Origin of the sequence: Subdoligranulum sp. APC924/74, assembly GCF_003324125.1 — a bacterium.
GTDB classification, from domain to species: Bacteria; Bacillota; Clostridia; order Oscillospirales; family Ruminococcaceae; genus Gemmiger; species Gemmiger qucibialis.
This window is the reverse complement of record NZ_PSQF01000006.1, coordinates 1-57,671: the sequence shown is the minus strand read 5'-3', so window position 1 is coordinate 57,671 and position 57,671 is coordinate 1. Positions and strand designations below refer to the sequence as shown.

Sequence of the window (57,671 nt, the reverse complement as noted above, 5' to 3'; positions counted from 1 at the left end):
CAGACGGTTGTTGCGGTTGATCACGCGACGGTACAGATCGTTCAGGTCGGAAGTCGCAAAGCGGCCGCCATCCAACTGGACCATGGGGCGGATATCCGGCGGAATGACCGGAACAACGTTCAGGATCATCCACTCCGGGCGCTGGCCGGACAGGCGGAATGCATCAACGCACTCCAGGCGTTTCAACAGGCGGACGCGCTTCTGGCCGGTAGCCTTTTCCAGTTCCTCATGCAGCTCTGCGGACAGAGCTTCCAGGTCGATCTCAGCCAGCAGCTTCTGGACGGCTTCGGCGCCCATGCCGGCTTCAAAGGTATCCTCGTACTTTTCCCGCATCTCCTTGTACTCGCGTTCGGTCAGGAGCTGCTTTTTCTCCAGCGGAGTAAAGCCGGGATCGGTAACGATATAGTTTGCAAAGTAGAGCACCTTGTCCAGCTGGCGGGGGCCGATGTCCAGCATCAGGCCAATGCGGCTGGGAATGCCCTTGAAATACCAGATGTGCGAAACGGGTGCAGCCAGCTCAATGTGGCCCATGCGCTCGCGGCGGACCTTAGCGCGGGTAACTTCGACACCGCACTTATCGCAGATCTTGCCCTTATAGCGGATGCGCTTATACTTGCCGCAGTGGCATTCCCAGTCCTTGGTAGGTCCAAAAATGCGCTCGCAGAACAGGCCGTCGCGCTCCGGCTTCAGGGTGCGGTAGTTGATGGTTTCAGGTTTCTTGACCTCGCCATAGCTCCAGGCACGGATCTGGTCGGGAGAAGCAAGGCCGATCTTGATAGAATCGAACTCTTTATTTTCCATTCAGCGAACCCTCTCATTTAATCGTGACGTAAACAGCATTCCGATCATTCACCGTCGAACAGGTCGTCGCCATTGTCGGCTTCGATCTGTGCCAGAGAAGCTTCATCCGGCTCCTCATCGCCCAGGTCGTCGTCAAAGCCTTCATCGGCATCCTTGACACTGTAATCATCCTGCAGCTCGCTTTCCAGCAGAACGTTATCACCGATATCGCTGTTGTCAAAGTTGGCATCGTCATCGTCATATTCCTGACGCATATCAACAGCGTTGCCTTCCTTATCCTGGACAACAATATCCAGGCCAAGGCTCTGCAGTTCTTTCAGCATAACGCGGAAGCTTTCGGGGATGCCCGGATTCGGCACATCTTCGCCCTTGACGATTGCTTCGTAGGTCTTGACACGGCCCACAACGTCGTCAGACTTGACAGTCAGGATCTCCTGCAGGGTGTAAGCCGCACCATAAGCTTCCAGAGCCCAAACTTCCATTTCGCCGAAACGCTGGCCGCCGAACTGGGCCTTGCCGCCCAAAGGCTGCTGGGTAACCAGAGAGTACGGGCCGGTGGAACGGGCATGGATCTTATCATCAACCAGGTGATGCAGCTTGAGGTAGTACATATAACCGACAGTAACCTTGGAGGGGAACTTTTCGCCGGTACGGCCATCGTAAACGGTGGTCTTGCCGTCATCGGTCAGGTCGATCTTGCTGAAATCGATGATGTGGCCCTTATCGCCCATCAGGCGGGGCAGCTTGGTGGGATATTCCGGTGCATGGTCGCCATGCCACTTATCGCGGGCTTCGGCCAGGCAGTCACGGATATCGGATTCGTGCGCGCCATCGAACACGGGGGTTTGCACATGCCAGCCAAGGGCCTTGGCAACATAGCCAAGGTTGACTTCCAGCACCTGACCGATGTTCATACGGGAAGGAACGCCCAGGGGGTTCAGCACGATATCCAGCGGGGTGCCGTCAGGCAGGAACGGCATGTCCTCCTGCGGCAGAATGCGGGAAACAACGCCCTTGTTGCCGTGACGGCCTGCCATCTTATCGCCAACGCTGATCTTACGCTTCTGGGCGATATAGACGCGCACGCAGGTGCGCACGCCGGGCTGCAGCTCGTCAGAGTTTTCGGGGGTAAAGACCTTAACATCCACAACAATGCCGTAAGCACCGTGGGGAACGCGCAGGGAGGTATCACGTACTTCCCGTGCCTTTTCGCCAAAGATGGCGCGCAGCAGGCGCTCTTCGGCGGTCAGTTCGGTTTCACCCTTCGGGGTAACCTTACCAACCAGAATATCGCCGGTCTTGACTTCGGCGCCGATGCGGATAATGCCGCGGTCGTCCAGATCCTTCAGGGAATCATCGCCGACGTTGGGGATATCACGGGTCACCTCTTCAGGTCCCAGCTTGGTATCGCGGGCTTCGCTCTCGTACTCCTCAATGTGGATAGAGGTGTAGATATCCTCGCGGACCAGCTTTTCGTTCAGCAGAACAGCGTCCTCATAGTTGTAGCCTTCCCAGGTCATGAAGCCGATCAGAGCGTTCTTGCCCAGAGAGATCTCGCCGTCCTTGGTGGCGGGGCCGTCAGCCAGAACGTCGCCCTTCTTGACAACATCGCCCACATAGACGGCGGGGCGCTGGTTGACGCAGGTTCCCTGGTTGGAGCGCATAAACTTAATCAGTTCATAGGTATCGGCGGAGCCATCTTCCAGACGGACAACGATCTTATCTGCGTCAACGCTTTCAACGGTGCCGTCATGGGCAGCCAGCACGCAGACACCAGAGTCGGTAGCAGCCTTATATTCCATGCCGGTAGCAACCAGAGAGCGCTGGGTAACCATCAGAGGCACAGCCTGACGCTGCATGTTGGAGCCCATCAGAGCACGGTTACAGTCATCGTTTTCCAGGAAGGGAATGCAGGCGGTAGCCACAGAAACCATCATTCGCGGAGAGACATCCATGAAATCGACCTGTTCACGGGCAAATTCCTGAATGTCGTTGCGATGACGGCCGGAAACGCGGGAACGGACAAAGCGGTTGTTCTCGTCCAGCGGTTCGTTGGCCTGTGCCACGATGTATTCATCTTCAACGTCGGCGGGCATATAAACAACTTCATCGGTAACAACGCCGGTTTCTTTATCCACGCGGCGGTAAGGTGCCTCAATGAAGCCGTACTTGTTGATCTTGGCGAAAGATGCCAGATAGGAGATCAGACCGATGTTGGAACCTTCGGGCGTCTCAATCGGGCACAGACGGCCATAGTGGGTATAATGAACGTCGCGGACTTCGAAGCCTGCGCGGTCACGGGACAGACCGCCGGGGCCCAAAGCGGACAGACGGCGCTTATGGGTCAGCTCAGACAGCGGGTTGTTCTGGTCCATGAACTGAGACAGTGGGCTGGAACCGATGAACTCACGGATGGCAGCCACGACCGGGCGGATGTTGACCAGGCTCTGCGGGGTGATCTCGCCAGATTCCTGGTTCTGCAGGGTCATGCGCTCGCGCACAACGCGCTCCATACGGGCAAAGCCGATGCGGAACTGGTTCTGCAGCAATTCGCCAACGCTGCGCACGCGGCGGTTGCCCAAGTGGTCGATTTCATCGGTCACGCCGATGCCATGGTCAAGGCCCAGCAGGTAGTTGACGGAAGCAAAGATATCGTCAACGGTAACGGTGCGGCTGATGAGCTTATCATGATTCTTGGTCAGCAGTTCTTTCTGCTCTTCCGGATCGGAGGTAGCATCCAGAATCTTACGGATTTCGGCGAAGGAAGCGCGCTCGTTGATGCCGCATTCCTTCACGTCAAAGCTGAAGAAACTCTGGGCATCGACACAGCCGTTGGAGAACACGATCACATTGACCGGATCCTGGCCCTTGCGCTCCACGATAACAGTAACGCGGGAAACACCGGCGTTATCAATTTCAACAGCCTTTTCGTGGCTGATGCGCTCGCCCTTGGCGGCCAGCAGTTCGCCGGTCAGCGGGGCAATGATGTCCTCGGCAGTCTTATAGCCCGCAATACGGCGGAACAGGCACAGCTTGTTGTTCATCTTGAAGCGGCCAAAACGAGCCAGGTCGTAACGGCGCGGATCAAAGAACAGCAGGTTGATGTGGCTGCGGGAGCTTTCCACCGTCGGCGGCTCGCCGGGGCGCAGCTTGCGGTAGCACTCCAGCAGGGCTTCCTCTGTGGAATGGGTGATATCCTTTTCCAGGGTGGCGTTGATTTTGGGTTCAGAATCGCCGAAGTACTGGCGGATCTGCTCATCGGTGCCAAGACCCAGTGCGCGCAGGAAGGTAGTAACCGGCAGCTTGCGGTTTTTATCAATGCGCACATAATATACATCGGAAGAATCAGTTTCGTATTCCAGCCATGCGCCGCGGTTGGGGTTCATGGTTGCGGTGAAAAGGTCCTTGCCGGTACGGTCTTTGCTGGAAGCATAGAACACGCCGGGCGAACGAACCAGCTGGCTGACGATAACACGTTCTGCACCGTTGGAGATGAAAGTGCCGGAATCCGTCATGAGCGGGAAATCGCCCATGAAAATTTCCTGTTCCTTCACTTCGCCGGTGCTCTTGTTCAACAGGCGCGCAGTGACATAAAGCGGCGCAGCATACGTTGCGTCACGCTCTTTACATTCTTTAATGGTATATTTGGGGTGCTTGTCCAGACGGTAATCGACAAATTCCAGCGAGAGATTCCCGGTGTAATCCTCGATCGCGTCAATGTCGTGGAACACTTCGCGCAGGCCCTCGTCCAGGAACCAGTTATAAGAGTTTTTCTGGATCTCGATGAGGTTGGGCATGCCAATCACTTCGTTGATGCGGGAAAAGCTCATTCTGGAGGTTCGACCGTTTTGTACGGGCTTGACCTTTACCATAAAATGCGACCACTCCTATTCCGTTCAGATTTGTTTTTGGCAAAAGCGCTCCGCCGAAGCAATGATTTTCTTGGAACATTCGTCGTTTTTAACAAAGTTTGAAAAAACGTGGAAAAATCAAAATTCCTTTAGGGCGCTCTATTCCATTTTGTGATACTATGCCAGTATACCAGCCAAAAAGCTGATTGTCAAGGGCTCTTTTGGCATTTTGCGTGTTTTTTTATCAGACAATTGAACGCCCGGATGCGTGTCACATTTCTTTTGGCAAAGTGCTATTTTTGTATTTCTTCTGCCACTTGACAAATCCTTGAAATGCCGCTAATTGGCACAATGCCCAATTACCTTGTGTGTTTTTTGTATGGGTTGCAGCCTGCGTTTTTTCTGCATTTTCCCGGTTTTTACGCTTTGCAAACAAAAAGTGCCCTTCCCGCCGTTATCCGTGTGCAGGGTGGGCACTCGTCTGTTTTTGGTGTTATGCGTTTGATGCCGGGCCCGCCACACGGGTATTTACACCAGCTCCACCCGGTATTTTTGCAGCCAGTAATTCAGCTGCACAAACCAGGCAATGGTCTGCGGGGTGGTCATCAGCTGGCCATACCAGGGGGTCGCAGTCTCGGCAGCGGTCAACAGCTGTTCCAGCGCTGCCCTCTTGGCAATACGCAGCAGCGGGGCATCCGGGTCCTGCATCGCACTGCGCAGCATGGCGCTGACAGCGTTCAAATACGCCGGGTTCCATGTTTTAGGGTAGGGGCTCTTTTTTCGCCACAACACTTCCGTGGGCAGCACGCCCTGCATCGCCTGGCGCAGCAGGCCTTTTTCGTGGCCCTCGTAATCCTTATATTCCCACGGCACGCTGTACAGGTATTCCGCAATGCGGTAATCGCAGAACGGCACGCGCACTTCCAGCCCGCTGTACATACTCATTCGGTCCTTGCGGTCCAAAAGGGTCTGCATAAACCAGTTAAAGTTCAGGGCAAACATCTGGCGCATCCGTTGTTCCAGGGGATCCAGACCGGGGCGGATGGAAGTTTGCTCCAGCGTGGCGTGGTAGCCTTCATCAATATACGCCGCCGGGTCAATGCCGCCGAACACCTCCGGCTTAAAAAAGCTGACCCTGTATGCCGTGCTCTGCGCCCAAGGAAAGCCATACCGCTCCCGCACGGTCTTATCCCTGTACCAGGGGTAACCGCCAAATATCTCGTCCGCGCACTCGCCGGAAAGTGCCACGGTGGCTGTTTTACGGATCTCACGGCAGAACAGCAGCAGCGAGGAGTCCACATCCGCCATGCCGGGCAGGTCGCGGGCGTCCACCGCTTCCAGCAGGGCGGCGGCCAGTGCTTCGCTGTCCAGCGTTACCCAGGTATGCTGCGCGTTCAAGAACTGGTTCATGGTGCGGATATACGGCGCATCCGGGCTGGGCTGGAAATGGGTGGCGTGGAAGTACTTTTTGTTATCCTGATAACCGACCGAGAAAGTCTGCAGTGTTTTGCCCCGCGCCGTAAAGTAGGAATCCGCGATTGCCGAAATCAGGCTGGAATCCAGCCCGCCGGAAAGGAAGGTTGCCACCGGCACATCCGATACCAGCTGCCGCGTGACGGCATCCATCACCAGGTCCCGCACTTTGGCTGCGGTGTGGGTAAAATCATCGGGGTGTTCGTGGTCGGTCAGCTGCCAGTAGCGGCGCACGGTGAGGCGCGGCGCACCAACCTGTGGCACAGTGTATTCTGCGCAGCAGCCAGGCTTCAATTCCTGCACATTGCGGAACACCCCGCACCCCGGCGTGCGGCCAGGGCCGAGCAACAGCACATCGGCCAGCCCATGGGCATCCACCTGCGGCGGGATCTCCGGGTGGCAGAGCAGCGTTTTCAGCTCGGAAGCAAAGATCAGGCTGTCCCCGCGCAGGGCATAGAACAGCGGCTTGACCCCGATGCGGTCCCGCGCCAGAAAGAGCTTTTGCGCCCGCTGCTGCCACACAGCAAATGCAAAAATACCGTTCAGCTTTTCCAGACATTCTGGTCCCCACTGGGCAAAAGCATGTAACAAAACCTCAGTATCGGAATGGCTTACAAAGCGATGGCCCAGAGCCGCAAGCTGGGCGTGCAGCTCCGGCGTGTTGTACAGCTCGCCGTTGTACACCAGAATGTATTTCTCCCCGCCCTGATCCAGCACCATGGGCTGGCAGCCGTTTTCCAGATCCACCACAGCCAGCCGCGCATGGATCAGCGCCGCATGGCCGTGCAGGTATATTCCCCGCTGGTCCGGCCCGCGGCGTGCAAGGCTTTTCTGCATTCGGCAGTAAGCTGGGTAGTTGGCTGCAATCTTATTTGGGTCCGCGCTGATCTGTCCGGCAATTCCACACATCGTTATCCCCTCCCCTATATCATCAGGGTAATCGTATGCTGTGGCTTTGTCATTTATGCCTGCTGCACACAAAAATACACCCGCACCGCCGGGCAAACAGCAGTACGGGTGCAGATGATTTTAATTTGCTATTTCTATTCTATATAAGAATAAGAATCACGGCATCAATCCAGGAAGTCGCGCAGCTTTTTGCTGCGGCTGGGGTGGCGCAGCTTGCGCAGGGCTTTTGCTTCGATCTGGCGGATACGTTCACGGGTAACGTTGAACTCCTTGCCCACCTCTTCCAGCGTGCGGGGGCGGCCATCTTCCAGGCCAAAGCGCAGGCGCAGGACCTTTTCTTCACGCGGGGTCAGGGTTTTCAGCACATCGGCCAGCTGCTCTTTCAACAGGGTCTGGCTGGCGGCTTCGGCGGGAACGGGGGCTTCCTCATCGGGGATAAAGTCGCCCAAGTGGCTATCTTCCTCCTCACCGATGGGGGTTTCGAGGCTGACGGGTTCCTGTGCCACGCGCATAATCTCGCGCACTTTGTCCACCGGCATATCCAGGCGCTCGGCAATTTCTTCGGCGCTGGGCTCATGGCCGTTTTCGTGCAGCAGTTGGCTGGAAACCTTTTTGACCTTGTTGATGGTTTCCACCATATGCACAGGGATACGGATGGTGCGGGCCTGATCCGCAATGGCGCGGGTGATGGCCTGGCGGATCCACCACGTTGCATAGGTGGAGAACTTGAAGCCCTTGGTATGGTCAAACTTTTCAACCGCTTTGATCAGACCCAGGTTACCTTCCTGGATCAGGTCCAGGAACTGCATGCCGCGGCCCACATAGCGCTTTGCAATGGAAACTACCAGACGCAGGTTGGCTTCGCTCAGGCGCTGCTTGGCGCGTTCGCCGTCCTTGCCGCCTTTCTGGATATCCAGGGCCAGCTGCACTTCCTCATCGGGGGTCAGCAGGGGCACGCGGCCGATCTCTTTCAGGTAAACCTTAACGGGGTCATCGATGGTAATGCCGTCCGAGGTAACGGTATCCTCAAAGTCATCCATCCCCTCCTCGCCCATATCGGCCACAGCGGACATATCAGTGGCGTCATCATCCACCACTTCAATGCCGTTGCTTTCCAGCTCTTCATACAGCTTTTCCATCTGCTCCGCGTCAATAACACGGCTGCTTTCTTCCATAGCGTCACTGATTTCGGTGCTGGTCAATTTGCCTGCACGGCGGCCCTGTTCAATCAGGTTGCGAATCGAATCTTTCTTTTCTGCCATAAGTAGTTTCTCCTTTGGTTTTTATTCTGCCCATCTTACTGGAACGGGATAAAACAACATGGTTTTGGCCGGGTGGAAATTATTCTTCCGGCGGGCGTTCGCCCACTTTTTTGCGGGCAAGGGCGGCAAATTTCTGCCGGAATTCATCGTCTGTGGTGCCTGCCACCTGGGCGCTTTCGGGGTTTGCGGTCTGCAAACGATCCAGCAGCATATCAATATCCCGGCGGGTCAGGCGGGTATCGGCGTTTTGGGCCTGGGCCAGCATCACCTGGCTGTAGGCTTTTTCCTCCAACAAGGGGGAAAGGGTCGTGGCGTTGGCGGGCTGGCCGCGGGCGGCGCAGTCGTAAATTGCCTTGATTGCCTGCTGCATTTCCGGCAGCACCACCATGCCAAGGTTTAGCCGCTCCCGGATGTAGGGGATGGCGCCGGCATCCTGCAGCATCGCCGCCACAAGCTGGCGGGCGGCGCTTGCGGCCCCCAGGGCAGCTTCGCCCCCGCGGTCATAGGGCACGCGGATATCCGCCGCAATCCCCTGGCGGGAAAGTTCGTTCTGCTCTTTGCGGCGCGCCCTGCGCCCGGCCCCGCGCACGGCGCTTTCCAGCTGGACCAACACAGCCTTTTTATCAATGCCGGTCTGCTCCGCAATGCGCCCGGCATACACATCCCGCGCCGTGGGGCTGACCGCGCTGCCTGCCAGAATGCCGATGGCTTCATCCACATATTGCAGGCGCTGGGCATCGTTGCGCAGGTCATATTTTTTCACTGCCTTAGCCAGCTTGAACTCCAGCGGGGTTGCGGTGCCTTCCAGCACGGCTTCAAACCGGTCGCGGCCATAGGTGCGGATAAATTCATCCGGGTCCTTGGCACCGGGGATGTTCAGCACCCGCACCTGCAAATTGGTACCGGAAAACAGCGCCAAACTGCGCTCCGTCGCCTTCTGGCCTGCTTCGTCCGAGTCATAGCTCAGCACCACTTCGTCGGCGTATTCCGTCAGCAGCTTGACCTGCTCCGGCGTCAAAGCCGTGCCGCAGGCACAGACAGCGGTATCAAACCCGGCTTCGTGCATCGAGATGACGTCCATATACCCTTCGCAGAGGATATACCGCTTGGACGTTGATTTTTTTGCCACATTCAGCGCAAACAGCGTGCGGGATTTGTGGTAGACCATCGTTTCGGGCGAGTTGATGTATTTCGGCTTGGAATCATCCATCACGCGCCCGCCGAACGCAATGATATTGCCCCGCACATCAATGATGGGCACCATCACGCGGTGGCGGAAGATATCATACAGATTGCCCTTGGCGCTACGCTTGACAAGGCCGGAGGATTCCAATTCCGGCTCGGTAAAGCCGCGGTGGCGCAGGTAGTGCAGAAGGCCGACAAAATCTTCCGGTGCATAGCCCAGGCCAAACCGGCGGATGGCCGCATCCGAAAGGCCGCGTTTTTCGCGCCAGTAGCGGCGGGCCATGGCGGCTTCCGGCGTTGGGGCGTTGAGCTGGTCATAAAAATAGCGCGCGGCGTTGCGGTTGATCTCCAACAGGCGGGAGCGGGAACGGCTTTCCTGGTCGTCCTCCTCCGGCATGGGCATCCCGGCGCGGCCCGCCAGCTGTTTAACAGCTTCCACATAGCCCAGGTTGGAAATTTTGCGCACAAAGTTAATCACATCCCCCGCCGCACCGCAGCCAAAGCAGTAAAAACTTTGGGTATCCGGGTAGACGGTAAACGAAGGGGTTTTCTCGTTATGGAAAGGGCACAGCCCGGTATAGGTCCGCCCGCGATGACGCAGCTGCACATATTGGCCGATTACTTCGGTAATATCATTGCGTGCAACCACTTCCTGTATGTATTCCTGTGGGATCAATGGGGCTCCGGGCCTCCTTTCGCGTATATATCGTAATAATTTATAGGTTAGCGGGCGCACAATGTGCGCCCCTTCGGGGCGGGCGGCAGTGCTCTAACATACTGCCAATTTTATAGCACCTGCCACTTTTGCGGCACAAACAGCTCCTCAAACAGGCGGGTAGCAAATTCATCGCTCATACCGGAAATATAATCCGCCACGGCACGGTCTATTCCCTGGTGATATGCCACCTGCATATAAAAATTAGGCATCAGCGTGGGGTCCGCGCAAAGGCGTTCATACAGCGCTTCGATCATCTTGTCCACTTTTTTCTCTTCGCGCTTGGCATCCTTGTCCACATACACCGTGCTGTACATAAAGTCTTTCAGCACACCGTATGCCTCCTCCACTTCGGGGGAAAACTGCATTTTCCCATTTTTGCAGTTTGCGCTGTTTGCCACAAGGTCGGTGATCATTGTGGTGATGCGCCGGGATTTGGTATCTCCCAGCACCTGCACGGCATCCCGCGGCAGGGCGGTGGGGTTCAGCACACCGGCGGCCACGGCATCCTCAATATCATGGTTCAAAAAGGCAATGTGGTCCGCATAGCGCACGGTACAGCCTTCCATCGTGCGGGCCCAGGCGCCTTTGGTGTGGGTAATAATCCCGTTGCGCACCTCCCAGCAAAGGTTCAGGCCCTTGCCGTCCTTTTCCAGGTAGTCCACCACCCGCAGGCTTTGGCGGTAGTGGGTAAACCCGCCGGGGCACAGCCGGTTCAGTGCGCGCTCCCCCGCGTGGCCGTATGGGGTGTGGCCAAGATCATGCCCCAGGGCAATGGCTTCGGTCAGGTCCTCATTCAGCCGCAGGGCGCGGGCAATGGTTCGGGCAATCTGGCTGACTTCCAGCGTGTGGGTCAGCCGGGTGCGGTAGTGGTCGCCCTCCGGCGAAAGAAACACCTGTGTTTTCTGCTTCAACCGCCGGAAACTTTTACAGTGCAAAATTCTGTCCCTGTCACGCTGGTAGCAGGTCCGCAGGTCATCTTCCGGTTCCGGGGTGCGGCGGCCAAAGCTCTGCTCACTTAAAGCGGCATAGGGGCTTAAGGTCAGGCGTTCAATTGTCTGGGTCTCTTCCCGCACAGTCACGGCGCAGCCTCCTTTCCCCTTTCCGGTTCCCCGTTGGGCATATCATGCCCAAAAACGGCTCTCTATATTATAAATACGATAAAAAGCCGCCAAACACTTGTATGAAATGTAAAAATTTCATGGGAAATTCTGCTTTCTTGCCAGAAATGACTGCGCAGCATCAAAAAGCTGCGTAAAGTGGTTTGCTGATCGTCACTTCGGCACTGCCGCGGGTCAGCTCGCTCAGGTCATGGCACAGGGCTTCTTCGGTTCCGGCAGGCATGCGCCAGCGCAGGGTCACAGCGTCGGCATACTCCGGTTCCTGCAGTTTGGCCCCGGCGGCTGCGATCATCCGCTGGGCCTGTTCAAACTTGGGGTATGGCACGGTCACGGCGCAATCCGTCACCAGCCGCATGCTGACAATCTCCGCCTGCTGCAAGGCTCCGGATGCCGCCGCGGTGTAGGCCCGCACCAGCCCTCCGGTACCCAGCAGAACTCCGCCAAAGTACCGCGTAACCACCACGATCACATCCGAAAGCCCTGCATGGCCGATGGCTTCCAGCACGGGGGTACCGGCGGTTTTGGCGGGTTCGCCGTCATCACTGTAGCGGGTGCGGCCGCCCTCGCGCAGAACATAGGCATACACATTATGCCGCGCGGTGCGGTTGGCCGCTTTGATGCGGTTCAGGTGGGCAAGGGCAGCTTCCTCGGTATCGGCAAACGCAGCGGAAGCAATAAAGCGGGAGCGCTTTTCTTCATATTCAAAGGTGGAAATACCGCGGATCGTTTGATAGTCCGGCATAGGGGTTCTCCTTTGAGATGCAAGATGATGTATTTGAAAAAAATACCGCAGATGTTGCCATCTGCGGTATACAAAACCTTAATGCAATTACTTGCCAGCCTTGTTGGCGTAGCGGCGCTTAAAGCGCTCAACACGTCCGCCGGTGTCAACCAGCTTCTGCTTGCCGGTGTAGAAGGGATGGCACTTGCTGCAAACTTCAACGCGGATCTCCGGCTTGGTATCACGGGTATGGATCACGTTGCCGCATGCGCAGGTAATGGTGCAATCCACATAGTTGGGATGAATACCCTGCTTCATTTTCATTTCACCTCTTTCTCGATCATGACTAAAGGGAGCCATACTTGATATATGTGCTCATCACAATCTTCGAATTTCGGCTACCAGCAGACGCCATCCTGTGCGTGTGGAGCAGCCCTCTGAACGATTGCTAGAGTATTTTACCAGAGTTTTTGTGTTTTGTCAAGTAGTGCGGGCAATCTTTTGCGGCGGCAAATTGCCAGCAAAAGTGCAATCATTTATATGCCCATCCGGGACGTCGAGGACGCCGTCTCCTACTGTGGGGCAAAGTACATCACACGTTTTTTGTATCTGCTCCGGTAAGTTTCCGGCGGAGTCGGGTACCCCCGCCCTACTGGGTGTTTGTGGGTTGGCCGCACACAATAAAATGCTCTGTAGGGAACGGTCTTGACCGTTCCGGGGCCTTGTAGCAGATGCCGCAACAATTTTCCGCAAAGCCTTTGGCTCCCCTTCGAGGGGAGCTGTCGCCGAAGGTGACGGAGGGGTGATTCCCCAAGCGGAGCCTGAAAATGCGCGTTATTTCCTCACTGCGGCGGCTAGGGGGCTGCATACAAAAAAGGCCGTCTGCGTATTACAGCAGGCGGCCCAAAAGCGCCAAACCTATGGAATCACATTATACCAGCAGCGGCTTAACGGCAGCGGCCAGTTCTTCTTTCTTGGCTTCGGCTTCGGCCAGGTCTTTGCCCTTGGTGGTAAAGTAGGTCTTGATCTTCGGCTCGGTGCCGGAGGGGCGCACCACAACGGTGCAGCCGGATGCCAGGGTGTAGATCAGCACGTTGGCGGCGGGCAGACCGGTCTCTTCAGGCTTTTTATAGTCCACAACCTTTACAACGGCGTCACCGCCAAAGTCCTTGGGCGGGTTCTCGCGCAGGCCGGACATAATGCCCGCCATCTTGTCCATGCCGGACAGGCCCGGGAACTCAAAGCTGTCAACCTTGTTCAGGTAGCGGCCATACTCGGTGTAAATGCGCTCCAGCTCTTCCTTGATGGAACTGCCCTTTGCGCGGTAATAAGCAGCCATTTCGCAAATCAGCATAGAGCCGATGATGGCATCCTTATCGCGGACGTAAGGACCAGCCAGGTAGCCATAGCTTTCCTCAAAGCCAAAGATGAAGCGGTCAACCTGACCAGCAGCTTCCAGCTTGGCGATCTGATCGCCGATCCACTTAAAGCCGGTCAGCACATTGCGGCACTCAACACCGTAATGCTCGGCCACCTTGTCCGCCAGCGGGGTGGACACGATGGACTTGCACATGACGGGGTCTTTGGGCATGGTCCCCTGCTCAATGCGGCCCGCGCAGATGTAATCCAGCAGCAGAACGCCGACTTCGTTGCCGGAAAGCAGCTCATAGCTGCCATCCTTGCACTTAACGGCAATGCCAACGCGGTCAGCATCGGGGTCAGTGGCCAGCATCAGGTCTGCACCAGACTTTTCGGCCAGTTCCAGGCCAAGGCGCAGAGCCTCGAAAATTTCGGGGTTGGGGTACGGGCAGGTGGGGAAATTGCCGTCCGGCTTTTCCTGTTCCGGCACAACGGTGATATCGGTAATGCCGATGTCATGCAGAACATGGGTGACCGGAACCAGGCCGGAGCCGTTCAGCGGGCTGTAAACCAGCTTCAGGCCGGCGGTCTTGCAGATACCGGGACGGATGGAGCGGGCTTCGATTGCTTCGTACAGGGCGTTGATGCAGTCATCGCCAACGTATTCGATGATGCCCTTTTCCAGCCCCTCGGCAAACGGCATGGTTTTTGCGCCGGTCAGGATGTCGGTCTTCTGGATTTCGGCGTACACGATGTCAGCGGCCTCATCGGTCATCTGGCAACCATCGGGGCCGTAGGCCTTATAGCCGTTGTACTTGGCCGGGTTGTGGGACGCCGTTACCATGATACCGGCGTTGCAGTTATAATACCGGGTAGCAAAGCTCAGTGCGGGAACCGGCATCAGGGCGCTGTAAATGCGCACCTTTACGCCGTTGGCGGCCAGAACTTCGGCAGCAGTCTTGGCAAACACATCGCTCTTGATGCGGCTGTCATAGCTGATCGCAACGGTCTGGGTGCCGCCCTGGGTCTTGACCCAGTTGGCAAGGCCCTGGGTAGCCTGGCGCACAACATACACGTTCATGCGGTTGGTACCGGCGCCGATCATACCGCGCAGACCGGCAGTGCCGAACTTAAGGGCAACGGCAAAACGATCCTGAATGGCAGCGTCATCGTTCTGAATCGATTCCAGCTCCGGCTTCAGGTCGGGGTCATCCAGGTTGGCAGCAAGCCAACGGCTGTACATTTCTTTATACATTTTGGACATCATCACTTTCTTACCCTGTAAAAGTTTTGGGTAAATTTACTTGTTCAAATTAAATATATCAATTTTAGTTTACGTTGTCAATCAAAAAAAGCTGGAATTCCGGCTTTTTGCCGGGGCTTTGCCTATTTTTTTGCCCTACAGCGTCAAGGCAGATTTTGGGCACAAAAAATATGCTTGCCGCCGCGGGCGGAACAGGATATACTGAAAATAATCAAAGTACGCAATTTGTTGAAAGAAAGGAGTTGGCTGCGCCATGTATGCACACGTTGTCAGCCTGGGGGTAACGGGGCTGGATGGCTACCCCGTTACCGTGGAAACCCACATCAGCGGCGGTCTGCCCAAATTTGCCATGGTGGGCCTGCCGGATTCCGCCGTGAAGGAAAGCAGTGAGCGGGTGCGCAGCGCCATCAAAAACCTGAACTGCCCCTGGCCCGCCAGCCATGTTACCGTCAACCTGGCCCCCGCCGATGTGCGCAAGACCGGCAGTTTGTATGACCTGCCGGTGTTCATCGGCATTTTGGCGGCGCAGCAGTACATCCCACAGCCAGAGCCGCACCAGGCATTTTTGGGTGAGCTTGGGCTGGATGGCACACTGCGCCCTATTGCCGGTGCCCTGCCCATGGCTCTTGCCGCCCAAAAGGCGGGCGTGACCGAGCTGTTTGTTCCTGCCGAAAACGCCGCCGAAGCCGCCGTGGCCGAGCAGCTGACAGTTTACCCCGCCCGCAGCGCTGCGGATGTGATCCGCCATCTAGCGGGGCAGGCAAAGCTCAGCCCCGCCAGCCGCACAGGATACGATGCCGCCGGGCAGTGGCTTGGCCCCGATTTTGCGGATGTGCGCGGCCAGGCGGAGGCCCGCCGCGCGCTGGAAGTTGCCGCTGCGGGTGGGCACAACCTGTTGATGGTGGGCCCGCCGGGCACCGGCAAAAGCATGCTGGCCAAGCGCCTGCCGGGCATCCTGCCGCCGCTCAGTTATGAGGAAGCGCTGGAAACCACCGCGATTTATTCCGTTGCCGGGCTGGTGCAGGCCGGGACCGGATTATTGCAGCAGCGACCATTCCGCAGCCCCCACCACAGTGTCAGCGCCGCAGCCATTGCGGGCGGCGGCACAGTGCCCCGCCCCGGCGAGGTCAGCCTGGCCCACAACGGCGTACTGTTTTTGGACGAGCTGCCAGAGTTCAGCCGCGAAGCGCTGGAGGTGCTGCGCCAGCCAATCGAGGACGGGTGCATCTCCGTGAGCCGGGTACACGGCACCGCCACCTACCCCTGCCGTTTTATGCTGGTTGCCGCCATGAACCCCTGCAAGTGCGGGTATTATGGTTCCGGCGTGCGGGAATGCAGCTGCACGCCCAGTGCGATCGAGCGCTACCGGCAGCGGATTTCCGGCCCGCTGCTGGACCGCATTGACCTGCATGTGGAGGCCCGCCCCGTGGAGTACGACGCCCTTGCCGCAAAAACCGGCGGCGAGCCGAGCGCTGACATCCGCACGCGGGTGGCCGCGGTACGCGCCATGCAGGCCCAGCGCTACCAAGGCCTTGGCTTTACCTGCAACGCCCAGCTGCCCAGCGGCATGCTGCGCCGCTACTGCCCACTTGCCCCCGCCGCCGAAAAGCTGCTGCGCGGTGCGTTTGAACGCATGGGCTACAGCGCCCGCGCCTATGACCGCATCCTGCGCGTTGCCCGCACCATTGCCGACATGAACGGTGTGGAACAGATCGGCGCCGCAGAGCTGATGGAAGCGCTGCAATACCGGAGAATGGACAGGGCGGTAGGCAAATGAATATTTGCCAAATGAATAAGTAATAAAGAATAATTAAAAATGCAGGTGGACCGCGTTGCTGGCACAACGCTCAAAAATATTAGAGTTCTGTCAAATATAGAGCACCAATATTTCTGAGCCGTGCGCAGCACTGCGGTCCACCTGCATTATTCTTTATTCTTTTTTCATTATTCTTTCTATTTGACTCGTTCCTTTTCGGAACGGGCGAAATAGAACATCCACTGCTGCAAAATTCCGGCGTTGCCATAGGCTGGGAATGGGTTCTGCCCGGCGTAATGCTGGTCGATCACACGCTGGATCCACACATCCACGGGGGCACACTCCATGCGGCCATAGGCAAACAGGGCTACGCAGTTGGCCACCTTGATGCCCACGCCGTGCTGTTGCATCAGAGCTTCCAGCAGCCGGGCATCGGGCAGGGTTTCCAGCGCGGCAAGGTCCAGCGTTCCCGCTGCAACTGCCTGGGCGGCAGCCAGAACATACGGGGCGCGGTAGCCCAGCGCGCAGTCCCGCAATGCCTGCTCCCCTGCCGCGGCGAGCGCCTGCGCCGTTGGGAACGCATACAGCACATTCCCGCCCGGCTGCAGCAGCGGCGCGCCGTACCGGGTACACAGCGTTTCCACGCAAGCCTGAATGGCCGGGATATTTTTGCGCTGGCTGATGATAAAGGTAACCAGCATCTCCCAGGCGTCCTGGCGCAGAATGCGGATGCCCGCCCCGGCCCGGGCCGCTGCGCAAAGGTAGGCATCCTGTTTGGGCACCGCGGCGCGGATGGCCGCATAATTGCGGTTCAAATCAAAATAGCGGTGCCAGAAGCCCTGCCATTCTTCCGGGGTACAGCTAGCTGTATACGTATCACCGCTGCCGGGCTGCAGGTACAAAAGCTTATCCCCGGCCAAAAACCGCCAGCCCTGCGGCGTTTGCGCAATGCGGAACGCCTGGCCGCTGGCGGCTATTTTTTGCAGATCGAAATCACCCGGTATCGTTACGGTCATGGCTCGCGCAGCACCTCCAGCATGCGGCGGGCGCTGCCTTCCCACGAGTATTTTTGCAGTACGGCGGCGGCATCCCGGCCGGGGGTTACATGGTCCACACTGCCGTGGTTGGTGGAAAGGTCAATGTAATCAGCGTGGGAGCCGTAAATTTCCCGCATGCAGGGGGTATTGCTCACCATCACGCGTGGAGCACCGCAGGCAATGGCTTCCAGCGGGGGGATGCCGAACCCCTCATACAGCGTGGGGAACAAAAACGCCTTGCAGTTTTCCATCAGGCTTTTGGCTTCGCCGTCCGTCACATAGCCAAGGTACATCACGTTGTTCAGGTGGTCCAACCCCAGGGCAGCGGCCTCTTTGGCAAGGCTGCCGCCGCCCGCAATTGCAAACATAACCTGGGGTTTGCTCTGCGCAGCGCGCAGCACCCAGGGAAAGTTCTTATTTTTAAGTAGGTTGGACATTGAGAAATAATACTCGCCTTTTTTCAGCTGCGGCCACTTGCTGTACTCACCAAACAGCATGGGGTCAGGGCGCACGCGCTGCATATGCTGCCAGGCGTTATACACCACGGTGATCTTTTCGGGGTTCACATGGTAATATTTCACGATCTCGCTTTTGGAAAATTCCGAGACCGTCACGATTTTTCTGGCCTTTTTGGCAATGGCCGCATACTGCATGCAGTGCCAGACAGCGCTGGTGCGGCCGCGCAGGTCGGTATAAAAATCCGGGCGTGCTTTATAGCACACATCATGCACCACGGCAATGCCCTCGTTCCCACGGTGGAACATGGGAATAACGTTGCACATGCCCAGCCAGCAGCGCCCGCTTTGTGCCAGATATCGGCCATACACCCGCTGCCAGCCCAAAATGCCGCTGGACTGCGGCAGGGTGACCACCTTGATATTGCGGTATCCGGGAACGATACAATCCGGCGGAACCGCCACTTCCAGCTCGCCGGGTTCCAGCATGGGGTCCATGGCAGCGAGTATTTCCCGCGCATAGCGCTGGATGCCGGAAAGCTGCTGCACAAAAAACGAACCGTCTACTGTATACTTGGGCATTTTCATTCTCCTTATAAACGGCACCGCGTTACTGCGTCAGGATGCCGTATTGGTATTTACACTGCAAAATGCGCTGCACGCTTTCGTCCAGTCTCTGCTGGGGGATGGTACCATCCTGCACAGCTTCCAGCACGGCGGTATAGGCATCGGCAAGGCCGTTGGGCATCAGCAGCAGGTCTGCACCGGCCTGCAGCGCCTTGACCGCCGCCTGACCGGGGGTATACACATCGGTGATGGCCTGCATCGCCAGCGAATCCGTCACGATCAAGCCCTGATAGCCCAACTCCCCGCGCAAAAGATCGGTCAGCATGACGCTGGAAAGGGAGGCCGGGGTATCGTCCCCTGTTACCTGCGGCACGGTAATGTGGGCCGCCATAATCAGCGGAGCATTGTTCACATTTTGGGCAAAGGGCACCAGCTCACAGCTGCGCAGGTCATCCAGCGTTTTGTTCAGCGTTACGGTGCCAACGTGGGTATCCTCGCTGGTATCGCCATGGCCTGGGAAATGCTTGAGGGTACAGGCAATGCCCGCATCGGCAAACCCGGCGCACGCCCCGCCCACAAGGTCGGCGGCGGTCTGCGGTTCACTGCTGAACGCGCGGGTACCGATGACCGGGTTATCGGGGTTGGTGTTCACATCGGCCACAGGGGCAAAATCCAGGTTAAAGCCGTATTCTTTTAAGTAGCCGCCAATGGTGCGGCCCATGGCGCGGGCATCTTCCGGGTTACCGGATGTTCCCACCGCCGCAGCGCTTTCGTATTGGGGCAGGTCAAACGCGGCATTGTTGGCAAGGCGCGCCACCAGGCCGCCCTCCTCATCAATGGCAGTAAAGAGCGGCGTATCGCTCGCCTGCTGCAAATCGTCCAGGAATTGGGTGATCTGCTGCGGGCTTTCCAGATTTTTGCCAAAGATCACCACGCCGCCCACCGGGTACTCCGCCAAAGTCTGGCGCATGGCATCCGTCAGTTCGGTCACGCCGTCCGCCTTGGCATCGTTGATCTGGTCCTGTGTTTGGCTCAAGTCCAGGGAATCGGGTCGAACAAGAAAGAGCTGCCCCACCTTTTGTTCCAGCGTCATCTCCTCCAGCAGCTGCTGCACGGGGTCCGGCTCCGGGGTGGGCTGTTCCGTGGGTGCTGCCTGCGTGGTTTGGGCTTGCTGTGTTGGGGCTTCGGTCGGCTGGGCCGCCTTATTGGGGAGTACATCTTTTGGGGCAGCAGAACAGGCGCACAAGACTGCCGCCAAAACGGTTGACACAAATGCCGCGAATCTTTTTTTCATGCTTACCGCCCCCTGCTGTTTGTCTAGGGTGTATCCTCTAATAAGATAAACGAAGAAGTCATCCAAATTGTTACATAAAAGGCATTTTCCCTATCCATATTTTCACAGGGAAATATCTTTGCCTTAAGTTGGCGGGTGCACAATGTGCGCCCCTGCGGTCACTATAGGGAAATGCCATTTTTCCCGCACAACGCGCCCTGCTGCATATGCCGGCCTTGCGGCGTGTTTTATTGTATTTTGATTATACCATGCCTTGCGGCAGAATGGAACGGAATTTACAGGAATCAAGTGGTAAAATCCCGCATTACTCTGCAAAAAGCCCTCGGCACAGTGGTTTGGCACCGTGCCGGGGGCTTTGCATTGGTTCAGGCTTTGCTGCCGGACCGATTATTCATCATCAACGGTATTGTCATTGCCAACCGGGTCTTCGGCGGCAACATCGGCGGTTTCGGGGGTGGCTTCCTCCTCGGCTTCCAGCGCTGCCTTGTCATAGGCAAAGGCGTTCAGGGCGTCAGTGCTCACTTCATACACAACGCCTGCTGCGCCGGAGCTGCGCAGGTAGCACAGGGTATCGTCCTCGGCGTCGTTGCCGCCAAAGCTGCACTGGATGCTGGTGCCGTCCGATGCGATCAGGGTAACGATGGCATTGGGGGTATCCAGACCATACACGGCATCGGCCTGCGGTTCGGTCACGCTCCACTTGGTTTTCAGATCGCAGATGGTGCTCGCCATCTTTTTGACGATATCCTGATTCAGGTTATACTCCGCATCATCCGTCAGCGTCCAGGTGCTGTCATTCTGGGCAAAGCTCAGGGTTCCGCCGTTGGCGGTCTGCACCACCATCTTGGTCACATCGTCCACATCTATGTCCGTAATGCTCTGGGCGGCATACAGCTGCTTTGCGGTTTTGCAGATGCCGCTCAGGGCCGAACTGTCCAGCGTATACACCGGGCCGTCTGCGCTCAGGCGGGCATACCAGTTGTTTGTGATGGAGTTCTTGCTGCCAACGGTCAGCGTCCATTCGGCATCTGCCGTTTTCAGGCTCAGCTCATAAGTCGGGGTATCAAAGCCCATGCTGGCAACGTCGGCGTCATCGCTCAGTTCGCGCAGCGCGGTCAGAGCGGTCATGCTGTCGGCAACGCCTTGGGTCTTACTCTGGTCAAGGGGCAGCGCGGGGTCAGAATCCAGTGTCCAGGTATCATCCGTTTTGGTCAGGGCGGATTCCAGCGTTGCGCCATCGCTGGCGTCTTTGTAGGCAATCGCGATCACACTGTCAGCATCCAGGCTGCACAGTGCAATGCTGGTATCCTCTTCCTCGGTGTCTGCATGGTTCAGCACGCCAAGGGCAACGCCCAGCACAACCACCACGGGAACCAGCACAAAAAGGGGCAACATTTTCTTTGTGTTCATTGGCTGTTATCTCCTAAGGTTTCTGCGGCACTGGAAATATCAACGGCGGCGGCGCACCAAAGTGATGGCAATACCGGCCACGATAAAGGCCAGCGGCACCACAATGGTAAACAGCAGGCCAAGCAGCTTAATCGATCTGCCCGGCACCATCAGGGTTTCGGCACTCATGCTCTTGCTGTCGATCACCACACCCTCGCCGGTCATCCAGTTCACGGCGCTGGTCAACAGCTGGGCATTGCCGCCGGAAACCGCGCTGTTCATCTTGCTGTTCAGCATGTTGGGGCAGTTCACCCACACCACTTTGGCGCCGGTAGCGCTGTTGCTTGCGGCAACGGCAATGTTAAAGGGGCCGTTGGGATCATTTGCCCCCTGCTCGGCGGTGGTAGCCTCGGCGTAATCCTGCATGGAGTATGCCGTGCTGCTGGTGCTCAGCAGGGTGGTCAGGGTCAGGTCATCGGTGCTGTCGCCTTTCACAATGCCCTGTGCCACGGGGGTAAAAACATGCATGCCGTCAGTTATGCCCGCGGTGATATCGTTGGAGCTCAGGCTCGGCAGCAGGTAGGTCTGCGGGTAGCGGTAAGCGTAATAGCTGCTGTCATTTTCAATCACAAGGCCTTCCTGGCGGGTCATGCCGTATTCTGCCAGCAGGGCATCCAGGTTGGGGGTGCTCACCGTCAGATCGGTGGTCACAAACAGGTGGCCGCCGTTTTCCAGATAGGTCTTGATGGCAGCGGCATCCAGGGTGGAAAGGTCCGCCTGCGGGTCGTTGATCAGCAGGGCTGCGGCATCTTCGGGCACTGTATCGGTGGTCAGCAGGTTCAGGTCCTGCATGGTAACGCCGGAATTATCCAGCGTTTCGGTAAAATCGCTTTCCAGGCTGGATTCGCCGTGGCCGGTCAGCTGGTACAGCACATAGCTGTTCTCCCGCGTGACCTTGGCAATGCCGGAGGACAGCGCGTTCTCAGCGGAGAAGCTCATTGTGTAACTGCCGGTGGTATAATAGCTGGAATAATCCGCCGTATACATATCATTGTAGTCCACCACGGTGTGGTTATCCCCGCATACAAGGATCACGCTGGAGGAGCTTGCGTTCTGCGCGTCATACTGCTGTGCAAAGGTGGGGTACAGCGCGGGGTCGCGCTGCTGCCAGGTAAAATGGCTGCTTTCGCCCGCATAGCGGTCCAGAATTCGCGTAATGTTGGAATCCTCGTTGCCGGTTTCCGCCAGGTAATAGGCGGTCACATCGGTGTTCAGTTCCTGCAGCATGGTTTTGGTGGTATCGCTCAGGGTGAACATTTTGCCGGTGGAAATATCAAACTGGGTAAACTTGGTGGGCACCGCGCCCACCACAAGGTTGAGCAGAATTACCAGCACCAGCACCACAACGGCCAGCACGCTGGCGTAAGCACCGCTGCGCAGGCTGCGGCGGCGCGCTGCCTGCTGTGCCTGGTTAGGGGCAGGGGCATTGGCCGCGTTCTTTTTCTTAAAGTTCATCGTCGGACCCCCCTCTTTAATTCCAGCGGCGGCGTTCCAGTGCCTGACCCGTCAGGAAGAGGAACAGTCCCGCCACCGATAGATAATACACAATGCCGGTCACGCTGAACATGCCGCCCACAAAATCCGTAAACGGCTGGAACAGTGCCAGCGCGCCAAGCACGCTGTTAAAGCCGGTCAGCAGCCAGGCCGGGCGCAGCTTAAACAGCAGCACCAGCACCACGGCACCGCCGCAGAACACCGCGCTGCCCACCGTGACATTTTTGCAGGCCAGACCGACCAGCAGAGCCACAACCGCCAGCACCACGCAGAACACGATGAATGCCAGCGTGTTGCCGCTGGTGAACAGGCTCTTGATGCCGTTCATCAGGTAGCAGATCAGCAGCGCACCAAAAGTAGCCAGGTACGCAATGATCTGGTTTTCCGTCAGGGCGGAGACAAAGGTGCCGATGGCAATGCAGGCAGCGCCCATCAAAAAGTACGCCAGCCAGGTGGCGTAAGCGCTGGTAAGGGAGATGGTGCCAAAGGCCGTGAGCACCAGCGGCATGATGGCCGCTGCCGCCATGGGCACGGCAAACACCGCCAGCTGGGCAAAGTACTTACCCATCACGATAGAAGGGATTCCCACCGGGCTGGTGAGCAGCAGCTGGTCGGTTTTATTGCGGCGTTCATCCGCAAAGCTGCGCATGGTCAGCGCCGGCAGCAAAAACAGCATGACCAGCGTGGTAGAATACAAAACGGTTGAAAAATCCGACGTGCCATACACCAGGCAGTTGGCGGAGTAATATAGCCCGATAAACGCCAGCATAACACCAATGACAACATAGCCGACCAGGCTGGTGAAATAGCTGCGCAGTTCCCGCTTAAAAATGGCAAACATGGCTCACTCTTCCTCCTTTTGGTCGTTTTCGGCTTCCGGTTGTTCCGGAGTATCATCTGCCGGGGCCTGCGGTTCGGCAGGCTCAGCAGACGGTTCCGGCTGTGCGGCAGCCGCTTCCGGAGCCGGTTCTTCGGTTTCTTCCGGCTGGGCTTCCTCCGGTGCAGTCTCGGTGATCTGTAGGAAGATATCCTCCAAACTCATCGTATCGCTTGTCAGGGACACAACCGGGCAGCCAGCTTCGGCCAGCGCCTTGGACAGGGCCGCGCGCAGGTCTGCACCGGCGGTGCTGGTGGCGGTAAAGCTGACTTCATCGCCCTTTTCTGCGGTCACGCGCAGGTCGGTCAGGCCCTCCACCTTGGCGGCAGCGGCCAGAATCTGTTCTTTGGTGCCAAGTGCCGTGGCGGCAATCATGCCGCGGGCAGCCAGCTGGGCGGCCAGCTCTTCCGGCGTGCCCTGGGCGGCCACTTTACCGTGCGCAATAATCAGCACGCGGTCACAGATCGTCTGCACTTCGCTCAGGATATGGCTGGAAAGGATGACGGTGTGGGTCTCTCCCAGGTCATGGATGAGGTTGCGGATCTCGATCATCTGGGCGGGGTCCAGGCCAACGGTGGGTTCGTCCAGAATGATCACCTTGGGGCTGCCCAGCAGCGCAGCGGCAATGCCAACGCGCTGGCGGTAGCCTTTGGAAAGGTTGCGGATCAGCCGCTTTTCCATCTCCTGCAGCCCAGCGCGCTGCACGGCCTGCGCTACATCCTGCACGCGGTCCGCTTTTTTCTTTTTGCCTTTCAGCTCGCTGACAAACAGCAGGTATTCCTGCACGGTCATATCGGTATACAGCGGCGGAATTTCCGGCAGGTAGCCGATGCAGGCTTTTGCCTCCTTGGGCTCTTCTTGAACATCATGGCCGTCAATGGCAACGGTGCCGCCCGTGGGCGCAAGATACCCGGTGATCATGTTCATTGTGGTGGATTTGCCGGCGCCGTTGGGCCCCAGCAGGCCGTAAATACAGCCGTCCTGCACAGTGAAGCTGATATCATCGACCGCGGTGTGTTTTCCGTAACGCTTGGTCAAATGCTTGACTTCGATCAATGGATGCACTCCCCTTTTCTTGGGGGCCGCCCGCCGCAGGGCAGGCGTACCCCTGAACTATCCAGAAGTATACTGCCTATTTGTGAAAATTGTGCGTCGTTTTTTTGCCAGGATGTGAAAATTGTGTGCACATGCAAAAGCACCCCTGCGCGGCTGCAGGGGTGCCAAATCAGCTTATTCTTTTGCTGCTTCGTTTCTTTTGCGGGGGGCAGCTTTAGGCAACACCGCACAATTCCCGCCTGACGGCTTAAGCACCGCTCCGGCGGCTGCGGCACGGCATCTGCGTTGCCAAAATGCTCGATAATACACAAAGTATTATCTGCGCTTTTGGCTTGGCATCTGCCGCACCTCGCTCGCCGTATCGGCACTTAGAATTATGCGGTATTGCCTTACTTTTTCTGTTTTCTCCGCTTTGCTTCCACAATGACGTCCGCAATGTGCATGGCAACATCATCCTTGCTTTGCAGCGGCAGCGCGGTGGAAATGCTTTCGGTAATCAGGGTTACAACGTTGGTATCCACGCCAAAACCGGCGCCGGGCACCTTGACATTGTTGGCCACAATCATATCCATGTTTTTCTTGTGCAGCTTGGCAGTAGAATTTTCGATCAGATCTTTCGTTTCCATCGAAAAGCCGCAGACAAACAACTGCTCCGGCTTGTGCTCGCCGACCCAGCCCAGAATGTCATCCGTGCGTTCCAGCTCAATTGAAAGTTCACCATCGTGCTTTTTGATCTTATCCTGCGCCACCTGGGCCGGGCGGTAGTCCGCCACAGCGGCGGCCATCACCAGGGCATCCGCATCCATGGCGTTGGCCTTGACAGCTTCAAACAGTTCTGCCGCGGTGGCAAAAGGTACCATTTTGACAAACGGAACCGGCGGCAAGTCGGAAGATGTCAGCAGCGTCACATCCGCGCCGCGCAGCATACAGGCGCGGGCCACGGCATAGCCCATTTTGCCGGTGGAATGGTTTGTCAGGTAGCGCACCGGGTCCATCGGTTCGCGGGTGCCGCCAGCGGAAACCACCACTTTCATGCCCTGCATGTCTTTTTCGTGTTCCAGCTCCCGTGCCACATAGTCCACCAGAACGCCCTCATCAGGCAGGCGGCCGGAGCCCGTATCGCCGCAGGCCAACAGGCCGGAGCCGGAGGGAATGACGGTGAAACCGTAATGTTCCAGCGTTTTCAGGTTATCCTGGGTGATGGGGTTTTCCAGCATATGGGTGTTCATGGCGGGGGCCACCAGCTTGGGGCAGCGGGCCGCCAGGGTAACGGTGGTCAGCATGTCATCCGCCAGGCCGTGGGCCAGCTTGGCGATCACATTTGCGGTTGCCGGGGCGATCAGCATCAAATCCGCCGCGTTGGCCAGCGAAACATGGGCCACATCATACTGGAAGTTGCGGTCAAAGGTATCCACAATGCAGCGGTTGTTGGTCAGGGTTTCAAACACCAGCGGGGTGATAAACTCCGTGGCGTTTTTGGTCATCAGCACATGCACATTGGCGCCGGCTTTGGCCAGGGCATGTGCCACATTGGGCATTTTATAAGCAGCAATCCCGCCGGTAATGCCCAGCACAATGGTTTTGCCTTTCAGGTTCATGATAACACATCCTTATATTTGGCCGGGCTTCTGGCTGCCCGTATTGTTCTGCTTTTAAGTATATCCTGCCGGGGGGCAAAAGTAAAGGCAATACCGCATAATTCTAAGTGCCGATACGGCGAGCGAGGTGCGGCAGCTGCTAAGCCAAAAGCGCAGATAATACTGGATGCTGCAAAGGTGAGCGCCGCCAGTGGCGGAAACAGCGAACCGAAGCAGGGGCAGCGGTCGCAGAGTGCGAGGGGCTTTTGCCCCCGAAGCACGATGCGGGTACCGCAACCCGACATTATCGAGCATTTTGGCAATGCAGATGCCGTGCCGCAGCCGCCGGAGCGGTGCTTAAGCCGCAAGGCGGGAATTGTGTGGTGTTGCCTAAAGGGAATTCAACAGTTGGCAAACGGGCTGCGAACTGCTATAATAAACTGTAATTTTACATTCTGCGCATTTTATACTTTTATAATAGGGCAATTCTGCATCATTCTAAGGCAATACCGCACAATTCTAAGCACCGCTCCGGCGGGAATTGTGCGGTGTTGCCCTAAGCCTATCGAACGGGAAACATTGCCGGGTTGCCAAGGATACGAGGTTTTACCCTATGATTCTTGCAGTTGATATCGGTAACAGCAACATCTGCATTGGCGGGCTGGATGGCATGAAGGTGCTGTTCACCGCGCGCATGGTCACCCGCCCGCGCTGCACCGGGGATGAATACACCGCCGAGCTGAAATTTCTGCTGGGCCGCCTTGGCGTTACCCCTGAAGCCTGTGAGGGCGTTATCGTGTGCAGCGTGGTGCCCGACCTGACCAAAGTTCTGGCCGATGCCTGCACCCGGCTAACCGGGCGCAAAGCCATGCTGGTCAGCCCTGCACTGAACACCGGGCTGACCTTTGCGGTGGACTATCCGGACCGCGTGGGGCGGGACCGCATTGCCGATGCCACCGCCGCAGCCGCCCACTATCCCCTGCCCTGCATGACGGTGGACCTTGGCACGGCCACCACCTATAATGTCATTTCTTCCAAGCGGGCGTTCCTGGGTGGTTTTATCCTGCCCGGCGTGCAGACCAGCCTGCGGGCCATCAGCAGCGGCACAGCGCAGCTGCCGCCTATCTCGCCCGAAACGCCGGATCACCTGATTGGCCGCAACACGGTGGAATGCCTGAACAACGGCGTGATGTTTGGCACCGCAGCCATGCTGGACGGCCTGGCTGCCCGCGTGGAAGCCGAACTTGGCGAGCCGCTGACCGTGGTTGCCACCGGCGGCCTGGCCCCCTGCATCATGCCCTGCTGCACCCGCAAGGTGATTTATGATTCTGACCTGTTGTTCAAGGGGCTGGCGATCCTGTACAGCAAAAACGCCGAATAAGCAGGTTTGCACGTTTTGTATTCTGCCTGCTATCAGAAAAGGGACCGGCATTTTCTGCCGATCCCTTTGTTTTATGTATTTTCCGAATGTTTTACATATCCGGCGTAACCATCACAGCGCCGTAATTGCGCACGCTCAGCACATGGCAGCTGCCCGCGCCAAACACAGCGTCAATGGCGTTCTTGTAGGTTTCCAGCAGTGCCAGCGGAACAAATGCCTGGATGGTACCGGCAAAGCCGCCGCCCTGCAAACGCCATGCGCCGCGGCCGTTCAGCACCTTCTGGCTGATGGCCAATGCCAAAGGCACGCCCTGCTCCTGCGGGTTCTTGATGCTGTAGGCGTTCTGGTTGAACTCAAAGCTGGAATGGCCGCCCTCAATGATCAGCTGCAGGAAGCGGTCAAAATCATCTGCCTTGATGGCTTCATAGATTTCCCCGGCGCGGCGGCTGTCATTATAAAAATGGATAGCACGCACCACGGCGCGGTCGCCGGTCACTTTGCGCACTTCGGGGATGGCTTTCAGGAAGGTTTCCTCGTCCACATCGCGCAGAACCTTTTTGCCAAAGAATTCGGCAACGCTCTCCATCTCGCGGCGCACAGCGGCATAATCATCGGTCAGGTCAGCGTGGCTGCCCTTGGTATCGCTGATGCAGAGTGCAAAGCCCTTGGCTGCCAGATCAAACGGAACTTCGCGCACGACCGGATGGCCCACTTCCTTAAAGTCGATGGTGATGACCTTTCCCACGGCGCAGGCGGTCTGGTCCATCAGGCCGCAGGGCTTGCCAAAGAAAACATTCTCAGCATACTGGCTGATCATGGCGTTTTTGACCTGGTCGAAACGCTTCATGTCATTATCGTTGTACTCGCCGCGGAAGATAGCACCCATGCACACCTCAAAGGCAGCCGAGCTGGACAAACCGGAACCGCCCAGAACGTCAGAGGTGGTGTAGCAGTCAAAGCCGCCCACCTTGCCGCCGTCTTTCACAATGCCGGCAGCCACGCCGCGGATCAGGCTGGCGCTGTGCTCTGCTTCAACGGGCTGCGGGGTCAGGTCGCGCAGATTCACATCGTCGATCTTACCAAAGCCGTGGGAAATCACGCGTACAACGTTCTCGTCATTCTTGGCAACCACAGCAATGATATCCAGGTTTACGGCAGCTGCAATCACCACGCCATTGTTATGGTCGGTATGGTTGCCGCCGATCTCGGTGCGGCCGGGTGCCGAGTACAAACACACTGTGCGGCCCGTGCCAAAGTTTTCTTCAAAATGGTCGATCATATCCACATAACGGACACGCTGGGCTGCCACAGTAGCAGTGTCTGCCCCATACAGCTTGGCAAAAGCCTGGTCGTAACCGCCGTTCAAGATATTTTGTTTCAGTTCCGCACTCGTTGCCATCGTTCATACACCTTTCTTCGTTTGGCTGTCCCTTGTAAAATATGCACAAAAACCGCGCGTTCTTTTTAGCTATGCAGCGCATTTTAGGCCAGTATCACGGCTTCTTGTACTCAGTATAACAAATTTTAGCAGGATGTAAACATCTTTTTTCAACGCGATTATGGACTTTTGATGAATCTTCTGATATAATGGTAAAAAATATGCTCCATCCTGTTCCGGCCTGCTGCGGTGGGCCCTGTTTTGGGAGCAGAATGGCGAACCACAACCAGATTTTGCAAGAGTGAGGGATTTGGTATGCCGACCATCGCAAAGCAATCTTATAAGCAGAACTATACCGATAATGTAGAGCTTTCCATTTTTAATTGTGGCCACGAATACTGCCAGCCGGGCCACACCTGGGGCCCCGGTGTGCGTGACCATTACCTGATCCATCTTGTTGTTGCGGGCAAAGGTGTGTATCAGGTCAACGGCGCTGCCTATAATTTGCAGGAGGGTGATCTCTTCCTCGCCAAACCCAACCAGCTCATCACCTATGCGGCAGATGAAACCGACCCGTGGGAATATTACTGGGTCGGCTTTAACGGTGCCTGCGCCAACAAGCTGGTGCAGCAGACCCCGTTCAGCGATGTGCAGCCCGTGCACCACTGCAAAGACCCCCAAAGCACCCGTGAAACCATTTATAATATCTACCTGGCCCGCGGCCCGGAACCGCAGTGCGAAGCCCTGATGACCGGCTACCTGTACCTGTTCATGGCCCAGCTGATGAAGGAAGCGCGCGAAGCCATGCCCAACACGCCGTCTTCCAGCAGCCAGTATGTGCTGGCCGCTATCAAGTATATTCAGTTCAACTATTCCCATGATATTTCGGTAGATGACATCGCCAAGGCGGTTGGGGTCAGCCGCAGCCATCTGTACCGCGTGTTCATGTCCAATGTAGGCCAAAGCCCGATTGACTATTTAACGGGCTACCGCATCAGCGAAGCGTGTTCCCTGCTGAAAAACACCGGGCTTTCCATCGCCGAAATCGCGGTCTCCGTCGGCTTTTTTGACCAGTTCTATTTTTCCCGCGTGTTCAAAAAGGTCAAAGGCGTTCCCCCCAGCAAGTACCTTGCCGCGCTGGAAAAAGACCCGCAGCTGGGGCTGGTATAAGCCATTTTCACACAATGTCCCACCATACGGCAGCACCTTGCTTTTTGGTGCTGCCGCTCAGTTTTTACCGGCAGACTGATATATTTGCCATAACATTAGAGCAAACGGAGCAAACCATGTCTTTGAAGAAAAATCAGATTTTTGAAACCACGATTGAAAACCTTTCCAGCGATGGCAGCGGCGTTGCCCATGTGGAAGGGCAGGCCGTTTTTGTACCCGGCGCAGCACCGGGGGATGTGATCCGCTGCCGCATTGTAAAGGCATTGAAAAGCTATGCTTTCGGCCGCATTGACGCGATTTTAGCCCCCGGCCCCGGCCGCGTTGCGCCGGATTGTGCCGTGTGCACTCCCTGCGGCGGCTGTGGCCTGCGCCATTTGAGCTATGCTACGGAATGCGAGGCGAAAACCGGCTTTGTGCGGGATGCTTTTGCCCGCCTTGGCGGCTTTGATGTAAGCAGCTTTGAGTTTTCGCCCGTTCTCGCCCTGACGGACCACACCGCACACTACCGCAATAAGGTCCAGCTGCCCGTTGGGCTGGATGCCGATGGCCATGTCGTGACCGGTTTTTACGCCGGGCGCACCCACCGTATCGTCCCCTGCCCCGATTGCAAATTGCAGCCGGAGTGGATGAACGCCCTGGCCCGCCGGGCTTGTGCGTTACTGGAAGCCAACGGCATTGCCCCCTATGACGAGGAAACCGGCAAGGGCCGCGTGCGCCATTTGTATATGCGCCAGGGCTGGCACAGCGGTCAGCGCCTGCTGTGCTTTGTGGTAAACGGCAACGGCCTGCCCAACGAAGCCGAAATCTGCCGCACCTTGCAGCAGGAGTTCCAGCTGACCACCGTGCTGATCAACCGCAATACCGCCCGCACCAACGTGATTTTAGGGCGGGATACCCGCACCGTGCTTGGCCCCGGCGTGATTGAGGATACTTTGGCCGGAGTGCCCATCCAGATGGGTGTGCACGAGTTTTATCAGGTCAACACCCCCGCTGCCGAGCTGCTGTACGCCAAGGCGAAAGAGTTTGCCCGGCTGCAGCCGGATGACTTTTTGCTGGACCTTTACTGCGGTATGGGCACCATTGGCCTTTCGATGAAGCCGCACTGCCGCCGCCTGGTCGGCGTTGAGGTTGTGCCGCAGGCAGTGGAAGGTGCCAAAACCGTTGCTGCGCATCTTGGCCTGCCCCCGGAGGAAGCCGATTTTTACTGCATGGACGCCGGCGAAGCCGCGATCCGCCTTGCCAGCGAGGGTGCCCACCCCGATGTGATCGTGGTGGACCCGCCGCGCAAAGGCTGCGATAACGCCACCCTGACTGCCATTGTCCAGATGGCCCCACGCACCCTCGTCATGGTCAGCTGCAACCCCTCCACCGCCGCCCGCGATGCTAAGTTCCTGTGTGAACAGGGGTATACACTGGAAAAGGTTCAGCCCGTGGATTTGTTCCCAAGGACAAGACACGTGGAGTGCGTACTTCAAATGACCCGTAAAAGTAATTGATTGCTTCTTATTGCACAGGGCGTGCATGGCTATGTACAGAATGTCCCCCCTATTATTCCCTTTTGTTCAAATTCTGTTCCGAAGTCGTTCACGATTTAACCATAAATACATGCGATAATAATTGACATATTACAAAACGGTGTATCCGCTAACAACGCAACGGCCTGCTTTTTGGCTTTTGGGGTACACCTGTATTCAAAAGGATGGCGTGTTTAAGATGAAGGCATGGTTCCAGCGTTTTATGTCCGGGCGGTACGGCAGTGATACTTTTGGCAACTTTTTGTGCGTAACGGCGCTGGTCTGCCTGGTAATTGGGCTGTTTGTGGGCATCTTTTATTATATCGGGCTTCTGCTGCTGCTTTATGCGTACTTCCGCATGCTCAGCCGCAACGTACACAAGCGCTATGCAGAAAACATTGCCTTTATGCAGAAAACCGCTGGTGTGCGCGCCAAGTTCGGCCAGCTGCAGCAGCGGTTTGCCCTGCGCAAAACCTACCGCTATTTTTCCTGCCCGCACTGCCGCCAGCAGGTACGCGTGCCCAAGGGCCGCGGCAAAATTTCCATCACCTGCCCCAAATGCGGCACCCAGTTCATTAAAAAAAGCTAAAGGTTTTCCCTTCACTTCGATGAAAGGTTGACGCTGCGTGTTTGGATATGTTACCATTTATCAGAAAGATTTAGACAATGCCGCAATGGACTGCTACCAGGCGTACTATTGCGGGCTTTGCCAATCTTTGGGCCGCAAATACGGCACGGCGGCGCGCATGGCGCTGAGCTATGACATGACCTTTGCCGCGCTGTTGCTGACCGCTCTGTATGACCCGCCCACACAGACTTCGCAGGGGCGGTGCGCGCCGCATCCGCTGCGCACCCGGCCGCGGGCCGTGAACGAATTCACCGATTACGCTGCGGACATGACGGTGGTGCTGGCCTATTACAATTATCTGGATGACTGGCAGGACGACCACAAACGCAGCCGCCTGCGGCTGGCAAAGCAGCTTAAGCCGCATCTAGAAAACATCCGCCGCCAGTGGCCGCGCCAGTGCGAGGTCATCCACACCAAGCTGGATGAGCTGAACCGCCTGGAAAGCGCCAACAGCACCGACCTGGATGCCCTTTGTAATGCTTTTGGCGCATTGCTGGGCGCGGTGTTCAGCCCGCGGGAGGATTTCTGGTCCCCTGCCCTGACGCAGATGGGCCGCGGGTTGGGCGGGTTCATCTATTTGATGGATGCCTATGACGATTTAAAAAAAGATGCCCGGCACGGCAGTTTTAATGCACTGGCCGCCACCAAACAGACGTTTGGCAGCGACAGCGCCGGGTTTGAAGCGCGCTGCCACGAGCTGCTGACCCAGCAGATGGCCCTTTGCGCCCAGAACTTTGAACTGTTGCCGATTTTGAAAGATACCCCCGAAGGTCAGCTTTTGCACAACACGATTTACGCGGGGGTGTGGAGCAAGTACGCGCTGGTGAAAGCCACACGCACACCACGGAAGGGGAAACCAAACGAATGAATGATCCGTACAGTGTTCTTGGCATTACGCCGGGCGCCGATGAGGAAACCATTAAAAAAGCATACCGCCAAAAGTGCAAGCAATACCACCCAGATTTACACCCGGACGACCCCACCTGCGAGGACAAGTTCAAAGATGTACAGGCCGCTTACAGCGAGGTCATGCGGATGCGTTCCGGCGGCGGGCCCAGTGCATCCAGCAGCGGCTCTTCCAGCTATTATGGGCAGCGCAGCAGCGGCAGCAGCCAACAGCAGTACCAGGATCCGTTTGGCTTTGGGTTCGGGTTTGACCCCTTTGGCTTTGGCGGCACCTATGGCGGGGCCAGCAGCAGCTATGACCGCCGGGAATCGCCGGAGATGCAGGCCGCCAACAACTATATCCGCAACGGGTACTATGCAGAAGCGATGAATGTTCTGGAAGGCATTGCCTCCGCTGACCGGGCCGCCCGCTGGCATTATTATGCCGCGCTGGCAAGTTCCGGCCTGGGTAACAACATTCGCGCCCAGAACGAAGCCCGCACCGCTGTGGACATGGAGCCCGGCAATTACGAGTATCAGAACCTTTTGGACCGGCTGCAGAACCCCGGACGGGCGTACTCCACTTATCAGCAGGCATACACCCAGCCCGGCAGCCGCCAGCACGGCATGAACTTTTGTTTGCAGGCCTGGCTGTACCTGATGCTTTGCAACCTGTGCAGCATTTGCTGCTGTGGTGGGCGCGGTGGATTTTATATTTGCTGAGCAGGGGTTGAAAGTAATTTTTATCGTTGAATCAATATAAAGCGAACGCATGTGGTTACCTGTTGGGGCCGCATGCGTTCGTTTTGGTTTTGGGTGCTATTTTATTATATGAATCGCGGGGAGATTGTAAATGCGCTAGCGGGTACATATCATGAATGGTGATTACCTCACGGTACGGACGTTTTCATAGGTTTACTCCATAAAAATAACCGCCCCCGGCCAGTTTCCCGGCGGGGGCGGTGTGCTTGTTAATTCAAACCCTGTTCAGGCAAAAATCAGACCTGGTAATCCACGGTGATGTTGCTGCTGGTGGTGGGCTTGGTGGCATCGTCAGAGTTGTTATCCACCTTGATTTCGCCGTTGCGGATTTTCTCCAGAACGGTGTTGTACTCGTCCATGGTGAAAGTGCTGAAGTTCCAGCTTGCTTCGTCGGTGGGCAGGCCAACATAGTCGCCCTCTTCCAGGCCAAAGTTGCCGTTAGTGCCAGCGATGGTGCTCCAGTCGCCTGCATTGACGGTATCCAGGCCATTCTTAACGGCAGCGCCCAGACCCTTCATGGCGGAGGTAACAAACGGGTTTGCCTTGTACTTGCCGGACTCAACACCCTCAACGCCCAGGTAGTTCTGGTCAACGTCAACGCCGATCAGCTTGCCGTCATGCTTGTCAGCAGCTTCAGCAGCAGAAGTCCAGATGCCGCCGCCGCAGGCGAACACAACTTCGGTGCCGCCATCGTACCAGCCGTCCATCTTAGCGGTGATCTTCTCATCGCCATAGAACTGATTGCCGTAGTAGTAGTTCATCTGAACGTTAATGCCCAGCTCCTGTGCTGCAGCATCAGCGCCCTGAACATAGCCGTAACCAAAGCGGATAACGGCGGGCACCGCCTGACCGCCCAGGAAGCCCAGCTTGGTGAAGCCGTCCTTGACAGCTGCATAGCCAGCCAAGTAGCCGGCTTCCTCTTCCTTAAAGGTCACGCAGAACACGTTTTCGGGGATGGTGCCGTTCTCATGGTTGATATCAAAGCCGTTCACATCAACTGCGATGAAGTGAACATCAGGATACTCGGTGGCACCCCAGGCCAGAGCAGTACCATACAGGTAACCAACGCATACGATGGTGTTTGCGCCATCGGCGACAGCCTGACGGATCAGGGTCTCGCGGTCTTCATCGCTGGCGTCCTCGCCGGAAGGCAGGTAGTAGTTGTACTCAATGCCGCTTTCATCGCCGTAGCTCTTAACAGCTTCCCAGCAGCCCTGGTTGAAGCTTTCATCGTCCAGGGTGCCAACATCGCAGCACTGGGCAATGCCGGTGATGTTGGCAGAACCGGTTGCTTCAGCAGTAGCAGCGGAATCGCTGGTAGCCTCGGTAGAAGCAGCAGCGCTGGAAGAAGTGGTGCTGCTGGCAGAGCTGCCGCAAGCAGCCAAAGAGAGTGCCATGCAGGCAGCCATGGTCAAAGCAAGATACTTTTTCATGTGTGATCTCCTTATTTTTTTATCAGGGGCGCATGGTTTGCATCCCCTCGTATACATCTTATTATACCGTCTGGCAGTGCTTTTTTCAATGTGTAAAGCATTACAAAAGCATGACAATGCCCTTTGGTTCCTGTTACTGGTTCGGCTGATCCACCGTCACATTCTGGGTCTGCGGCATTGCCGTGGTATCAGAATAGCGTTCCACCTTTACAGTGCCTGCTGCCATACGCTGGTACAGCTCACGATATTCTTCGCCGGTAAAGGTTTTCAGCCGCCATTCCTGCGTGGCAAGGCCCACGGCATCCACTTCGGTGCCAAGGGTCTCGGTCTGGCCGCTGTGGTCCTGGTCCCAGTTGTTCTGCGTGCCGAACAGGTACAGTTCATTCTGCACCACGGTGCTGTAGCAGTTCACAGCGCTGGTTATCACCGAGCTGCTTTGCCCGGCGCAGTCCCAGCCGGTGGCGATCACTTCGCGGCCGCTTTTCTCTGCGGCCTGTATGCAGCTGTCCGCCAGTTCCGGCGTGGCCGCCATAACCACCTGGAAGCCCTCGTTATACCAGCCGCAGACATAATCCGTCAGGCCATCATCGCTGGCCGTCATGCTGCTGTACCAGATGCGGATATACACCTGCACGCCCATGCTGTCGGCTGCGGCTTCCGCCCCCTGCACAAAGCCGGTGGCGTAACGCACGGTGCTGGGCAGCGGCTCGCCGCCAAGCACCGCCATGCTGGTGTTGCCTTCCCGCACGGCGGCATACCCGGCCAGGTAAGCAGCCTGTTCTTCACGGAAGAGAACGCAGTGCACGTTGGCGGATGTGCGGTAGTCGGTGTAATCCTCGGAATGCGGCTCATCCCCGATCATCAGGTAGTTGACTGTGGGGTAATTATCCTGGATGTCATACAGGGCGGCGGCCATCTCGCTACCATAACACACCACCAGTCCCGCACCGCTTTGGGCGGCGCTGTTCAGGGCTGCTTTGGCGGCATCCAGGCTGGTATCTGCCGCAGTAAACTGCTGCGCGGTATAATTAAAATTGCTGCAAAACGTTTGCACGCCGTGCCATACAGCCGCACCGGCACCGATATCCGTTCCCTCGGCACCAACTGCCAGCGCGATTACGGCTCCGGCGCCGTCCAGCGGCTGGTCCACTTTTTCTGCCGTAAGTTCATACAGGGCATCGTCCGTCAGCACCTGTTCCTGATCCTGTGCAGCAGGTTCAGAGGAAGCGCTGCTGCCGCAGCCCGCCAGCGCCAGCCCAAAGGCCAACGCCAACAACAGGCAAAGCAGCCGCCGGGCTGCAAAACGTTTGTTCTGGGGTAAAGACATGGGTGGAATAATCTCCTTTTATTGGGGTAAATGAGCCGCCTTAATCGGCCCCCGGCTCGATTTCAAGATTGGTCGGGCCAAAGCCGTAGGGCAGCAGGTCGCCCAGGGTCGTTTCGATGTAATCATCCTCGCTTTTGGCCATCAGCACCCGCAGCCTGGGGCCGCAGAATTCATACAGAGCCTGGCGGCAGACGCCGCACGGACCGGTGACAAGGGTGTTCTTTTTGCCGTCCAGGCTGCCCACAATGGCAATATCGGTAAACTCGGTCACACCCTCGCTGACTGCCTTGAACAGCGCGGTGCGCTCGGCACAGTTGGTGGGGGTATAGCCGGCGTTTTCGATGTTGCAGCCGGTATATACCATTCCGTTTTTGGCCAGCAGCGCCGCGCCCACCTTAAAGTGTGAATACGGCGTGTAGGCAAAGCTGCGCGCCTTGAACGCTGCGCGGATCAGTTCCGCATCCGTCGGCTTCATTCCAGCACCGCCCCCAGTGCAACCTTCATCATGGCGGTAAAGCTGGTCTGGCGCTCTTCTGCCGTGGTGATTTCGGGGCTGACGAAGCTGTCCGAGATCGTCAGGATACAGGCAGCATGTTTGCCCAGCACCTTGGCGTTGTGGAACAGCGCAAAGCTCTCCATCTCAACAGCCAGGCAGCCTTTTTCGTCGCGCAGAACTTCCCAGTAGGTGGGGCGTGCGCCGCTATCCTCGCGGTAGAACACATCGGAGGAATGGATGGTGCCTTCAATTAGGGGAATGCCCTGCTTTTTGGCGGAAGCACGCAGTGCGTTGTTCAGTTCCTCGCTGGGCTTCTGGATGTCGTCGGTATCGCCGGACTGGGTCACGGCATAGTTGCTTTCGGAGTAAGCGCCGGTAGCCAGAACCACATCAAAGACCTTGGCTTTTTCGGTATAAGAACCGGCAGAGCCAATGCGGATGATGTTCTCTACCCCATACTGGCTGTACAGCTCATAGGAGTAGATGCCGATGGACGGCATGCCCATGCCGCTGCCCATCACGCTGACAGGGTGGCCCTGGTAGGTACCGGTATAACCCAGCATGCCGCGCACATCGGTAACAAGGCGCGGGTTTTCCAAAAAGGTTTCGGCAATAAATTGGGCGCGCAGGGGGTCGCCGGGCATCAGCACGGTTTTGGCAAAATCGCCGGGATTGGCGCGGTTGTGTGGGGTAGACATATCAGATACGCTCCTTTATGTTGGATTTTTGCGGCCGGTTGGCCAGCCGCTGTGTTCCATGGTTTGTTTTGCGGCCCATTCCATTTGGGCAGATATATATTTAGTATACCACATTTTTCCGTTTTGTGGTAAACTTAGTATGAATTCACCACAAAGTTTTTCGGGGGTGTTGTTAATGCAGCTGCCTGAGCACTGCACCTTATGCCCGCGGCGCTGCGGGGCCAACCGCGCGGCGGGCCGCACCGGCTATTGTGGCGCGGGGGATACCCTGCTGGCCGCCCGCGCCGCCCTGCACCATTGGGAGGAGCCCTGCCTGAGCGGGGACCCCAACGCCGCGACCGGCAGCGGCACGGTATTTTTTACCGGCTGCACCCTGCAATGTTGCTACTGCCAGAATTACAAGATCAGCCAGCAGGGCCTTGGCAAGCCGCTGACGGCGGAGCGCCTGGCTGAAATTTTTATGGAATTGCAGCAAAAAGGCGCCAAAAACCTGAACCTTGTCACCGCAACGCAATGGCTGCCGTGGGTGACGCAGGCGCTGGATGCCGCCCGCCGCAATGGGTTGACCCTGCCGGTGGCCTATAACACCGGCGGGTACGAAACCGTGGAAACCGTAAAGGCTCTGGCCGGGTATGTGGACATCTGGCTGGCGGATTACAAATATGCCAGCCCTGCCCTGGCGAAAGAGCTTTCCGCCGCGCAGGATTACCCACAGGTGGCGCACGCCGCCATCCGCCAAATGCTGTTGCAGACCGGTGCCCCAGTGTACGATGCCGACGGCTACCTGCAAAAAGGCGTGATTGTGCGCCACCTTGCCCTGCCCGGCCACAGTGATGACAGCCTTGCCGTTTTGCAGCGCCTGGCCGACCTGCGGCAGGAAACCGGCGTGTCGTTTGTGCCCAGCCTGATGAGCCAGTTCACCCCGTTTTACCGCGCCGCGGAGCACGGTTTGGGGCGGCGCATTACCACCTACGAATACCGCAAAGTGGTTGACCGCGCCATCGCCCTTGGCCTGACGGATGGCTACATGCAGGAAAAAAGCAGTGCCCGCGAGGAATACACCCCGCCGTTTGACCTGGAAGGGGTCTGATGCGGTGGCTGCACAAGGAGGTCTTGTGTGAACATCTTCTCTTTTGTCTATCTGGTGGTGTTCCTGCTGGCAGGCTTTTGCATTGCACGCAGGGCGCTGCCGCAGGCGGGGCTTTCGGTCAGCATTCCGCTGGGGTGCGGGTTCGGGGTCTCACTGCTGGCATTTGTTCCGGCCTGTTTTGCGGTAGTGCTGGGTTTCCGGCTGCCTGCCCTTTTGTTGGCCGCAGCTGTTGTGGCCGCGCTGGCCGTTTGGTTGGCGCGGCACGGCACGCCGTTCACCCGTGTACCGGATCTGGACGCCGCCGCTCTGTGGGCCTGTGTGCTACCCTTGGCTGTTGTTACCCTGTACCTGCTGCACACCCATGTGCTGCATCTGGTAGACGGCAGTTATCACACCGGGCAAAGCTGCTATGGCGATATGGCGATGCACCTGGGATTCATCAAAAACATTGCCGTTACCGGCAAGCTACCGCCGGTGTATCCCCTGCTGGGCGGCGAGCACCGGTTCGGCTACCCGTTTTTGTGCGAGACCGTTTCCAGCGTTTTTCTGGTGCTGGGGGCAGACGCCCGCACCGCTTACCTGCTGCCCATGCTGGCCGCATTCATCAGCGTGTACGGCATGATGTGGCAGCTGGCGCGGCAGGTGTTGGGCAGCGCGGGCAAAGCTTGCCTGGCTTTTTGGCTGTTCTTTATGGGCAGCGGGTTCGGGTTTGTGTATTTCCTTGGCAGCGCCGAGGCGTTTGCCGGCATCTTTACCGGGTTTTACACCACTCCCACCAACTACACTGCCGAAAACATCGTCTGGGTCAACCCCATCGTGGATCTGCTGATTCCACAGCGGGCCACCCTGTTTGGCTGGTGTGTGCTGTTTCCCGCGCTGTATCTGGTCTGGCGGTTCTGTATGGAGGAGGAAACCCGGCTTTGGCGGTATCTCGCCCTGCTGGTTCTGCCCCTGCCACTGATGCACACCCACAGCGCACTGGCACTGGTGCTGATCTGCCTGGCGTGTGGAATGTACACCCTGGTTTGCCGCCCCCGCACCAAGGCCGTACTTGCCCCATGGGGATGGTTTGCCTTGGTGTGCGGCGTGGTCTGGCTGGTAGAAATGTGGAACACCGTGTTTGCCCAATCGCTGGACGGGCAGCACATGCTGCGGCTGCATTTGAACTGGATCAACGGGCAGGATGACGGCACCCTGAAAGACAATTATTTCTGGTTCTACATCAAAAATATCGGCCTTGTCTACCTGCTGCTGATCCCGGCATTTTTCCATGCCAAACCCAAGCAGCGCTGGCTGTACGGCGGCGGATTGGCCATTCTGGTTCTGGCGGAATTTGTTGTGTTCCAGCCCAACAATTATGACAACAACAAGCTGCTGTATATCTGGCATCTGCTGGGCTGCCTGTTGGTGGCCAGCCTGCTGATGGATTGGTTCAGCAAAGTTCGTGCTATCCCCTGGCGGGCGCTGGGGCTGTGCCTTTGCTGCTTTATCGCCATGTTTGGCAGTGTGCTGACTGTTGGACGCGAAGCGTTAAGCGACTACTGGCAGTGGAGCGCAGACGACATTGCCATGGCGGATTATATTGATGACAATGCGGAAACCGATGCAGTATTCCTGACCAGTGACAGCCACCTTTGCCCGGTGTTCAGCCTGGCCGGGCGGCGCATTTTGTGCGGCTCCGGCAGCTTTGTATACTACCACGGCATGAATTATACCGCTGAATACAACGCCATGCACCAGCTGTACGAGAATCCCGATGAAGTTTTCCTGGCGCAGTGGGGCATTGACTATGTGCTGTTTGACAGCTATGTGTTCAGCAACATCCAAAATGTGGACGAGAGCTGGTATGCAGCGCGCTATCCCCTTTGGTACGAGAACGGCGGCAGCCGCATTTATAAAATCAACGGATAAGTTTGTTCCGTATCAATTTTCCTAACATAAACAATCACTCCGCCGCGGGTCCGGTTTTCAGCTGGTCCTGCGGCGGAGTTTTTAGGCAATACCGCATAATTCTAAGTGCCGATACGGCGAGCGAGGTACGGCAGCTGCCGGAGCGGTGCTTAAGCCGTAAGGCGGGAATTATGCGGTATTGCCTTTATTTTATAATTCTTTAAGACGACTTTTTATTGCGCGGCACCCGGCGCTTGGGGGCGGCTTTGCGGGGCTGGTTCTGTTTTTTGGGGGCAGCCTTTTTGGGCTGCGGGTGTACCCGCACAAACTGGATGGGGTTGCCGTTGGGCAGGGTACGCTCTTCCACTTCCAGCACCGGGAAGGACGCCAGGAATTTATTCAGGCTCTTGCTGCCAAAGTTACGCACATCAAAGTCCGGGTAGCGCTTGATGAGCTGGTCTCCCACGCGGGAGGTTCGCACCCAGCCGGTGCCATCGTCCATCTCGTCGATCATATCGCAGACCAGGCGGCAGATGGAATCGCGGTTGATGGCGGTATCGTCCCCCGCGCCAACCTGGGCGGCGGCTTCGGCGGCAGCGGTGGAATCCGCGCTGGCATCCTCGCTTCCACCATGCTCCAAAATCAGGTCAAGGTACTTGAACTGGTCGCAGGCTTTCACAAAGGGACCAAGTGCCTTGCTTTCGCCCATGCCGATGACCAGCTTGCCGGCTTCGCGCAGGCGGGCGGCAAGGCGGGTAAAGTCCGAATCGGACGAAACGATGCAAAAGCCATCCACATTGCCCGCATACAGCAGATCCATGGCGTCAATGATCATGGCGCTGTCGGTTGCATTTTTGCCGGTGGTGTAGCTATACTGCTGGATGGGAATGATGGAGTTGTTCAGCAGCACATCCTTCCAGCTTTTCAGGCGGGCATCAGACCAATCGCCGTAAATACGTTTGCAGGCCGCCACGCCAAAGGACGCAGCTTCATCCAAAATCACCTTTACATATTTGGGGCTGATGTTATCCGCATCGATCAGAACTGCCAGTTTCAGATCCTGCATCGCAGCCTCACTTCCTTACCGGTTTGACCGGGCGGTCAAAGTACATATAAATCTGGCAGGGGATCATGCCGTTATAAATTTTGCGGCGCTTGGCGGCCTTTTTGCCAAAGTGGGCTTCAAAATCAGCATCCGCCGTAATGGCATACAATCCTGCGGTGGGGCTTGCCTGCCACACCTGGCCCAGGGTGCGGGCCAGGGCGGCGGCTTCGGCGGCATCGCCCAGGCGCTCGCCGTAAGGCGGGTTGGTCAGGATGATGGAGCTGGGGCGCGGGGCAAAGTCTTTTACGTCTGCCACCTCAAAGCGGCAGCGATCCCCCACCCCGGCCAGCTTGGCGTTGGCGTTGGCCAGCGCCACAGCGTTGGGGTCAATATCAAAGCCAAAGCCCTCGAACCCGGCATCCAGGCGGGAAGCCGCCAGCGCTTTCTGGCGCTCCTCCGCCCAAACGGCAGCGGGCACAAAGTCATAGTGCTCGGCGGCAAAGCGGCGGCGCAGGCCGGGGGCGATGTTCAGTGCTTTCTGGGCTGCTTCGATCACCAGCGTACCGGAACCGCAGAAAGGATCCTGCACAGTGCTGTCGCGCCGGACAAAACCGACATCGGCAATGGTAGCGGCCAGCGTTTCCTTGATGGGGGCCAGCGTGGCGTTTTTGCGATAACCGCGCTTATGCAAGCCGTCGCCGGAGGTATCCAGCATCACTTCCACCACGTTTTTACGCAGGGCAAAGCGGATTTTGTACAAAGCACCGGTTTCCGGCAGAGTGGTGGTTTTGTGGCCGTACTGCAGCCTCTTAACGATTGCCTTTTTGACAATGCTCTGGCAGGCAGGTACGCTGGAAAGCTGGCTGGACAGGCTGGAGCCCTTGACCGGGAACTGGGCATCCACCGGGATCAGCTCCTCCCACGGGATAGAGTAAACACCGTCGAACAGTTCATCAAAAGTTGCGGCGGGGAAGGTTTTCAGCAGCAGCAGCACGCGCTCGGCGGTGCGCAGGTTCAGGTTTGCCGCGGCGATCATGGCGGCATCACCCTCAAACGCCACGCGGCCATCCGTCACCTTTACGTTCTGCGCACCAAGGCGTTTGACCTCAAAGGAAAGGGTATGCTCGGTGCCAAAAAAGCAGGGAGCCACCAAAGTATACATGTTGGGCATAGTGTGTCCTTTCTGGGGCTGTGCATGGCACAGCCGGATATGCGGGGCCGGGCATATTGGGTCAGCCCCGCGGGATAAAAATTAGATTATGCCGTTACATAACCCAAAAAAGGCCCTGCCAAGCAGAGCCTGCATCTTATGGGCGTTGCAGTTGGCGTACGCTGCAGAAATCAGCCGCGGCGGCGGGAATACCCACCGCGATGATTCTCGGTAACGCGCTTGAGATCCGCAATTTTTTCTTCGCTCTGGGTCTTATAGCGTGCCATCATATCCTCAAAGCTCAGGTCGCCCTGCGGCTGCGAGGGTTTGGGCTGCCAGACACGGGGGGCTGCTTCGCGGCGGGGCGGGCGGCCGCCAGCCGGGCGTGCACCACCGTTACTGCCCTGCTGCCCTTGGGGGCGCGGGCTGCGGGGCGCGCGGGGTGCGCGCTCCGGTGCGGGCTGGGTCTGCTTGATGGACAGTGCAATCTTGCCATCCGGCGCGATGGAGATGACCTTAACCTTAACGGTCTGGCCAGCTTCCAGCACGGTAGCAAGGTCCTGCACAAACTCATAGCTTACCTCAGAAATGTGAACAAGGCCGGTTTTGCTTTCCGGCAGGGCAACGAAGGCGCCAAACGGCTTAATGCCGGTAACTTTGCCTTCCAAGATGTCTCCAACCTGTAATGCCAAAACTATAATACCCCTTTGCTGCCCGGCAAAACTGCCGGGTATCGTTATTGATGGAACCTTTGCTTTCAGATTCCGCTTGTATGCCTTGCAGGCAAAGCCTGCACTGTTAAAAACTGGTTGAGTCCGCAAAAAACAGAAGCCAGCCTTTTGCATCTTCCATTGTACCTGGCATGGTAATCCGGCGTAATGCTGTTACTTGCCGCTCAGATCCACCCAAATGCGCTCATTGGGCTTGGCATAGCCATCGGCGCGGGCGCTGCGTTCAATAATCGCGTCTTTGCCATCGGCCAATGCGCGTCCCAGCTCTTCGTTTTGGGCCTGCTGGGCGCTGAGCTGTTCGCGCACCGCGGCGAGTTCCTGCTGTTTGGAGCCGATGGTGATCTGGCACTGGATCAAAGTAAAAAACAAAGAACAAAACAGTGCCGCCACAGCCAAGGGAAGCAAACGCCGCGCAATGCTTTTGTGTTGGTTCATGCGGCAGCGCCTCCTTCCGGGCAGGTATCAAAATGCCGTTGTGTGCAAACCATTGTACCGCCTGCCCGCACAAGAAGGTCTTATGCAGGCATACTTAAATACAGTTTAATTATATAATATTGTGTGCTTGTTTTGCAACACATTTTTCGGCTTTTTTCCGCTTTTCTTGCATGAATCTTGTGCGTTGCGCCGCCGGGCGTGCCGAATCTTTCTGATCCGGGCCAGCAGCCACTGTTTGAACGGGTGTACCGCATAGTCCGCCGCAAAGCGCAGCGGCCAGACCAGAACAAACACCGTGCCGCGCAGCGCCCTGTGCACCGCGTGGGAAACGCACCACCGCCAGCACAGTGCCCCCAGCCCCATGGCGGCGGCCATATACCAGCGTGCCGCCCCGGTAGCCGAAGCCCCCGCCGCGAAGCCGCAGCAGACAAAGGCTGCGGCAGCAAAGGCCAGCACATCCCACACAAAGCAGCGCACCGGGCCGCTGCCAAAGGCAAGGGTCGCCCCATCCCGTACAGCGCCAAGCAGCAGGCCCGCCCCAAGACAAAGCAGCACATCGCCCAGCACTGCCCACAACGGCGGCGATGGCACCATCAACGCAGCAGGCGGGCCAGCAGCCCACCGCTCTGTTTTTTGCTCTGCTGGTTCTCGGTATACTGCAAATATTCGATCTGGCCGGAGATATGCACTTCCCCCGTGCGAACCGAAAGCTCGCTGACCTGCATTCCTTGCCCACCGATGGTCAGATCCCCCAGCGGAGTTTGCAGCGTTGCGCCCAGTTCATCACAGCTCACAATACGGGTCACACCGGTCACCGTCAGCCGGGCGCGGTTTTCCAGCGTCAGGGCATGGGCGCGCGGCGGAGCAGGCAGGTCGGATTGCTGGGGGGCATGTTCCCCAATCGGGTGCGGGCTGGTCAGTTCTGGCATGGCGGTTTCCTCCGGCAGCAGTTGTTGCTTACCCTATACCATATGCTGCACACCGCGCGGTTAGAACTCCCCCGCCCTGGTTTTTCTCAGCCTTCCAGGATCTCAAACAGCTCGCGGGCAACATCCTTGCCCTTGGGTTCATCAATAGAAAGCACCCGCACCTTGACGGGGCGGTTGCCGAAGGTAATCTCGATCACATCGCCGATTTTTACGGCATAGCTTGCCTTGGCGGGTTTGCCGTTCACGATCACGCGGCCCGCATCGGCCACATCATTGGCCAAGGTGCGGCGCTTGATCAGGCGGCTGACTTTCAGGTATTTATCCAGTCTCATGGTTCATCCTCATCTCTATGGCAGCGGTATTCCAGCCACCAGGCGGGAATCATGCGGCGCTGCCTATATCATAAAAGCCCGCCGCGTTTGGGTGCGGCGGGCTTTTTCATTCAGAGCGTATCTGACGCCTGAACAGATTACTGCACAGCGTCCTTCAGTGCCTTGCCAGCCTTGAATGCGGGCAGCTTGGAAGCAGCAATGGTCATGGGCTCTTTGGTCTGCGGGTTGCGGCCCTGGCGTTCCGGGCGCTCGCGGACTTCAAAGGTGCCAAAGCCAACCAGCGAAACTTTGCCGCCGTTCTTCAGCTCTTCGGTGATAGCAGCCAGTGCTGCGTTGACAGCCTTTTCGGCGTCTTTCTTGCTCATGCCAGCTTCAGCGGCAACGGATGCGATCAGTTCAACTTTGGTCATTTGTTATATACCTCCAAATTAAATAAATTGCGTTTTTTTGCCTTTTCAGGCTACCGGCCCGGCTGCTGTGCAAAATGCCTCGTTGGCTTTTTGCAGCGCCTGTTCGGGGTCTACCCCTGCCTGCCGAGCCAGATTGGCGGCGGCAAACAACAGTTCGCCCACAGCCTGTTCTGCCTGCGCGCTGGCGGGCTGCGCCGTTTGCAGGTTCTCCGCCGCGTCTGCCAAGGCTGCAGCATCGGCCCCCTGCAGGGCTGCGCCATGGCGTGCGGCGCGCTTTTGCAGCTTGGCCGCGCGCATCAGCGCGGGCATGGCACGGGGCACACTTTCCAGGTCATCGGCCAGGGTGCGGCGGCCCTTTTCTTTATTTTTGAGCGCATCCCAGTCCGTTATACCCTCGTAACCTGGTTGGGTGCCAAAAATATTTGGGTGCCGCTCAATCAGCTTTTGGCATACGCCATCGCAGACCTGTTCCCAGGTAAAGCGGCCGGTTTCCTGTTCCATGCAGGTATGGAAAGCAACCTGCATCAGCACATCGCCCAGCTCTTCACACATCAGCACCGGGTCATCCAGGTCCAATGCGTCCACAGCCTCATACGCTTCTTCCAGGAAGTTCATCCGAATCGATGTATGGGTCTGAACTTTATCCCACGGACAGCCGTTGACCGGATCCCGCAAAAGGGTGATAATGCGGACAAGATCATCTGCCGTGTACGGGCGGTTGTGCGGATATTCCATGCATGCTGCAATGCTGCCTGCCCAGGATGTACCAGGGTCCGCTTGAAAAAACAACAGGCAACATCATACCTCTCATTCTACCGTTTTGTCAAGGAAACAATACAAGTTGCTGTTTGACAGCCAAGTTACCTGTTTACAGCTGTGCGCCGCAATGGTTGCAGAACAGTGCGTCTACATCCACATCTGCATGGCAGACGGGGCACTCTTTGGTCTCACCGCGCGGGCGGTCAGCCGCATCGGCCAGAGCCTGCTCCTCCTCGGGGGTCAGGCCGGCGGGGTCATCGTGGTAAGTGGTGGGATCGTTGGGGTCCTCAGCCTCCTGCTCAGCCTCGGCAGCTTCAGCGGCAGCGGCCTCATCGGGGGTCATGCGGGCCTTGATTTCCTCAATCGCCTTTTCGATTTCGGCAATGTTCTCGATATATTTATCCACCAGGGGCTGGTTTTCTTCGTCTGCCTTATGCAGGCTGTAAACCAGTGCGCCCAGCTGGCGCTGTGCCTTGGCCAAGCGGTTCTGCTGGGATGCCAGATCCAGCTGGTTCTTGCCCTTATCTGCAATATCCATGGCTGCCTTGTAAGCGGTATCCACAAACTGCATGCTCTGTTCTTTGATCTTATTGATATCCAGTTCAAACATAATGTAACACCTCGTTATCATCTGGCCCCGGCAGGGCACTGCGCCACAGCTGCGCAGCCCGGCCGGGTGGAATGAAAAGCCGTAAAAATTTATTATTTTCAATTTCACGGCTTTTCCCTGTAAGGCTTATTATACCGTATCATTGCCTGGTTTTCAATCTTGTGGCGCAAAGAATTATGTCCAAATCGTAAACATTTGGACGTAGCAGGAAGTTTTATTGGTTTTCGGCTCCAATGAACTCCCGCAGCATGCTTTTCTGTGGGATCAGCGCGGCATTAATGGGTACAAAATGCGCAAACCGGCTGCGCAGGTCTGCCATGCGGCCCGCATTGGCGCTGGCCGTCAGCTGGTCAATATAATATTCCCAAATCCCCACCTCGCAGCTGAACGAAGTATCCAGCACAAGGTTCGCCCGATTCTTGAACGTCTTGATATACTGGTCCTCTGCCTTACAGACATGGGGCCACAGGCCGATGGTAAAATCGGCATCATGCCCGCGGAACCGCCAGTCCCGCGTAATGCGGCGGGCAAGGCGAACATCGCGGGTGGCGATCAGCCGCGCACCGTCCGGTCCGGCATATTCTTCCCGCAGGCTGGCGTAAATATTCAGCACAGCATCCTGCGGCAAAGTCTCGGTCAGGATGGGGTTAAAGGCGTGCAGTCCCTCCACAACCACCACACCGTCGGTGCAGTCGATGTGCTGGGTCTGCGGGGCGGGCAGCTGGGTCATAAAGTCAAAGATCGGCGCATCGCACACGCCAGTCTGGGCCAGCTGCTGCAGGCAGTGCTGCACCAGCGGGATATCCAGCGCTTCCACGCATTCGTAATCATCCCGGCCATCCGGCTGTTTGGGGTAACGGCCCTCGCCCACAAAAAAGTCGTCCAGGCTCAATACCCGGCTGCGCACGCCTTTGCTGCGCATGGCGGCGGCCAACTTGTTGGCGCTGGTGGTTTTGCCCGCAGCGGAAGGCCCCGTCAGCATGACAATACGGCGGCCGGATGCCAGAACATAGGCCGCGGCGGCATCAATGCGGCTCTGGTACTGCTGTTCGCTCAGCTGCACCAAATCAGCCGGGTTGTGCGCGGCAAGGTTGAGCAGCTCACACCCCACCATGCGCTTGGGGGCGCGCGGATTCACCACAGCTGGGATATTGGTCATAGAACTGTTTCACTCCTTCCTTGCGTGCAAGGATCGTGTCAAAACGGTCGATATATTCTGTCGGGTACTTATAATTAAAGATACGCTCGATCTTGCCGTGACGTGCACCGGGGGCCACCAGCTTTGTAGAACCGCCCGCACCGGCAGAAAGAATGGTGTGGACTTCCTCCATGATATAGATATTATACAGGCACTCGTACCCCGGCTTGCACCAGCCCACGTTTTCCAGGTTTTGCAGGGTGCCTTTTTGGCGGTACAGGTAGTAGGGGCGGTAACCGGCTTTTTCCAGCAGCTCGCAGCTTTCCACCATAGCGGCCACATCGGCATAATCCGCAGCGCGGTGCTCCACCACCAGGTTGGACGCCCGTTTCAGCGTGAGGGTATGCACGGTGATATTTTCCGGGTCCAAGTCAATGGCCGTCTGCAGGCTATGGCGGAAGCCTTCCACCGTATCCCCCGGCAGACCCGCGATCAAGTCCATGTTGATGTTATCGTGCCCCACGCGGCGGGCGGTCCGGTAACAATCCAGGATATCCTGCGCCGTGTGGCGGCGGCCAATGTTGCGCAGCACTTCATCCGAGAATGTCTGCGGGTTGATGGAAATGCGGGTAGCGCCGTATTCTTTGATGATGCGCAGTTTTTCTTCGTCAGTACAGTCAGGGCGGCCCGCTTCCACGGTAAACTCTTCCAGGGCGGGCAGGTCAAACTGCTCGGCCATGGTGCCCATCAGCTGGCGCAGCTGCTGCGCGTTGACGCTGGTGGGGGTGCCGCCGCCGATATACAGCGTTTTGATGCTGAGGTGTGCGGCGTCCGCAGCGGCGCGGGTAGCGGCAAGCTCCTTGCACAGGCAGTCCACGTAGGGGGCCACCAGCGCACGGCTGGATTTATCCCCCACCGTGCGGGAAACAAAGCTGCAATAGCTGCAGCGGGACGGGCAGAACGGAATGCCCGCGTACACACTGCAATCCATCGGCTGAGCGCGCTCCAGCACCGGGCGCTGCAGGTCCGCAATACTTTTGGCCATGGCAAAACGGCGCGGCGTGCAGTCAAAATGCTGCAAAAAGCGCTGTTCGATTTCTTCTTCGGTTTTGCCCTCGGCGCGCAGGTCATGGATGATGCGCACCGGGCGCACGCCGGTCATCATGCCCCAGGGCGGGCGGATACCGGTAACGCCGCACAGCATGGTGTACAGCATGCGGCACAAAGCATACTCCTGCGTGCGGGCATCCCCCTGGGGCGGGCGCTGCTGCACCCAGGTGGTTGTGCCGTTCTGCCGCACCAGAACCAGCAGCAGATACCTGTGAGCCACAGCCAGCACAAGGTCTGCGGTATCGTCCGGCAGGGTCTGGCTCAGCTCCGCCGCCGGGTAAAAGATGCGTGCGGTATGCTCGGCCTCATACCCAGCTGCCGCACCGCGCAATACAATTTGCATAAGAACCCCCGAATTGGAGGGAGGAGTTAGGGCAATACCGCATAATTCTAAGTGCCGATACGGCGAGCGAGGTGCGGCAGCTGCTAGGCCAAAAGCGCAGATAATACTGGATGTCTTATCGAGCATTTTGGCAACGCAGATGCCGTGCCGCAGCTGCCGGAGCGGTGCTTAAGCCGCAAGGCGGGAATTGTGCGGTGTTGCCTTAGGAGTTAGCGCGGAGCCGAGCCTGTTGTAATCCCGCTTATGCCAATACTGCCAAAACAGTACCCGGCGCATTGCAGGTATACCGCAAACTTTTAGGCCGCCGCTTAACTCCTAACTCCTCCCTCCTAACTCCTACCTATCTTCCTAATTCCTACCTATCTTAAAATACTTCCCCCATCAGATATGGGTTGGACCGGCGTTCCTGGCCGAGGGTGGTAAAGCTTTCATGGCCGGGGTAGACGGTGGTTTCATCCGGCAGGGGCAGATCCGCCACAAGAGCAAGGCTGCGCTGCATATCGGCTGCGCTGCCGCCGGGCAGGTCCACACGGCCGCAGCTGCCCGCAAACAGGGTATCGCCGCTGAACAGCCGGTCGCCGCAGGCGATGACCACGCCGCCGGGGGTGTGGCCCGGTGTGTGCCAGATGCGGAACGTCAGCTCATCCACCTGATACTCACTGTTGCCCGCAGGCCACGGGGCATCGATCAGATCCGGAGTCAGCGGATACATCTGGTCGCCTTTGGCATCGGCCAGGTCCATATGCACCTTAGCGCCAGTGGCTTTTTTCAGAGCCGCCACACTGCCCACATGGTCATAATGGCCGTGGGTGAGGAAAATGTCCGTCAGGGTTGCGTTATTCTCTTTCAGCTGAGCCAGATAGGTTTCGGCCTCGGCAGCGGGGTCCACCACAACGGCATGCCCGGCGGCGGTGATCAGCAAAAAGGTATTAGTATACAGCGGCCAAACGCCGTGGATATGGATCAATTTCATGGTTGTGCTCCTTTACTTCCACTCATCGGTATCAATGATGATGGTCACCGGACCATCGTTGACAAGGCTGACCTGCATATCGGCCCCAAACTCGCCATGCTGAACGTCTTTCAGTCCCTGGGTGTTCATCAGCTCCTGCAAAAAGGCATCATAAGCGCTTTTGGCGGTCTCCCCTTTTGCGGCATGGATAAAGCTGGGCCGTTTGCCGCGGGAGGTATCGCCATACAGGGTAAAGTTGCTGACGACAAGAGCCGAATAGCCAAGTTCCACCGCGCTGCGGTTCAACTTGCCCTCATCATCAGCAAAAATGCGCAGCCCGGCGCATTTGGCTGCCAGCTTGGGGATAATGGCGGGGTCGTCTCCATCCTTTACCCCAAGCAAAATCATCAGCCCCGGCCCGATGGTGCGGGGATCGCCGCCGTTGACCACAACGGACGCCGAGGAAACACGCTGAAGCACAGCACGCATAACACAGTTCTCCTTATTCAGTCAGTATGGCACACCCGGTTAAACCGCAGGCACCATAAAATAGCAGGAATCCGCCACAAAGAAATTCAGCGAATCATCGCCCGCAAACACCGCCTGCCAGTTTTCCCATGTTGCGCCATCGGTTGTCACATACACGGCGGTGGGGTCATACCGCCCGGCGGCAAGCCGGGCAGCGGTATCGGCGCGGCTGGCTTCCGCCGCTGGGTGGCTGCCGGACACAGCAATATCCAGATTGGTTGCCAGCCCCTGCTTGCCCGCCAGAATGGCCAGCAGGCGCAGGCGGTCCTCCCGCACTTTCCCGGCGGCAAGCAGCTGGGTGTGGCCAGCGCCAAGGCTGGCGGTCTGGTCGTTGTTTACCACTGTGGCGTTGATGGGGTCGGCGAACTTCTGCCGCTTTTGCTGGGCGGCGGCGCTCAAATCAAACGCCTGAACGCCGACAAACAGCGCCAGCACCAGCACCGCATACCGGCCGGGCAGGCGGTCCCGCAGGGTATACACGGCATACACCACCATGCAGGCCGCTACCAGATAGAACATCCGCCCGCTGGAGCGGAAGATGCCGCACAGCTCCAACAGCTTTGCAGGCAGCGGCAGCTCAATGCCGGTGTTGCCCCAGTAAATTTTGTTGCTGACGGCAAACAGCGTTAAAAACACGCAGGCCGCAAACACCGGCCCGTTGCGGTGCCACCAGGTTTTGGTGTTCTGGAGGCAGCGCACCGCCCGGCGCAGGCTGAACAGCAGCGCCGCCGTGATCAGCGCCAGCACACCAAGCCCCAGGTAATTGAAGCCATCATACTGGCCGGGCTGCTGCGGCATTACCTGGTACAGCCGGGACCAAGTGTAGCCCCCGCGGGAGGTTGGGTTGATGAGTGCATTCAGATTCATGGAATAATCGCCATAGCCGGAGCGGGATGCCCCGGTGCCGGAGCCGATGGCCCCGCACAAAACGCCGCCCACCACAGCCGCTGCCAAACTTGCCGCAAACTGCAGCGCCGCGCGGCCCCAGGCTTTTTTCTGGCGGCCCAGTTCCACGGCGGCCAGCAGGGCGCACATCATGACCAGCGGCAGAAAGTACGGGTGGATGCCCACCGCCAAAAAGGCCAGCACCGGCATGGCCCAGGGGAATTTGGCCGTGCCGCTGTGCAGGTTTTGACGGTATTCCAGAAAGGCATACAGCGCCAGCAAAAACAGCCATTGGCTGGCCAGCGCGGTATGGCGGAACGCGCGCTCCCACAAGGTAGGCAGCATAACAAACAGCAGACCGCCCAGTGTGGAAAACACCAGCGCTCCCGCGCCAGTTTTTGCCTGCCCGCGGGCGCACAGAAGCGCACCGGCTGCCCCCTGCATGGCAAAGCAGAACAGTGTGTACCACCCAAACCACTGGAAGGTGGAGGGCAGCACCCCGCGCAGCGCCTTGAAGAAGATGCTGGCCCAGGGGATGCTGTCGGTAAACGAAATGACGGTGCCATCCGGGGCGGCAATGGTATCCGCCAGGCCCAGCGGGAACGCCCAATGAGAGTTGCGGAACAACACCCAGCCCGCATAATGCTGCTGAATGTCCCACTCATCATAGCCGTTCAAGATCCAGGCATCATAGGTTGGGTGCAGGGTGGATGTGCCATACAGCAGGAAAAATACCACCATGCCCGCCGCCGCGCCCAAAAGCGCCGCCAGCCACCGCCGTTTTGTGTTTTGATTCATGTGTTTTATGGGTTGTGCAGTGATAGGTCAATTTTGATTTAACCCCAGGCAGCAGGCACTCAATATGCGTTCCTACGGGGTTTCTGCACACTTTCTATTTTCTTTCTTATTTTTTATGTCTGATATATCAGAGTTTTTTCGGTTCCTTTTTTTGCAAAAAAGGATCAAAAAGTCCCCCGTATAAAAGTTTTAGTTGCGGGTAACTGTCAGAACGTCTTTGACTTTTTTCAGGCGTGCCACAACATTGTTCAGGTGCACGGTGTTCATAATGCCCACCGTCAGGGACATGCGTGCGCGGCCCTGGTCCGCCGCGCGGGCGGAAAGTGAATAGATCGGCACACGCATATCGCCCAGCGCCAGCGCAACGTCCGAAAGCAGGTTGGCGCGGTCCATGCAGTCCAGCTCCAGCGTTGCCTTGTAGTCCTCTTTGGCATCATCCGCCCAATAGGATTTCACCCAGCGGGCGGCATTTTCCGGGTCCTTCATACTCTGCTGCACATTGGCGCAGTCCCGCTTGTGGATGGACACGCCAAACCCACGGGTGACAAAACCGATGATGTCATCCCCCGGCAGCGGCGAACAACACTTGGCAAACTTGATGGGGCAGTTGTCAATGCCTTCCACCACAACGCCGTCCGAAGAATGAACACGCTTGATATCCACCGTGGGCAGCGGCTTGGGTTCCGTTGCTTTCAGGCGGGTGTACTCTTCCTTCAGCTTGGGCAGGATGCGCGCCAGCTGCAAACCGCCATAGCCGATGGCCGCATACATTTCATCCACCGAGTTACAGTGGTTGCGGCGCGCCAGGTTGGACATGAACTCGTCATACTGCTCCGGCGGGATCACCATCAGGTTGCGGCGCAGCTCTTTTTCAAAGGCATCCTTGCCCTCGGCAATGTTTTCGTCCCGGCGCTCTTTCTTGAACCAGTTGCGGATCTTGTTCTTTGCTTCGCTGGTTTTTACAATGTTCAGCCAGTCGCGGGAGGGGCCACGGTTTTCCGGGCCGGTGATGATTTCAATGATTTCGCCGGTAACGACCTGATGGTCAATGGGCACAATGCGGTTGTTTACCTTGGCGCCGATCATCCGGTTTCCCACGGCGGAATGGATGGCGTAAGCAAAGTCGATGACGGTTGCGCCGGCCGGCAGGTTGATCACATCGCCGCGTGGGGTAAAGGCAAGCACTTCTTCCGGCAGCAGGTCAGACTTGATATCGCTGAGCAGGTCGGTGGCATCAATGCTGGAACGCTGGCTTTCCAACAGCTGGCGCACCCAAGCCAGGCGTTCGTCCAGCCTATCACTGCTGGCGGCGGTAATGCCGGCCTTATACTTCCAGTGGGCAGCAATGCCATATTCCGCGTTGCGGTCCATCTCGCGGGTACGGATCTGCACCTCAAAGGGGATGGCTTCGCGGCCAATCACGGTGGTGTGCAGGCTCTGGTAGCCGTTGGGTTTGGGGGTGGAGATATAATCCTTGAAGCGGTTGGGCAGCGGGTGGTACATATCATGGATCAGGCCCAGCGCGGTATAACATTCCGCCACCGTATCAATAATGATGCGGACAGCATAAATATCATAAATCTCCTCAAAGTCCTTGTTCTGCATATACATCTTGCGGTAAATGCCGTAGATGCTCTTGACACGGTGGCGGATGGTTGCTCCGTGGATGCCGTTCTGTTCCAGGTGTTCCTGAATGGTGGCGCAGATATCGTTGAGGAAGTCATCCCCATGCTTGTTCAGCAGGGAGCGGATCATGTTATAACCCACAGGATCCAGGTATTGCAGGCTGCGGTCCTCCAGCTCCTCCTTGATGTTGGAAATGCCAAGGCGGTGGGCAATGGGGGCATAAACCTCCATGGTTTCCAGGGCTTTATCGCGGCGTTTCTGCTCCGGCCAGGCATCGCCGGTACGCATATTGTGCAGGCGGTCACACAGCTTTATGATCATCACGCGGACATCCTGGCTCATGGCAAGCAGCATTTTGCGCAGGTTTTCCGCTTTGCGGTCCTCGACATTCGAGAACTTGATCTGGGTCAGCTTGGTAACACCATCCACCAGCAGGGCAACCTCGCTGCCAAACTTCTGGCGGATCTCGTCAATGGTCACGGGGGTATCCTCGGCCACATCGTGCATCAGGGCTGCGGCAACGCTTTCGCTATCCATGCCAAGTTCCACCAGCAGCTGTGCCACGCTGATTGGGTGGCAGATATACGGTTCGCCGCTGCGGCGGAACTGGGTGGCATGCGCCGCGCTGGCCAGCTGATAAGCACGGTCAATCATGTCAAAATCATAGGCACGGCCGCTGGCGATCAGATCATGGCGCAGTGCTTCATAAGTAGTGGGCATGGGCACCGGCTGCTTTTGCGCCTGGGCTGCCTGTTCTGCAGCATTGTTTTTGACTTCTTCTGGCATTCTATCATCCCCATTTCAAGTATCGCACAATCATAAAAAAGTCCCATTTCTGCGGCAGTTCCCTCCTGCCGCGGGGACATTTTTCATTTTGCCTTATCCTTCCCCTTCCGCCAGTCTGCGCAGGACCGGCGCGGAGGAGAGGTCTTTTTTGCCGGTCACTTCCACCGGCTGGTAGCGGCTGCCGCGGCGCTCGATCAAACCAAGCTGTTCCAGCGCCGTCAGGCTGGCCAGGGTCTTGCCGGTGTTTTCCGGCCCTGCGGTTGCAAACAGCGGCTGCAGATCATCCGCAAACACATTGCCGGTGCGCACCATGCGATACACGGCAGCGGTATCGGCACGGGTGGGCAGGCAGGCCAACCGCTCGTCATCTGGCAGGGCCGTTCCGCTCAGGAAAGCATCAAACCGTGCGGCCTGCTCCGCCGGGGCATTGCCCAAACCGGCCGGGCGCATGGCACAGCAATGGCAGGACACCATCGGCCCGCTGCGCCCCTGGAAGATGCTGACTTCCACCGCGGCATCCACAGCTGTACCCATGCGGTAGGGCAGGTCGTCCGGGGCGGTGCCAAACAGTGAGACAAAGCAGGCTGCCCCGCCCTGGCGCAGGCGAATGCGGCAATGCCGCCCCTCACTGCCCAGGGGCCAGATGCCATCCACCGCGGCGTTTTGCAGCAGGAACACCGGAACCGGGTTGCCGCTGCCAAAGGGAGCCAGGCGGCTGAGTTCCTGTACGGTAGGCACCGTCAATTCCGCAATATCGGCCACGGCATCCAACTTGAGCGGCAGCGGCTTGGGCACCGGGTATTCTTTAGCGGCCCAATCGTTGATGGCTTTGCGGAACGCGCCGATCTTTTCTTCTTCAATGGTCAGGCCCGCCGCAGCGGAATGCCCGCCAAAGCGCAGCAGCAGCGGTGCGCAAGCGCACAAAGCGGCGTGCAGGTTAAAGCTGGTGGGGGCGCGCCCACTGCCGCGGCCCTCGCCGTTTTCCGTCGAAATAACAATGGAGGGGCGGCCGTATTTTTCCATCAGGCGGGTTGCCACAATGCCGATTACACCGGGGTGCCAGCCTTCGCCTGATACCACGATTACACGGTCCAGAACACGGGCAGGGTCTGCGCTCAGTTTTTCCAGTGCAGCGGCAGCGATCTGCTGTTCCGCCTGCTGACGGCTGGTGTTGATCTCCGAAAGGCGCGCTGCAATGCCTGCGGCCTGCTCCTCGTTTTCGCACAGCAGCAGCTTCAGGGCAACAGCGGCGGTATCCATGCGGCCCGCGGCGTTCAGGCGGGGTGCCAGCCCATAGCTGACGGTTTCCGCCGTGACAGGGCGGTCTGCATAGCCTGCGTTTTCCAACAGGGCCTGCAAACCGGGGCGCAGGGTATCCTGCAAGGTGGCAAGGCCCTCTTTTACAATGGTGCGGTTCTCCCCCACCAGCGGCATTACGTCCGCAATGGTGCCAAGGGCGGCAAGTTCGCCAAAGGGTTCCAGCAGTTCAGCGGGGTCCTCACAGCCTTCCAGCGCAGCGCACAGCTTGAACGCCACACCGGCACCGCACAGATCCTTGAAGGGGCTTGTGTCGTCCTCCCGCTTGGGGTCCACAACGGCAACGGCTTTGGGCAGCTGCTGGGCGGGCAGGTGGTGGTCGGTAATCACCAGCTCAATGCCCAACTCTGCGGCCAGGTCAGCTTCCTCAATGGCGGAAATGCCGTTATCCACTGTCACAATCAGCTTATAGCCTTTATCTGCCAGCTTTTGCAGGGTTTCACGGTTCAGGCCGTAGCCGCCGCCCTCGCGGGTGGGCAGTTTGCAGCGCACCTGCGCGCCAAGGTTGGTCAGGCACTCATACAGGATGGCCGTAGCGGAAACGCCGTCCACATCATAATCGCCAAAGATCACAATGGTTTCACCGTTTTCAATAGCCTGCTGGATGCGGGCAACGGCTTTGTCCATATCTTTCAGCAGGAACGGGTCGCTCAGCGGCGGTTCCTCTTCCAGCAATTCGGCGGCAGCCTGCGGCTGGGCAATACCGCGGCAGGCCAGCACCCTGGCCAGCAGCGGGCCATAACCGGCGGCCAGGAGCGCACTTTCCCCTGCGGTATCGGCGTTTTTCAGCTGCCAGGCACGATAGTTCATAATTGTCTTGCTCCTGTTCCTTTATGGCAACACCGCACAATTCCCGCCTTGCGGCTTAAGCACCGCTCCGGCAGCTGCGGCACGGCATCTGCGTTGCCAAAA

General features: G+C 57.6%; 49 protein-coding genes (1 of these 49 running past the window's edge). 9 read left to right on the top strand and 40 right to left on the bottom strand.

Annotation, left to right across the window (positions count from 1 at the left end):
* The 10 genes from rpoC to C4885_RS03555 all read right to left on the bottom strand — a co-directional run.
* Positions 1–801, bottom strand: the start of a protein-coding gene (gene rpoC / locus C4885_RS03595) for a DNA-directed RNA polymerase subunit beta' (RefSeq protein ID WP_113999041.1). Its footprint begins 2,775 nt before the window's first position; 801 of the gene's 3,576 nt are visible here — the first part of the coding sequence; it begins with the start codon at positions 799–801; its stop codon lies beyond the left edge, outside the window.
* Positions 802–845: 44 nt separating this feature from the next.
* A complete protein-coding gene (locus tag C4885_RS03590) occupies positions 846–4,673 on the bottom strand; it encodes a DNA-directed RNA polymerase subunit beta (RefSeq protein ID WP_113999040.1) in 3,828 nt (1,275 codons plus the stop codon).
* 250 nt (positions 4,674–4,923) lie between these two features.
* Complete coding sequence (locus C4885_RS16390; RefSeq protein ID WP_158538793.1) at positions 4,924–5,088, bottom strand: hypothetical protein; 165 nt, start codon at positions 5,086–5,088, stop codon at positions 4,924–4,926.
* Positions 5,089–5,180: 92 nt separating this feature from the next.
* Positions 5,181–7,034, bottom strand: coding sequence for an asparagine synthase (glutamine-hydrolyzing) (gene asnB / locus C4885_RS03585; protein WP_113999039.1), 1,854 nt, complete (start codon positions 7,032–7,034; stop codon positions 5,181–5,183).
* A gap of 164 nt (positions 7,035–7,198) precedes the next feature.
* Positions 7,199–8,296: an RNA polymerase sigma factor RpoD gene (gene rpoD, locus C4885_RS03580; protein ID WP_113999038.1), complete on the bottom strand. Its 1,098-nt coding sequence runs from the start codon at positions 8,294–8,296 to the stop codon at positions 7,199–7,201.
* A 79-nt stretch (positions 8,297–8,375) separates the two neighbouring features.
* Positions 8,376–10,157, bottom strand: a complete 1,782-nt coding sequence (dnaG, locus tag C4885_RS03575) for a DNA primase (RefSeq protein ID WP_113999037.1) — start codon at positions 10,155–10,157, stop codon at positions 8,376–8,378.
* Positions 10,158–10,267: 110 nt separating this feature from the next.
* Complete coding sequence (locus C4885_RS03570) at positions 10,268–11,278, bottom strand: deoxyguanosinetriphosphate triphosphohydrolase (RefSeq protein ID WP_113999036.1); 1,011 nt, start codon at positions 11,276–11,278, stop codon at positions 10,268–10,270.
* A gap of 160 nt (positions 11,279–11,438) precedes the next feature.
* A complete protein-coding gene (locus C4885_RS03565) occupies positions 11,439–12,059 on the bottom strand; it encodes a YigZ family protein (RefSeq protein ID WP_113999035.1) in 621 nt (206 codons plus the stop codon).
* A gap of 87 nt (positions 12,060–12,146) precedes the next feature.
* Positions 12,147–12,356: a 50S ribosomal protein L31 gene (gene rpmE, locus C4885_RS03560; RefSeq protein WP_113999068.1), complete on the bottom strand. Its 210-nt coding sequence runs from the start codon at positions 12,354–12,356 to the stop codon at positions 12,147–12,149.
* 613 nt (positions 12,357–12,969) lie between these two features.
* Positions 12,970–14,652 carry a phospho-sugar mutase gene (locus C4885_RS03555; protein WP_113999067.1) on the bottom strand — a complete coding sequence of 561 codons (1,683 nt, stop codon included), beginning with the start codon at positions 14,650–14,652 and terminating at the stop codon, positions 12,970–12,972.
* A gap of 262 nt (positions 14,653–14,914) precedes the next feature.
* Here C4885_RS03555 and C4885_RS03550 point away from each other — a divergent pair, with 262 nt between their 5' ends.
* Positions 14,915–16,438: a YifB family Mg chelatase-like AAA ATPase gene (locus C4885_RS03550; protein WP_113999034.1), complete on the top strand. Its 1,524-nt coding sequence runs from the start codon at positions 14,915–14,917 to the stop codon at positions 16,436–16,438.
* A 176-nt stretch (positions 16,439–16,614) separates the two neighbouring features.
* On the opposite strand, the gene C4885_RS03545 is transcribed toward C4885_RS03550, so the two are convergent.
* From C4885_RS03545 to coaBC, 8 genes are all read right to left on the bottom strand, one after another.
* Entirely contained in the window at positions 16,615–17,433 is an 819-nt protein-coding gene (locus C4885_RS03545; RefSeq protein ID WP_113999033.1) for a DNA-3-methyladenine glycosylase, read from the bottom strand.
* A complete protein-coding gene (locus C4885_RS03540) occupies positions 17,430–18,491 on the bottom strand; it encodes a glycosyltransferase family 1 protein (RefSeq protein ID WP_158538792.1) in 1,062 nt (353 codons plus the stop codon). Before C4885_RS03540 ends, C4885_RS03545 begins: the two co-directional genes overlap by 4 nt.
* A gap of 28 nt (positions 18,492–18,519) precedes the next feature.
* Positions 18,520–19,770, bottom strand: a complete 1,251-nt coding sequence (locus C4885_RS03535) for a glycoside hydrolase family 3 protein (RefSeq protein WP_113999031.1) — start codon at positions 19,768–19,770, stop codon at positions 18,520–18,522.
* A 387-nt stretch (positions 19,771–20,157) separates the two neighbouring features.
* Positions 20,158–21,180 (bottom strand): DUF4340 domain-containing protein, encoded by a 1,023-nt coding sequence (locus C4885_RS03530; RefSeq protein ID WP_113999030.1) that lies wholly within the window; start codon positions 21,178–21,180, stop codon positions 20,158–20,160.
* 39 nt (positions 21,181–21,219) lie between these two features.
* Positions 21,220–22,674 (bottom strand): GldG family protein, encoded by a 1,455-nt coding sequence (locus tag C4885_RS03525; RefSeq protein WP_113999029.1) that lies wholly within the window; start codon positions 22,672–22,674, stop codon positions 21,220–21,222.
* 16 nt (positions 22,675–22,690) lie between these two features.
* A complete protein-coding gene (locus C4885_RS03520; RefSeq protein ID WP_113999028.1) occupies positions 22,691–23,554 on the bottom strand; it encodes an ABC transporter permease in 864 nt (287 codons plus the stop codon).
* A gap of 3 nt (positions 23,555–23,557) precedes the next feature.
* Complete coding sequence (locus C4885_RS03515; protein ID WP_371681616.1) at positions 23,558–24,655, bottom strand: ABC transporter ATP-binding protein; 1,098 nt, start codon at positions 24,653–24,655, stop codon at positions 23,558–23,560.
* Positions 24,656–25,035: 380 nt separating this feature from the next.
* Positions 25,036–26,244 carry a bifunctional phosphopantothenoylcysteine decarboxylase/phosphopantothenate--cysteine ligase CoaBC gene (gene coaBC, locus C4885_RS03510; protein ID WP_113999026.1) on the bottom strand — a complete coding sequence of 403 codons (1,209 nt, stop codon included), beginning with the start codon at positions 26,242–26,244 and terminating at the stop codon, positions 25,036–25,038.
* 592 nt (positions 26,245–26,836) lie between these two features.
* Here coaBC and C4885_RS03505 point away from each other — a divergent pair.
* Positions 26,837–27,604, top strand: a complete 768-nt coding sequence (locus tag C4885_RS03505; RefSeq protein ID WP_113999025.1) for a type III pantothenate kinase — start codon at positions 26,837–26,839, stop codon at positions 27,602–27,604.
* A 91-nt stretch (positions 27,605–27,695) separates the two neighbouring features.
* Here C4885_RS03505 and C4885_RS03500 read toward each other — a convergent pair whose 3' ends face one another.
* Entirely contained in the window at positions 27,696–29,003 is a 1,308-nt protein-coding gene (locus tag C4885_RS03500; RefSeq protein WP_113999024.1) for a galactokinase family protein, read from the bottom strand.
* A 294-nt stretch (positions 29,004–29,297) separates the two neighbouring features.
* Here C4885_RS03500 and C4885_RS03495 point away from each other — a divergent pair, with 294 nt between their 5' ends.
* The 5 genes from C4885_RS03495 (at position 29,298) to C4885_RS03475 (ending at position 33,902) form a co-directional block, all read left to right on the top strand.
* Positions 29,298–30,152 carry an AraC family transcriptional regulator gene (locus C4885_RS03495; protein WP_113999023.1) on the top strand — a complete coding sequence of 285 codons (855 nt, stop codon included), beginning with the start codon at positions 29,298–29,300 and terminating at the stop codon, positions 30,150–30,152.
* A gap of 116 nt (positions 30,153–30,268) precedes the next feature.
* Complete coding sequence (gene rlmD / locus C4885_RS03490; protein ID WP_113999022.1) at positions 30,269–31,648, top strand: 23S rRNA (uracil(1939)-C(5))-methyltransferase RlmD; 1,380 nt, start codon at positions 30,269–30,271, stop codon at positions 31,646–31,648.
* Positions 31,649–31,865: 217 nt separating this feature from the next.
* Positions 31,866–32,255 carry a hypothetical protein gene (locus C4885_RS03485; RefSeq protein WP_113999021.1) on the top strand — a complete coding sequence of 130 codons (390 nt, stop codon included), beginning with the start codon at positions 31,866–31,868 and terminating at the stop codon, positions 32,253–32,255.
* Positions 32,256–32,292: 37 nt separating this feature from the next.
* Positions 32,293–33,162 (top strand): DUF5685 family protein, encoded by an 870-nt coding sequence (locus C4885_RS03480; RefSeq protein ID WP_113999020.1) that lies wholly within the window; start codon positions 32,293–32,295, stop codon positions 33,160–33,162.
* Positions 33,159–33,902, top strand: coding sequence for a J domain-containing protein (locus tag C4885_RS03475; protein ID WP_113999019.1), 744 nt, complete (start codon positions 33,159–33,161; stop codon positions 33,900–33,902). The genes C4885_RS03480 and C4885_RS03475 overlap by 4 nt, the downstream gene beginning before the upstream one ends.
* Before the next feature lie 275 nt (positions 33,903–34,177).
* Here the strand turns inward: C4885_RS03475 and C4885_RS03470 are convergent, their stop codons facing one another.
* The 4 genes from C4885_RS03470 to deoD all read right to left on the bottom strand — a co-directional run bounded on the left by C4885_RS03470 (position 34,178) and on the right by deoD (position 37,895).
* The gene (locus tag C4885_RS03470; protein ID WP_113999018.1) at positions 34,178–35,374 is read right to left on the bottom strand and encodes a BMP family protein; all 1,197 of its coding nucleotides are present in this window, start codon (positions 35,372–35,374) and stop codon (positions 34,178–34,180) included.
* Positions 35,375–35,507: 133 nt separating this feature from the next.
* Entirely contained in the window at positions 35,508–36,701 is a 1,194-nt protein-coding gene (locus C4885_RS03465) for a BMP family protein (protein WP_113999017.1), read from the bottom strand.
* A gap of 40 nt (positions 36,702–36,741) precedes the next feature.
* Positions 36,742–37,176, bottom strand: a complete 435-nt coding sequence (locus tag C4885_RS03460; RefSeq protein ID WP_113999016.1) for a cytidine deaminase — start codon at positions 37,174–37,176, stop codon at positions 36,742–36,744.
* A complete protein-coding gene (gene deoD / locus C4885_RS03455; protein ID WP_113999015.1) occupies positions 37,173–37,895 on the bottom strand; it encodes a purine-nucleoside phosphorylase in 723 nt (240 codons plus the stop codon). Before deoD ends, C4885_RS03460 begins: the two co-directional genes overlap by 4 nt.
* Before the next feature lie 175 nt (positions 37,896–38,070).
* Between deoD and C4885_RS03450 the strand changes: the two genes are divergently transcribed.
* Together C4885_RS03450 and C4885_RS03445 are read left to right on the top strand one after the other, a co-directional pair.
* Positions 38,071–38,985, top strand: coding sequence for a radical SAM protein (locus tag C4885_RS03450; RefSeq protein ID WP_113999014.1), 915 nt, complete (start codon positions 38,071–38,073; stop codon positions 38,983–38,985).
* 27 nt (positions 38,986–39,012) lie between these two features.
* Positions 39,013–40,896: a hypothetical protein gene (locus C4885_RS03445; protein ID WP_113999013.1), complete on the top strand. Its 1,884-nt coding sequence runs from the start codon at positions 39,013–39,015 to the stop codon at positions 40,894–40,896.
* Positions 40,897–41,095: 199 nt separating this feature from the next.
* Here the strand turns inward: C4885_RS03445 and C4885_RS03440 are convergent, their stop codons facing one another.
* The 17 genes from C4885_RS03440 to recJ form a co-directional block, all read right to left on the bottom strand.
* A complete protein-coding gene (locus C4885_RS03440; protein ID WP_113999012.1) occupies positions 41,096–41,941 on the bottom strand; it encodes an NYN domain-containing protein in 846 nt (281 codons plus the stop codon).
* A 7-nt stretch (positions 41,942–41,948) separates the two neighbouring features.
* Complete coding sequence (locus tag C4885_RS03435) at positions 41,949–43,091, bottom strand: class I SAM-dependent RNA methyltransferase (RefSeq protein WP_113999011.1); 1,143 nt, start codon at positions 43,089–43,091, stop codon at positions 41,949–41,951.
* A 170-nt stretch (positions 43,092–43,261) separates the two neighbouring features.
* Positions 43,262–43,762, bottom strand: coding sequence for a S1 RNA-binding domain-containing protein (locus C4885_RS03430; protein WP_113999010.1), 501 nt, complete (start codon positions 43,760–43,762; stop codon positions 43,262–43,264).
* Between the two features lie 192 nt (positions 43,763–43,954).
* Positions 43,955–44,236 (bottom strand): septum formation initiator family protein, encoded by a 282-nt coding sequence (locus C4885_RS03425; RefSeq protein WP_113999009.1) that lies wholly within the window; start codon positions 44,234–44,236, stop codon positions 43,955–43,957.
* 105 nt (positions 44,237–44,341) lie between these two features.
* Positions 44,342–44,812, bottom strand: coding sequence for a hypothetical protein (locus C4885_RS03420; protein ID WP_113999008.1), 471 nt, complete (start codon positions 44,810–44,812; stop codon positions 44,342–44,344).
* A 17-nt stretch (positions 44,813–44,829) separates the two neighbouring features.
* The gene (locus C4885_RS03415; RefSeq protein WP_113999007.1) at positions 44,830–45,165 is read right to left on the bottom strand and encodes a YabP/YqfC family sporulation protein; all 336 of its coding nucleotides are present in this window, start codon (positions 45,163–45,165) and stop codon (positions 44,830–44,832) included.
* Between the two features lie 86 nt (positions 45,166–45,251).
* Positions 45,252–45,497: an RNA-binding S4 domain-containing protein gene (locus tag C4885_RS03410; protein WP_113999006.1), complete on the bottom strand. Its 246-nt coding sequence runs from the start codon at positions 45,495–45,497 to the stop codon at positions 45,252–45,254.
* A 137-nt stretch (positions 45,498–45,634) separates the two neighbouring features.
* A complete protein-coding gene (locus tag C4885_RS03405) occupies positions 45,635–45,907 on the bottom strand; it encodes an HU family DNA-binding protein (protein WP_113999005.1) in 273 nt (90 codons plus the stop codon).
* A gap of 45 nt (positions 45,908–45,952) precedes the next feature.
* Positions 45,953–46,642 carry a MazG family protein gene (locus C4885_RS03400; RefSeq protein ID WP_113999066.1) on the bottom strand — a complete coding sequence of 230 codons (690 nt, stop codon included), beginning with the start codon at positions 46,640–46,642 and terminating at the stop codon, positions 45,953–45,955.
* Between the two features lie 133 nt (positions 46,643–46,775).
* Entirely contained in the window at positions 46,776–47,276 is a 501-nt protein-coding gene (locus tag C4885_RS03395; protein WP_242979465.1) for a zinc ribbon domain-containing protein, read from the bottom strand.
* Positions 47,277–47,490: 214 nt separating this feature from the next.
* Positions 47,491–48,435, bottom strand: a complete 945-nt coding sequence (locus C4885_RS03390; protein WP_113999004.1) for a uridine kinase — start codon at positions 48,433–48,435, stop codon at positions 47,491–47,493.
* Complete coding sequence (gene hemZ / locus C4885_RS03385; protein WP_113999003.1) at positions 48,377–49,867, bottom strand: coproporphyrinogen dehydrogenase HemZ; 1,491 nt, start codon at positions 49,865–49,867, stop codon at positions 48,377–48,379. The genes C4885_RS03390 and hemZ overlap by 59 nt, the downstream gene beginning before the upstream one ends.
* A gap of 364 nt (positions 49,868–50,231) precedes the next feature.
* Positions 50,232–50,840: an MBL fold metallo-hydrolase gene (locus C4885_RS03380; RefSeq protein WP_113999002.1), complete on the bottom strand. Its 609-nt coding sequence runs from the start codon at positions 50,838–50,840 to the stop codon at positions 50,232–50,234.
* A gap of 12 nt (positions 50,841–50,852) precedes the next feature.
* Positions 50,853–51,308: a D-aminoacyl-tRNA deacylase gene (gene dtd, locus C4885_RS03375; protein ID WP_113999001.1), complete on the bottom strand. Its 456-nt coding sequence runs from the start codon at positions 51,306–51,308 to the stop codon at positions 50,853–50,855.
* 39 nt (positions 51,309–51,347) lie between these two features.
* Positions 51,348–53,030 carry a DUF6311 domain-containing protein gene (locus C4885_RS03370; protein WP_147237741.1) on the bottom strand — a complete coding sequence of 561 codons (1,683 nt, stop codon included), beginning with the start codon at positions 53,028–53,030 and terminating at the stop codon, positions 51,348–51,350.
* A gap of 189 nt (positions 53,031–53,219) precedes the next feature.
* On the bottom strand, positions 53,220–55,376 hold the full coding sequence (locus C4885_RS03365; RefSeq protein ID WP_242979467.1) for a bifunctional (p)ppGpp synthetase/guanosine-3',5'-bis(diphosphate) 3'-pyrophosphohydrolase: 2,157 nt from the start codon (positions 55,374–55,376) through the stop codon (positions 53,220–53,222).
* Between the two features lie 159 nt (positions 55,377–55,535).
* Complete coding sequence (gene recJ / locus C4885_RS03360; RefSeq protein WP_113998998.1) at positions 55,536–57,569, bottom strand: single-stranded-DNA-specific exonuclease RecJ; 2,034 nt, start codon at positions 57,567–57,569, stop codon at positions 55,536–55,538.
* Between the last annotated feature and the right edge of the window lie 102 nt (positions 57,570–57,671).

Excerpts from the sequence above, each read along its gene's own strand:
- C4885_RS03590 (WP_113999040.1), bottom strand. The coding sequence starts at position 4,673 with ATGGTAAAGGTCAAGCCCGTACAAAACGGTCGAACCTCCAGAATGAGC.
- asnB (WP_113999039.1), bottom strand. The coding sequence starts at position 7,034 with ATGTGTGGAATTGCCGGACAGATCAGCGCGGACCCAAATAAGATTGCA.
- rpoD (WP_113999038.1), bottom strand. The coding sequence starts at position 8,296 with ATGGCAGAAAAGAAAGATTCGATTCGCAACCTGATTGAACAGGGCCGC.
- C4885_RS03565 (WP_113999035.1), bottom strand. The coding sequence starts at position 12,059 with ATGCCGGACTATCAAACGATCCGCGGTATTTCCACCTTTGAATATGAA.
- rpmE (WP_113999068.1), bottom strand. The coding sequence starts at position 12,356 with ATGAAGCAGGGTATTCATCCCAACTATGTGGATTGCACCATTACCTGC.
- C4885_RS03555 (WP_113999067.1), bottom strand. The coding sequence starts at position 14,652 with ATGTATAAAGAAATGTACAGCCGTTGGCTTGCTGCCAACCTGGATGAC.
- C4885_RS03550 (WP_113999034.1), top strand. The coding sequence starts at position 14,915 with ATGTATGCACACGTTGTCAGCCTGGGGGTAACGGGGCTGGATGGCTAC.
- C4885_RS03545 (WP_113999033.1), bottom strand. The coding sequence starts at position 17,433 with ATGACCGTAACGATACCGGGTGATTTCGATCTGCAAAAAATAGCCGCC.
- C4885_RS03540 (WP_158538792.1), bottom strand. The coding sequence starts at position 18,491 with ATGCCCAAGTATACAGTAGACGGTTCGTTTTTTGTGCAGCAGCTTTCC.
- C4885_RS03535 (WP_113999031.1), bottom strand. The coding sequence starts at position 19,770 with ATGAAAAAAAGATTCGCGGCATTTGTGTCAACCGTTTTGGCGGCAGTC.
- C4885_RS03530 (WP_113999030.1), bottom strand. The coding sequence starts at position 21,180 with ATGAACACAAAGAAAATGTTGCCCCTTTTTGTGCTGGTTCCCGTGGTG.
- C4885_RS03525 (WP_113999029.1), bottom strand. The coding sequence starts at position 22,674 with ATGAACTTTAAGAAAAAGAACGCGGCCAATGCCCCTGCCCCTAACCAG.
- C4885_RS03520 (WP_113999028.1), bottom strand. The coding sequence starts at position 23,554 with ATGTTTGCCATTTTTAAGCGGGAACTGCGCAGCTATTTCACCAGCCTG.
- coaBC (WP_113999026.1), bottom strand. The coding sequence starts at position 26,244 with ATGAACCTGAAAGGCAAAACCATTGTGCTGGGCATTACCGGCGGGATT.
- C4885_RS03505 (WP_113999025.1), top strand. The coding sequence starts at position 26,837 with ATGATTCTTGCAGTTGATATCGGTAACAGCAACATCTGCATTGGCGGG.
- C4885_RS03500 (WP_113999024.1), bottom strand. The coding sequence starts at position 29,003 with ATGGCAACGAGTGCGGAACTGAAACAAAATATCTTGAACGGCGGTTAC.
- C4885_RS03495 (WP_113999023.1), top strand. The coding sequence starts at position 29,298 with ATGCCGACCATCGCAAAGCAATCTTATAAGCAGAACTATACCGATAAT.
- rlmD (WP_113999022.1), top strand. The coding sequence starts at position 30,269 with ATGTCTTTGAAGAAAAATCAGATTTTTGAAACCACGATTGAAAACCTT.
- C4885_RS03485 (WP_113999021.1), top strand. The coding sequence starts at position 31,866 with ATGAAGGCATGGTTCCAGCGTTTTATGTCCGGGCGGTACGGCAGTGAT.
- C4885_RS03475 (WP_113999019.1), top strand. The coding sequence starts at position 33,159 with ATGAATGATCCGTACAGTGTTCTTGGCATTACGCCGGGCGCCGATGAG.
- C4885_RS03470 (WP_113999018.1), bottom strand. The coding sequence starts at position 35,374 with ATGAAAAAGTATCTTGCTTTGACCATGGCTGCCTGCATGGCACTCTCT.
- C4885_RS03465 (WP_113999017.1), bottom strand. The coding sequence starts at position 36,701 with ATGTCTTTACCCCAGAACAAACGTTTTGCAGCCCGGCGGCTGCTTTGC.
- C4885_RS03460 (WP_113999016.1), bottom strand. The coding sequence starts at position 37,176 with ATGAAGCCGACGGATGCGGAACTGATCCGCGCAGCGTTCAAGGCGCGC.
- deoD (WP_113999015.1), bottom strand. The coding sequence starts at position 37,895 with ATGTCTACCCCACACAACCGCGCCAATCCCGGCGATTTTGCCAAAACC.
- C4885_RS03450 (WP_113999014.1), top strand. The coding sequence starts at position 38,071 with ATGCAGCTGCCTGAGCACTGCACCTTATGCCCGCGGCGCTGCGGGGCC.
- C4885_RS03440 (WP_113999012.1), bottom strand. The coding sequence starts at position 41,941 with ATGCAGGATCTGAAACTGGCAGTTCTGATCGATGCGGATAACATCAGC.
- C4885_RS03435 (WP_113999011.1), bottom strand. The coding sequence starts at position 43,091 with ATGCCCAACATGTATACTTTGGTGGCTCCCTGCTTTTTTGGCACCGAG.
- C4885_RS03425 (WP_113999009.1), bottom strand. The coding sequence starts at position 44,236 with ATGAACCAACACAAAAGCATTGCGCGGCGTTTGCTTCCCTTGGCTGTG.
- C4885_RS03415 (WP_113999007.1), bottom strand. The coding sequence starts at position 45,165 with ATGCCAGAACTGACCAGCCCGCACCCGATTGGGGAACATGCCCCCCAG.
- C4885_RS03410 (WP_113999006.1), bottom strand. The coding sequence starts at position 45,497 with ATGAGACTGGATAAATACCTGAAAGTCAGCCGCCTGATCAAGCGCCGC.
- C4885_RS03405 (WP_113999005.1), bottom strand. The coding sequence starts at position 45,907 with ATGACCAAAGTTGAACTGATCGCATCCGTTGCCGCTGAAGCTGGCATG.
- C4885_RS03400 (WP_113999066.1), bottom strand. The coding sequence starts at position 46,642 with ATGGAATATCCGCACAACCGCCCGTACACGGCAGATGATCTTGTCCGC.
- C4885_RS03395 (WP_242979465.1), bottom strand. The coding sequence starts at position 47,276 with ATGTTTGAACTGGATATCAATAAGATCAAAGAACAGAGCATGCAGTTT.
- C4885_RS03390 (WP_113999004.1), bottom strand. The coding sequence starts at position 48,435 with ATGACCAATATCCCAGCTGTGGTGAATCCGCGCGCCCCCAAGCGCATG.
- hemZ (WP_113999003.1), bottom strand. The coding sequence starts at position 49,867 with ATGCAAATTGTATTGCGCGGTGCGGCAGCTGGGTATGAGGCCGAGCAT.
- C4885_RS03380 (WP_113999002.1), bottom strand. The coding sequence starts at position 50,840 with ATGAAATTGATCCATATCCACGGCGTTTGGCCGCTGTATACTAATACC.
- dtd (WP_113999001.1), bottom strand. The coding sequence starts at position 51,308 with ATGCGTGCTGTGCTTCAGCGTGTTTCCTCGGCGTCCGTTGTGGTCAAC.
- C4885_RS03370 (WP_147237741.1), bottom strand. The coding sequence starts at position 53,030 with ATGAATCAAAACACAAAACGGCGGTGGCTGGCGGCGCTTTTGGGCGCG.
- C4885_RS03365 (WP_242979467.1), bottom strand. The coding sequence starts at position 55,376 with ATGCCCACTACTTATGAAGCACTGCGCCATGATCTGATCGCCAGCGGC.
- recJ (WP_113998998.1), bottom strand. The coding sequence starts at position 57,569 with ATGAACTATCGTGCCTGGCAGCTGAAAAACGCCGATACCGCAGGGGAA.